Genomic DNA, 43237 nt, shown 5'->3' with positions numbered 1-43237 from the left:
CCGCCCGTCCAAAAAGGACGGGCGGGACGCCCATCCCACAATAACAATTAAAATTATAAGTTATTTAATTCGCGATCCTAAGTTTGACCCCCAACTCGCCGGAGATAAAACTCTGTTAGAAGTACCAGACGGACAGAGGGAAGCCGATGCCAATATTTGAGAAAGAGTAGGCGCAGCCTTTAAGGATGCTTCTGGTTTTCTGAAAGATACCGCTGAAGATGCCAACGAAAGCTCGGTTACGAAACTTAATCCGCTGCAAAAATAAGCAAGCATAACTGGCGCGGAATAGTCAATTTGTAGGGGCTTTTTCTGAATAGTCCCTACACAATATTCACAAGACTTGGCCAGAACTTCCATATCATTTTTAGACCCAGCATCTGTATGTGCACTGGGCGCACTTTAGGCTCTATGTACCGTCTCAAACTACTTTTTAGCCTTAGTCCTTGATACAGCATATTCGGTGGTTTATGAAGTACAGTAGAAACCTTAATTGTGTGCTGTTAATCTTTAGGGTGCGGATCTACGAGATATTGGATATAACTTACAGATTGATGGGTGGCGACGCACCCTACAGCGGGCCATCAGATTATGTGTACCACATATAAATGGAATATGCTGTATATGGGGTGCTTAGGGGCGCACCTTATTGTAGATTTTAGATGGGGATTTGAAATTTCTAGGACTTGTGCAAAAAATGGACAAGCGAACCATTGAAATTGCTGCTCCGGCTGGCAATGACAAACTCGCAATAACCGAGTTTTCTCATTAATGCACAAGTCCTGCTTTTATTCCTCTAAAGAAAGTTTGTTTTATTTACCTTTGGAGTCAGAAACATCAGCAATCAAATCGTCTTTATCAACTTTCGGTACAAAATCAGGGCGTTCTTTGGATTCCCAACCGGGTGGGCGCTTGGAGTTGTACCAGGCGATCGAGCCGATCGTAACTGCGGCAACAAAGCCAACACCAAGAACTGCTATTGGAGCCGTCAAGCTGACACTTGATTCCGGCACTGGCTGCTGCATCAGCAGATCGATCGCTACTCGCTTGATGGGTGCAACAAGAACTCCCATAGGAGCGGTCAAGCTGATATCTATCATTAAGCTAAATCCTTATCTACTCTACTTTTACATTATCTTAAGTGCTAATGCCGTTTTGTTGATATATCGGAAGACAGAAAAAGTGGCAGAATTGCGGTCATAATGTTTAGAGCTTGAAAATAGGAGAGCTGATTTTATGCCGTTGGGGACAATAGCATTGCTGTTGGCTGCTAGTTTCAGCCTGGGTGCTTTACCGCTAACGGGATGGGCGGTGCGAGTGTTTAGCCGCCGAGATTTGAGGGCGCTGGGCACGGGGAATGTGGGGGTGTCTGCAGCTTTCATTCACGGGGGCAAATTAGCGGGAATTGCTGCGGTGTTGGCGGAAATTGCCAGGGGTATTTTGCCGGTTTTGGCGGGGCGATTTTGCTTCCCAGATGCACCGGCGATCGCACTTGCCTTGTTAATTCCTCTAGTTGCGGGCAGATATGCGATCGCCAGAGGTGGAGGCGTGACCAACGCTGTTTGGGGTCTTTTGGTATTTTCGCCGCCGGTGGCTGTTTCATCGGGCATTTGGGGGCTGCTGGTGTGGGGTTTGGCACAGCGGTGGTGGGGTAAGGGCGATCGGGCGAGACTCTTTGCTTCCCGTTGCGGGTGTCTGTGCACGCCAATTTGGGTTTGGGTGTGGCGACAATCAATGCCAGAATTTTTAGCAGCAGCAGGATTAGCTGTTGTGTTAGCAGCAATTAATTTCAGTCAGGGTGATGATATGGCTTTATCTAAATCAGAGCAATTGTTTTCTCTTGATGACTCGTTAGATGCTGCTATCTGCGGCGATAAATCTGCTAAATTGTCTCAACTAAAACGAGCCGGATTTAACGTACCTGCTGGTTGGATATTATCACAAGAAGCGGGCATCGGGCATCGGGCATCGGGCATCGGACATCTAGAAAAGGGTGAGGAATTGTCAATTCCTAATTCTTTAATCGAAAATCTAAAATCCAAAATCCAAAATGGCATGATTGTTCGTTCTTCTGCTGCGGGAGAAGATGGCGATACGAGTTCAGCCGCCGGACAATATCAAACTATTGGCCCTGTTTTCACTGAAGCAGAATTACTCGACGGCATTAATCGCTGCCGCCAGTCTTATTGGACTTCCGAAGCTGTGGCTTACCGCCGACAGCGACAATTGCCAGATACCCAAATAGCTGTATTAATTCAGCCTTATATTGACAGCGAATTGGCGGGAGTCATGTTCAGTCGCAATCCTTTAGATGGCGGTTCCCAGGTAATTATAGAAGCTTTACCGGGAGGAGCAGAAGCTGTTGTCGGCGGACAATGTACTCCGCTTCACTTAGAAATTGATTTTAGTAAACCTGAATTATTAGAAAAACAATTAACAGAAATTCAAAGTAATTCAATTATTGCTCAATCGATTATAGCAGAATTGGTGAAACAAGCGCAAGCAATTGAAGCATTTTTTCACGGAATTCCCCAGGATATTGAGTGGAGTTGGGACGGGGAAAAAGTTTGGATTTTGCAAAGCCGCCCGATTACTAATTTGCAGCCTTTTTGGACGCGCACTATTGCAGCAGAAGTGATTCCCGGTGCAATCCGCCCGCTAACTTGGTCGATTAATCGGCCGCTGACTTGCGGGGTTTGGGGAGAGATTTTTCAGGTGGTTTTGGCCGATCGCGCCAGTGGCTTAAACTTTAATGAAACGGCAACTTTGCTGGGTTCTCACGCCTATTTTAATGCTACTTTGTTGGGCGAAATCTTTCGGATGATGGGATTGCCGGAGCAGGGTTTGGAATTTTTGCTGAGAGGGCAAAAAATGGGCAAGCCGCCTTTGGGGAAGATTTTGCCTTCTTTGCCCGGTTTGTGGCGTCTGGTGCAGCGAGAAAGGGCGCTCAATGCAGAATTTAAGGGCGATCGTAGTTCTATTTTCCTCCCGGCACTGCAAAGTCTGGAGAAGGAAGAGGGAAGTTCGGCAACGGATTCTGTAACGGATGTAACGGATGTAACGGATGTCAGTCCGATGGCAGTCGGAAGAAGGAAGAAGGAAGAGGGAAGAGGGAAGAGGGAAGAGGGAAGAGGTTCGAGCGAAGAAGCAATATTAATGCCCAATGCCCCATGTCCAATGCCCGATTATCAATATTTGTCGGAATTGTTGGAGAGAGCGGAGCAAATTCAGGAGTGGCTGAAACCGATTACTTACTACAATATATTAGGGCCGATCGGACTGGCTATTCGCAAGGCAATTTTTCGCGTTTCCGATGAATGGCTGGACAATGACAGCGCTCCTGAAATTGCTTCGGTGCGAGCTTTACAGCAGTTGGCTCAGAAATTGCGGCAAGCTGGTGTTTCGCAGTCTGACGAAACTGGTTCAGTCGCAGATTTAGCACAAACATTTGCGGAAAGTCCGGCTTTACAAGCAGATTTTGAAAGGTGGCTTGATATTTACGGATATTTGAGCGAGGTGGGAACGGATATTGCTGTTCCTACTTGGCGAGAACAACCGGAAATTTATCAAAAGTTGCTAATAACTATGGCTCAAAAAGCCGAAACTAATTTAGTTGAAAAGCGTGCAAAAAGATTGACTTTTTCGCAGAAGTGGCGATTAGATAAATGTCAAGAAAGAGCGATTGTCAAAAACGAAATTAGCGAAATTTACGCGCGGTTGTTGGCTCATTTACGGTGGACTTTTTTGGAGATAGAAGCTTGCGGATTGGCAATGCAGGTGTTTGACGAAAGCGGGGATATTTTTTATCTGGAATTTGGGGAAATTCAGCAGTGGATTCGCAGCGGCGCGAGTGTTTCTTTTCAGGATACAATTAGCCAAAGGCGCGATCGCCTGGTAGCCGATCGCGATCGCCCGATTCCCCCTGTAGTGTACGGCAATTTGCTGCCAAATTCTCAGAAAAGGTCGATCGACTCCGCAACATGGGAAACTCATATCATCCAGGGAATTCCAGCAAGTATTGGTACTGTCGAAGGCTTTGTCAAGATTTGCCGCAATGCGAGCACAGATTTAGGAGAAAATGCGATCGCAGTAGTTCCTTACACCGATGCAGGTTGGGCACCGCTGCTATTAGGAGCAACAGCAATTATATCTGAAGTTGGCGGACAATTATCTCACGGAGCAATTATCGCTCGCGAGTACAAAATTCCCGCAGTTATGAATATTTCTGAAGCTACAACTCGCTTGCGGGACGGTCAAAAAGTCCGAGTAGACGGGTATCTCGGCACTGTAGAATTGCTGGAATAATTAGGAACAGGCTTTTCGGCCTGTTCCACAAAGATTTGATTTCTCGCTTCACAGGCATCTTGCCTGTTCCTAAAACGATTATTGAAAATGGTGCAACATCTCAGCAATCTCGTAAACCCGCCCCGACTTTCTTAGACTAAGAAATTCTGAACAACATAATTCCCCACATTTCTACCCGCACTCAAACCATTTACATTAGCACTCATGAAATGAATCCCTCCGTAAATGCGACTTATACCCGATTCGTCGGCCGCTTCGGTGAAGTTCTCAAAGGTTCGCAAAGTGTTGACACTCCTGTCTCCCCGATCGGCAAAGCCGTAATCCGAACCAAATACAGCACTCATAACAGGATCGGCAGCACCGCTAAAGGTACTGTGGCCCGATATGTACTCAGGGAACGGCGGAGTAGTTAGCAGAGGCGTCCACAGGGGGTCGGCTGTCGTGTTGGGATTGTTGTCTGTGTCAGCTTGGCGAATAGCTGTCACCGGCCGCCACAAGTTGTATTGGTACTTAGCATCCCAGCAGGTAATAGCTGCATCGGCGAGAGCAATATTCAGCAGGGCGAACAAGCGGGCGCTATCTTCCAGGGAGGTGGCGGTGAGAGTCGCTGTTTCTTCGGCGATTTGGTTCCAGTGGCCCGGAGGGGTAAACGTCCCAGCGCCGTTGGCCCAGAATTTGGCGATCGCTGTTTGGTCTGGGGTGCGCGTGAGGCTGTCACTTTTGCCGATTTCTTTGACGTAGTTAACTTCCTCTGCGTACAGGTCGCTGTCAAGGGCGGGCGGGCCGGGCGGGCGGAACTGAGAACCGCCAGTCATGGCAAAGGGAGTAACTTCTGCCCACTGTGGTGCCAGCGCGGCGGCAAGGGCGGGGGGAGTCGGCACCCAACTACCGGGGTCGGTTTTGGGGGTGTACTGCACTACTTTCGTGATGCCGTCTGTACTCCGCGAACTGATAATTTGGTCGGCAACTTGCTGTCCGAGGGCTATCCCGTCTTGTTTGGCTTTGCCGTCGGTAATTTTAGCTAAAGACGATGCGTATACTTCGTTGAATGTGGCTGCTTGCGCTGGGTAGACGCTGACTAAGACGCGGTGGGCTGCTGCGGCGGTGGCAGCTTCTGCTGACGTGCCTGCTGGTGCGTCTATGTTGACCCGGTAAGGGCTGTATTTTTTGCCGATCGAGTTAACAGCATCGTGAATGGCTGCGTGAACCATTGCCATGTTGCGGGAGGCGAGGGGAGGCGCGGTACTGGCTGTCCGCACTGCATTCAGCATGACTCCGTTCCACTCAATGACAGGGTTTGCCGATAGCTGATTGGTGAATTGGTCGCGGTTGATTGTGTTGCTGTTTACTCCCGGTAATACTACTAAATACTCGCCCGTGAGTTTGTCTTGAATTATGGTGCTGTTGCTGTTGGCGCCGGTGCCTTGCTGGATGTTTAAATCTTCAAAGCCCAGGCCGTCTAGCAATCGAATTTTGTCATTCCCGTTGCCGAAGTCGGCGATGTAGTCGGCTGTAGCTACAGTTGGGCCACCGCTGCCTTTAGCAATGGCAAATATATCATCGCCTGTGCCGCCGCTCACGGTATCGCTACCGGCGCCCGCATAGATGATATCGTTGCCGGAATCGCCACCAATTAGGTCGCTGCCTTTGCCTCCCCAGAGGATGTCGTCGTCTGCACCACCAACAATCGTATCGTTGCCTTGATCGCCGCAGATTTTGTCTTTGCCTGCACCGCCTTCGAGATAGTCGTCTCCGCTGTTGGCATAAATTATGTCGTTGCCATCCAAGGCGTTAAATCTGTCTGGTTGGGTGGTTCCTTCGAGATAGTCAAATTTAGGACTAGGGGTGAGGGATGCCATGTTTATTTATTGGATATTTTGATTAAATCGCAAAGGTTTCGTAAACTCTGTAGATGCTTAGGTTAGTTTACTGATATCTTGCACCATTATCAACTACCTGTTTAGGAACGGGCCGGAGAGCCCGTTCCACAAAACTCAATTTTCTTGTGGAACGGGCCGGAGAGCCCGTTCTTAACAATGGTGCAAGATGTGAGTTTACTCTTTATTTAATAAAATTAAATTTTATGGTTGAGAAGTAAACGCCACAACCAAGCTTTATTTAATATTTAACCGGCTTTTTATGAAGTTTGGCGCTTTGAATCTGCGTAAAATTACAGACATTGAAACTGACTGCGATACTGCAAACTTGTTAAAGTTTCACAAAAAAACATTTTTTTTTATATTTAGAGCAAGATACTTTTTACCGGCATAAAAGACGCGGATTGTGTAACTGAGTAAGTATATACAGCATATTCGGTGGTTCATAAAGTACACTATAGAGCTATATTGTGTGGTGTTAATCTGTAGGGTGCGGATCTGCTTCATATTGGTGGATAAAACTTGCAGATTGACGGGTGGCGACGCACCAAACAGCGGGCTAGAAGATTGTGTGTACCACATCTACATGAAATATGCTGTATTTATTAAGCACTTCTCAAAGCTGCGATCGGGTCTAGTTTTGCCGCTTGGCGGGCCGGGACAACGCCGAAAAAGAGGCCTACTGCACCGGATACACTGACAGCCAGGCCGATCGCCACGGGTGATATTCCAGCTTGCAAGGGCGTGAAATTACCTACAAGCAAGATACCACCGACACCTACGCAAGTACCGACTATCCCTCCGGCAGCGGATAAAATCACAGCTTCGACAATAAATTGAAATAAGATATCTTGTTGAGATGCGCCGATCGCCTTTCTGAGCCCAATTTCCTGAGTGCGTTCGCTGACGGACACAAGCATAATGTTCATAATCCCAATGCCGCCGACTAATAGGGAAATGCTGGCAACAGCAGTTAACATCAGAGTCAAAGCGCCGGAAATTGCCCCCATTCTTGCCATTAAATCCTTCTGATTTCTGACAGTAAAATCATCTTCAGTAGTAATTTTGTGCCGCAATCTCAGCAGGTTTTCTACCTGAAATTGCGCCGCCTCCATTTGCGATTCATCTTTAATAGAAATAAATATCGACGTGACAGCCAAACCGTAGGGAGATTTGCGCCCGACTATGCGATTGGCCATTGTGGTGATCGGCACAGCGGCGGAATTATCAAAATTCGTACCAAAAGATGTGCCTTTGGGCGCCAATACTCCAATTACTTTGACGCTGACATTTTGGATACGCACCTGTTCGCCCAACGGATTTGTATTGCCAAAAAGTTTCTCCGCTAATTCGGAACCGAGAACCACAACTTGGTTACTTTGCTTAACATCAAGTTCGGTCAAAAACCGTCCTTTTGCCATTTCAAAGCTTCTGACTTCTAGAAATTGTGGAATCGTGCCGAAAATTAGAGACGAAACATTTTTGTTGCTGTAGCGAACTATTTCGGAACTGTTAAGTTCTGCTGACACGCCTTGAACGGATGGGACTTGAGTTGCGATCGCCTTTGCGTCTGGCAATACAAGAGTTTGAGGCGCACTTGAGATGGTACTTCGCCTCGCGTTGGGAACTCCAGGCCTCACGATTAATACGTTTGTACCCAGGGATTGAACTTGTCCTGCTACAAATTTTTGAGCTCCTTCTCCAATTCCAATCATCGCAATTACTGAGGCATTGCCGACAATCATCCCGATCATTGTTAAACTGCTGCGAGTTTTGTTGGCTAGCAGCGTTTGACCTGCCATTTTGACGCTTTCAATAAAATTCATACTTTGGGAATTGAGAATTGGGAATTGGGAATTGGGAATGGGTAATTTGTAAGCTTACCGATGATATCAAGGGCGGTCGATCGCGCATAATATTTCGATCTGGGCGGGTTTACCAGATTTCTGGTTTTGTATTGCAGATATTGGCGAACCGCAATCAATGTCGTACTCTCAGATGCTACGCCCGTTATTCAATTACGACCTTAAAACCTGGTATCAAGAAAGAGGTAGATTGCGGTTTATCGTGTTGGTGGGGGCGGGTTTATGAGATTGTCGATTATAGGCAATTATTGTTAGTGAACCCGCCCCTACAGGCATTAAGGTTAATTTACCTGATACGATCTGACTGATGACTACTGACTACTGACTACTGACTTCTTATGCACTTCTCAATGCCACAATCGGGTCTAATTTAGCAGCTTGTTTTGCAGGTACGATGCCGAAAAATAAGCCGATACTGCCGGAAACACCAACTGCAAGTGCGATCGCCATTGGGGAAACACTAGCTTGCAGGGGAGTAAAAGCACCTACTAAAAGCACGCCGCCGATACCGAATCCAGTACCGATCGCCCCGCCTGCCGCTGACAAAATCACAGACTCGATCATAAACTGAATCAGGATATCTTGCTGAGAAGCTCCGATCGCCTTTCTCAATCCAATTTCCTTCGTGCGTTCGGTAACAGAAACCAGCATGATATTCATAATCCCGATGCCGCCTACAAACAGCGAAATTGCCGCCACAAAAGCCAACATCAAAGTCAAAGCACCAGTAATGCTGCCCAAAGTATTCATTAAATCTTTCTGGTTGCGAACAGTAAAATCATCCTCTTTAGTAATTTTATGACGCAATCTTAGCAAATTTTCTATTTGAAATTGGGCAGCTTGCATCATACTTTCATCTTTAATGGAAACCGAAATAAATGTTACTTTTGTGCCGTAGGGAGACGAGCGACCAACAATTCGATTAGCCATTGTTGTCAGCGGCAAATAAACATTCATATCTTGATTGTCGCCAAAACTTGAGCCTTTCGCCTGCATGACACCAATCACTTGAAAAGTCGAGTTTTTGATGCGAATGTATTGACCAAGTGGCGGTGTATTACCAAACAATTGTTCGGCTGCTTCCGATCCTAAAGCAACCACATTTTCTTGTCTTTCTAAATCTAATTTGCTTAAAAAACGACCTTGGGCAACGTCAAAGCTTCTGACTGTAAGAAATTCAGGGGTAGTTCCGACAATGGAAGATGAGACATTTTTGTTGCGGTAAGTAACGAGTTGACTGTCATTGAGAGTTGGTGCGACTTCTTCGACAGAAGGAACTTGAGATGCGATCGCCTCTGCATCTTCCACTACTAAAGTCTGGGGCGGAATCACCGGGCGACTTTGCGCTTCAGGACTTCCGGGAATAATAAATAGCAAGTTTGAACCCAGAGAGTTAACTTGTCCCTCGATAAATGTTTGAGCTCCTTCGCCGATACCGATCATCGAAATGACAGAAGCATTGCCGATGATAATTCCTAACATTGTCAAGGTGCTGCGAAGCTTGTTTGCCATCAAAGTTGTGACGGCCATTTTGACGCTTTCAACAATATCCATAATTCGATTTTAGATTTTGGATTTTAGATTTTCGATTAGGGAATTGGGATTATTCGATTTTAGATTTTAGATTGGGGATTGGGGATTGGGGATTGGGGATTGGGATTATTCGATTTTAAATTGGGGATTGGGATTATTCGATTTTAGATTGGGGATTGGGGATTGGGTATTTGGGATTGGGATTATTGGTGTCAACTTAATATTTAAACCCATAATAAACTCGCTTGTAGCCGAGTCTTGATGCCCCTAAATCCCCCTTAGTCAGGGGGACTTTGAATACTATTGTCCCCCCTTATTAAGGGGTGTTAGGCGGGATATCGGGGTTTGAAAACACCCTAGAGCGATCGAGATAAATAATGCCCCATGCCCCATGCCCTATGCCCCATGCCCTATGCCCTATTTCTGATTCTTGATAATATCCTCCAGCTTTTTACCTTGAGGAAGTTCGGTAAAAACGCGATCGCCCGCTGCGGCACCCTCTAAAATCTGAATCTTGTTGCCAATAGTCGATCCAACGGTAACAGCTTTAAACTTCGGCTGTTGTTTCTCATCGGGAACCAGCACACCCGTTTGACCTTTATTAGTCACAATTGCCACCGTAGGCACAACTAAAGCATTGCTCAGCTTTTGACCGACAAATCTCAAATCTACATTCATCCCCGATTGCAGCGACTCTTTGCCAGTATCGATCGCAACTCGCACTTGAAATAGCGTCACATCCCGTTCCTTAACAGCTTCCGGCGCAATTAATTTAACGCGACCTTTAAACACTTTATCTGGATAAGCATCAGCCACTATTTCAACTTCTTGACCCGATTTAATTTGACTGATATCAGCCTCCGGGACTTTCGCCAAAACCTCCACATCTCTAGCTAGAGCGACAATCGATGTCGAAGTAGCCGAAGTAGCTTCCGAGGCCGAAGTTGCTGGAGTTACAAAAGCTCCTTGAATTGCGTATCTTTGGGTAATAATTCCAGCAAAGGGAGCGCGAACTTTTGTATCTTCTAACTGCACTTCTTGAAAGCGGACTTGAGCTTGAGCTTCAGCTAATTCAGCTTGAGCTTGAGCTATTTCTTCCGGGCGAGAACCGTTTTCTTGTGCCGCCAATTGACTTTTGGCTTCAGCAACTGCTGCTTCGGCTTTGGCGATTTCTTCTGGACGGTTGCCGTTTTCTAGCTGCGCTAATTTGCTTCTAGCTTCGGCAACTTCTGCTTCAGCTCTGGCAATTTCTTCCGATCGCGTGCCGTTTTGCAATTGGTTCAATGCTTGCTGCTCGACTTGCACAGCAGCTTGCAGTTGCTGAATTTGCGACTCCCGACTTTCTTGCAGTTGTTGCAGGCGTTTTTGAGATTCTATTAATTTAGCTTGGGCAGTACGATTTTCTTTAATTAATTCATCAAGTTTATCTTTAGCCAGAGCACCTTCTTCAACTAAAGGTCGGTTGCGTTCCACCCGTTGAGCTGTTAGTTCGGCTTGGGCTTTACTCGAGTCAATTTGCGTTTGTGCTTGGGCAATTTCTTGTTTGACACTACCAGTTTGAGCGTCTGCTAAACGAGCTTGAGCTTGGGCTAAACGAGCTCGCCCTTGGCTGACTTCTTCCACGCGGCTGCCGGCCCGCAGTCGCTGCAAGCCAGCTTGAGTTTGCTGCAAGCGGGCTCTGGCTCCTGCAACTTCTTCCACGCGGCTACCGGCTTGGGCTTGCGCGAGACTGGCCTCGGCTTGCTCTAAGCGCGCTCGGGCGCTGGCGATGTCTTCCGATCGATTTCCTGCTTCGATTTTGGCCAGTCTAGCTCGCGCGCTGGCTTCGCGGGCTTTAGCTTGAGCTAGTTGAGCTTCTACATCGCGGCTTTCCATGCGCGCCACGATTTGTCCTGCTTCGACTTTATCGCCCTGTTCGACAAATAATTCTGCGATCCGGCCGGAGCCTTTAGGGCTGAGATTCACGCGCTGTACGGGCTGCACGGTGCCGCTAGACGTGATCCGCACCGTGAGGTTTTGCGCTTCCACCGGCACTGTCATAGTGGCGATCGCATCTACTTTCGGCTGCGATCGGCTTTTTGCTATATATATAGTGGTCGGTACAGCTAGCAACCCGGCTGCAACCAACCCAATCGCCCACCGCTGCGGTTTGCGCGCGGGTTTCTTCGGAGACTGCTTTTGGGCGGTTTTTTTATCTGCAATTTTGGTCTCTGCGGCCTTGGTGTCTACAGTCTGATTGGTGTCTACAGTCTGAGTATCTTCCACCTTGACCTGAGCAGTTTCCTTTTTAGGGCTAACGATCATACCGACTCACCTAATTTAATCTCAGGATTACCTTAAAGGTAAAATTTTTGCTGATGCGTGGCATCGTCTTTCAGACTCATCCGATCGGGTGATTTATCAAAAGTTCCCCAACCAGCACCTGTAAACAATTATAGCTAATTTTTGCAAGTTATTAAAAAATGTTAAGTTTTTTCAGCCAAAAGAGGTGGATCTCAACAAAATCGCTCCTAGCTGCTGGTCAATCAAAATATATTTTAGCAGATAATATTATTTTTGGCATCTAGGAGAGCGCTTCTCACCAGCAACAAAGGCGGATCTGGCAGGGGGCGATCGACCGTCACTAGGTGATTGCGGGCTCGTGTTAGCGATCGTCGCAGCGGGATCTGCCAGTCCGAATCTCGCAACGGCAGAGTATGGACAGACTTATTCTCATAAACCCGGTTTCACGGGTAGCGGTGCGTAAGTCCTGAATACATATCCGCCCTGTGCCCGCAACAGGTTAAAATATTTTTCAAATCCGTTAAAAATGGAAAATAAAAACAATGAATCGTCCTCAAAGCGTTACAGTTCTGGCAATCTTGCAGCTAATTAGCGGCGTCTTCAGCCTCCTTGACGGCTTGTTCATCTTACTTTTTGCTGGCATTTTTGGCGGTCTCGGTGCCGCTTTCGGCGGGGCGAAAGTTGGCACTGTAATCGGCGGCTTCATTGCAATTTTTGCGGGAATCAGTTTTATTTTAGGCCTCCTCTCCTTACTCTTAACTTGGGGTTTGTTTCAACTCAAAAATTGGGCTTGGACGGGAACGTTAATTGTCCATATCATCGCCACCCTCGCGCAAATTGCCAAAATGTTGGGCAGCGGCGGTACAGCAGTCAATTTTTTAACTCTGGGTTTTGCAGTGGCTAGCATTTACTACCTGCTGCTGCCGGATGTTAAACAAGCATTTCGTGTCTAATTTCCTTTTGATTAACGGTACTGAATTCTCGGATCTAAAAAAGCATAGGAAATATCAACCGCCAGATTAATCAGTACAAAACTTACAGCCACAAAAATTACTCCTCCTTGGACAATTGGGTAATCCCGCGTCAGAATACCCGTATAAATCCAAGAACCAATTCCCGGCCACGAGAAAATCGTTTCAGTCAGAATAGCGCCGCCTAAAAGACTGCCGAACTGCAAACCGATAGTTGTGACGATCGGCAAAAACGCATTTTTCAAAGCGTGTTTCAAAATCACCCAATATTCCGGCAATCCCTTCGCCCTCGCAGTGCGGATGTAATCTTGAGAAAGCACTTCCAGCATCGCAGAACGAGTGATGCGAGCTATAATAGCCAGAGGAATAGTTCCTAAAGTCAAAGCTGGAAGGATTAAATGGGCGACCGCATCCCGAAAAGCCACCAAATCCCACCTCAGCAAAGCATCCAAAACATAAACACCCGTAATCGACTTAAAACCCAACCCCAAATCTACACTAATCCGGCCGCTAGGAGGCAGCCATTTCAGATAAACAGCAAACAAATAAATCAACATCAATCCCAACCAATACACCGGCAAAGATACGCCAACCAAAGAACCACTCATCGCGAGATTGTCCAGCCAGCTATTTTTCCGAACAGCAGCCAAAATCCCCGCCGGAATTCCGATAACAAGTGCCACCAACATCGCCACCACAGACAGTTCAAAAGTAGCAGGCCAGCGACTTGTAATTTCATCAATTATCGGGATACCGCTAATAATACTATTTCCCAAATCCAAGTGCAGCAAACTCCATAAAAAAGCCAAATATTGCAAAGGTAAAGGCTGATTCAGACCCAATTTTGCTCTCAAAACTTCTACCTGTTCGGGAGTTCCCCGTTCTCCCAAAAGCACTGTAGCTGGGTCTCCCGGTATCAAATGCAAAAATATAAATACTAGCAGAGTGATTCCGAAAAGGACTGGGAATAGTCCCAGCAAACGTTTAAAAATATATTGAATCATATTTTTAATAGATATTTAATTATAGCCTTTCTCAAAAAGATGAGGTACGTAGTTGGGCCCCGGTCCTATACGTTTCAGTGGTTATATAAGCTGTCATTCATACCTCATCTTTCTGAGAACCGCTATAGCTCGATTTTGGCGGCATTTGCACATATTATTATATGATTGGTAGGGGCGGGTTTTACGATAAATACTTGAAATGACTAAAAATATATATAAACCCGCCCTTTCTTTCTTAGGGAACCAGGAGTAGAAGAGGGCGGGTTTTTGAGATGGTCGGTTTTGGGCAATTATTGTTGGTAAAACCCGCCCCTACACAACTATATCCAGGGAAGATCAGCCTTTTTCAAGACTTACTAACATCCTCAAAAGACTCAGATCCCAAAGGACTCGGAATCCAACCTTGAATATTCTTGCGTTTCCCTAAAAGCGGCTGCGAATGTACGATCGGCAAACGTACAGCTTCCCCGTGCAAAATCTGGCTAACTTCCGCATAAATTTTCGCCCTAGCTGCTTTATCCCCACTCGCCCTCCCCCGATCCAAAAGTTCCAGAACTTTCGGATTTTTCCAATTTCCCAAATCCCCCGTCGAACCCGGCCCGAAGTGAGGATAATAAAAATTGTCTGGATCGCCATAATCGCCCGTCCAACCCAACATAAAAGCTTGAAAGCCGGGAGGTTTAAGCCGATCGGCTAAATAAGCAGACCAATCCTTCGTCAGCAATTTTACCCGAATCCCGATCGCGCTCAAATCCGCCGCAAAAGCCTCAGCGATCGGCTTCGGCGTGGGAAAATAGGGACGGCTAACGGGCATATACCACAAATCCAAATCAAAACCGTTCGGATAACCGGCTTTCGCCAGCAATGCTTTAGCTTGCTGCGGGTTAAATTCATAATCTTTCACTCGATCGGACGCCGCCCAATCCAGCGCAGGCGGGATAAATTCCGAGTCGTGTTTTCCGAGTTCTCCCCAGAAAGATTTGACTATTGCTGGCTTGTTAATTGTTTGAGCGATCGCCCGCCTGACTTCTGGTTTTGATAAAGGTTCGTAACTCTGATTTAAGGCTAAATAACCGACATTAAAAGAAGGTCGCACAACAGCTTCTAAATTAGGATCTCCTTGAACTTCTTGCAATTGATCCGGCGTCAAATCCACAGTAAAATCAAGTTGTCCTGCTCTCAATTGAGCCAATCTCGCCGCCGGATCGTCAACAAAACGAATTACCAATTGATTGACTTTTGGCGTACCAGTTTTCCAATAATTCGGATTTTTTGCTAAGATAATGCGATCGCCCGATCGCCATTCCTTAAACACAAAAGGCCCAGTCCCCACCGCCAGCGCCCCCGGAGTGCCGTATTTAGCACCCGCTTTTTTCACCGCCGCCGGACTCGCCATCCCGAAATAACCAGACCCAATCGCCGACGGAAAAGCCGCAAAAGGTCGATTCAAAACAAATTTAATTGTAGACTTATCAACAACTGCCACATCTTTTACTAAAGAATCTTTTTCTCCCTTAAACCCGCCAAAAAAATTTTTCCAAATCGGATAATTCTTGCCCGCCTCTCGAAAACCGTTAGGATTTTTCGCATCCCACCAGCGCTCCACATTAAACTTAACAGCTTCCGCATCAAAATCCGTGCCGTCGTGAAACTTTACCCCCGAACGCAACTTAAAAGTCCAAGTTTTGCCATCTGTAGAACTTGACCATTCAGTAGCGAGACTCGGCTCAAGTTCCACAGTTCCCGGTTTAAAATCAGTCAAGCGATTGTAAATTTGGTCGATAACAATCACCGAATTGCCATCAGTAATATTTCCCGGTTCCAGATTGACCGGCGGCCCACCAGCACCGTAAACTAAAGCCCCAGCCGGAACCGGAGCAGGAGTTGTCGGAGTTGAAGAATTATTGCTAACCGTGTTTGAAGGAGTGCCGCAATTTGATAAAATTACAGCCATCCCAAAAACTAGACCTAATAAAACTAAACGCCAGGGTTTTAACAATCTCATTTCAATAGCTCCAGTTTAATAGAAAATTATACTCATATCAATAAATTATAATTTGCTCTTTCTCTCCCCTCTGTGGTCTCTGCGTTCTCTGCGGTTCATTTAGTAAATTCTCTATTAACAACCCATCTAAATTAACAAACCAAATAGAGCAGCCTGATGATATCATGCTGGAGGGAAAAATATCAAGCCACACCTTTAAGCTGTGGAGCATTTAAACCAGTAACGAGGCTAGTAGGGTGCGTCATTCGCGAACCCTTACGCAGAAACGGAAAACCTTAGATGCTGACGCACCTTACGCAAGTCCTTTAAATGCCGAACAGCTTACATGAGGCGACGCAACCAGCATGAAAGCTAAAATTTCCGACCCAGCTAGAGGGGTCATTCGATTTTAGATTTTAGATTTTAGATTTTAGATTTACTCCATGAATCTGCGGGGAGCATAAACATTCCTTTACCCACCCAAAATATTTTTGAATATTTGCAAATAACAACCAGATTCGAGATTCGCAAACATCAATATTTCTCTCTTTTCTCTTTCTCTGCGCCCTCTGCGCCCTCTGCGGTTCGTTGAAAAAAAAATTAGTTTACTTCAAGAACTAGAATTGCTATATGCGATCGCACCCACCCTACAAATCCAAACTCTCTTCACCAATACTTCCCAGTTCCCCGCTACCCAGAAACTCTTCCTCCTCTACTTCCTCAATCGAGGAGTCGAAACTTTCTATCACAAACGGCAAACCAGCCGCCATCAAACCCCGTTGAATCAGTTCCGGCGTTTCCTCAAACAAAACAAATAGCGGATGAACAGCCTCAGCTTCATCGCTGTAAATATGTCTGTAGCGGTGCGGCATCACCCATTCGTAACCTTTATCCAGCCAAACCTGAGACTGCCGCCAGCGGCCGAGCAACTCAGAAAACTCTTCGCCCGGACGATGAATGAAAATCAAAATTTCCACTCCAATTTTAACTTTCCATTCAGGATCGCACATCAAAATCGCCAAATCGCAGGGCAAACAAACTGCCTGTCCGGGCGATATGCTAGTGCCGCTGCTTCCGGCATAAGAAACCCCGTCCCGCAAGCGCGCAATTGGCAAAGGAATTGCGATCAAACTCTCATGGGCGCGGCGGATACTCGGAATCATTTCCATGTAAACCCGATATTTTTTCAGCAGGGCGATCGCGGCAGAAGATTCGCTGTACTCTGCTAGTAAAGTCTCGTAATGTGATTGTTTAACAGACATTTTCAAACCAAAGAAAAAGTAATTACTAATTTGCTAATTGCTAATCGATCGCTTCTCGTTACTAGGAAAACCCCATTGGTGACAACTTAAGCTCAAGTTTTCCGAAGGAGGGAACTTGAGCTTGCCTCCAGGCCTTGCTGTGTAAGGCGAACAGCGATTGAAGCATTGATGGCTGTGGGCGACAAATGTCTGGATAATGCTTACAGCCTTTTTATTTAAAAGGTTTGAGGCATTTGCAGTCTCAAGATGAAGCCCGATACGAAGCCTGCTTTGTTATTTTATGCCGCTCGCCTGAACTTCATCAGAGCCAAAAAGCTAATCTGGTCTATAAAATGACGTGGGGATGCCAAGATTAAAGATATAGCAGAGCTAAAGCTCAAACTAGGGCGCCGATCGCTCGAACCTCACCCCTAACTCTGCGAAATAACCCAAAAGCGGTAGCATAGTTTGGGAAACGGCATCAACTGAAGATGAACTTAGCGCCAGCAACAGTCCTGCAACAGGGCAAATACAAAATTAACGCGACTTTAGGGATAGGAGGGTTCGGCATCACTTACCGAGCTATCCACACCCATTTAAACCAAACCGTCGTACTCAAAACCCTCAACGAAAGTCTGCGCCAACACCCAGAATCTGCCCAATTTCAGCAGCAGTTTATTGCCGAAGCCCAACACCGATCGCGGTGTCAGCATTCCAACATAGTCAGGGTAATCGACTTTTTTGAAGAAGCCGGACAGTCTTTTATTGCAATGGACTACATTCCGGGCCAAACTCTCGCCCAAATAGTCGAAACCGATGGGCCGCTCCCAGAAGCCCAGGCGCTGCACTATATTCGGCAAATAGCCTCAGCCTTAATTACAGTTCACCACAGCGGATTGCTGCACGGAGATATCAAGCCAGAAAATATTATCCGGCGAGCCGATTCTCACGTAGTAATGTTAATAGATTTCGGAATTGCCCGCGGCTTTACCGCCGGCACCAAACAAACCCACACCAACTTGCTCTCCCCCGGGTACGCGCCGATCGAACAATACCTCCATGACGGTAAATGTACACCGGCCACAGACATCTACGCGATCGCCGCCACCCTCTACTACTTGCTCTCTGGTGTAGCGCCCGTAGCAGCACCCCTGCGCGATCGCATTCCCCTGACTGAGTTGCGGCAATTTCAGCCCAACCTCAGCCCGGGAATCGAGCGAGCCATCCTTCAGGGACTCGAAATCGACCCCCACAACCGCCCTCAGACAGTGGAAAATTGGCTCACCATGCTGCAAGAAACAGAGCGAGTATCAGTAAAAAGAAAAGGCAAGCAAAGTCTAAGATTGCCCGCACCTCCCCCGCCGCAGTTGACTTTTCTGGCGTTTGTCGTAACGGCTGCAATTGCAGGCTGGATGGGTTTTGACCTAGCATCGCACTACAACAGCACCAGTCTCAGCAATGGGCCCAAAAGTGAATCCTTCCCATCTCTCGAAGATTTGCTCAAATCCCGCGATTTGTCAGGGCCGATGTTCGGGCAGCCGTCTGTCGAAAGCAGCCCTCTCTACCCGATCGAACTCAACAAGCGTCCCAAACCCCCCTTAGACACCAGCAACATTCCCGAACAGATCGAGCCCTCAGAAACTAGCGCCGAACCTTCTGAGTCTCCAAGCCAGGAAACTCCCGCCCCAGAGGCCGAAGCCGAACCGGAACCCTCCCCGACGCCCGAACCCGCAGAGGAGTCTTCTGAGTCCCCCATTCCAGAGCCTCAAACCGAAATCGAGCCAGATCCCCAACCAGAAGCCGCACCGGTACCGGAAGTGGCGCCCCTGCCGCCAGAACCGCCCGCCGCACCCGCCCCGCCTGCCCCTGGGAGTGCTAGCGCTGAAACCCTGCCGCCGTCGGCATCCCCGTCGCCAGTAATAGCGTCGCCGATCGAGCGATCGCCCGAGCCTGCGATACCAAGCAGCAGTGGCAACAATTCAGATAGTTCGATCGCACCTGATTCACCCCCCCCTGTGGCAGATCCCGCAGTGCCTTTTCCCGAACCTGCGACAAATTAGTATGGTTTTTGTTCCTTAAAAGTGCGGACAAACACTTGGTTTTATGAGTCAGCAAATAGGCGATCGGTAGTTGAGATAATAAAGCCATACCTAGCCAATGACTATCTTCCAAAAACTTCCGTCGCATCTAAAAATTCCAACAGTCGCCGTCTAAGTTTATGGCATATTTCCTATTCCCTCTGCCATCCATATGCCATAAAAAAAAAGCATGACTGTGTTCTATTTTGATTTAAATTATGTTAGAATATGTGCGCGGCGCTGAGGTAGTGTGAGGTCGCGGATTAATACTGCCAAGCTGCAAACATTTTGCTACAAAGCAACCCCAACCTCGAATTCGAGCCAGTGCAAGCGAGGCTTTTGGGCTAAGCCGCGGCGCGTTAGACTGTTCTAACTCTCAACAATCCCATTTCCGACACTCGGGGTGGGAGTGTCAATTCCCCCAAAATTCCTTCCTTTGGGAGCAAGCATCATCGGGAACAAGCAAGTTATAATTTGTTGCGGAAGCGCACAGAGATTTTTTATGAGTAAACCCCCAGTTCATGCTTTTTTTGTAGGCAGAGCACTTGCCGAAGCACTGTACGAGCAATTAGAAAGCGCAGCAACCAACGCTTTCTCTGAACTCGGCAAATTTGACGCAGAACAAAGAGAACGCCTGCGACAGTTCACCGATCGAGTTGTGGAACGGGCAAATAGAGCTTCGCAGGAGGCGATGCAGACCAGAACTGGCACTGATCGCACCACCACCATTCAAGACATCCATCCCGCTGATTTGCAAGCGACTATTGACGAGCTGCGCGCCGAAGTGGCTCTGGTGCGATCGGAATTGCAGCGCTACCGCAGCACTTTGCCCTAGCGATCGATTCGACCACAACTATTATTTACTACGTGAGCGCACTGCTTTGCGCTCCTGCGCTCCTACTTTCAATCAAAGCAACAACATAAAATAAGCAATTTGGGAACCCAAGTGTCTGCTCTCCTTGATGACTCTGTTAATCGCCAGCGCTCCCCCAAGCTCGCTGGCGAAGCCGATGAGCAAAAAACTGCTAGTAAATCCTACAAAAGTAAAGCTTATCGCTGGAATCGCGAAAAATACTCCCGGAAGCGGCGCTTCTTCGACATTTGGGCCTTTGTTTTGCTCTGGCTGGCTTCCCTCTGGCTCGACAGCAAAAATTGGAGCTACTGGGGAGGCGTGACTGAAGAAAAGAAAGTTGCCAGACGGCGCTTTCAAGCTATCTGGGTTCGAGAAACACTCTTGGATTTGGGGCCAACTTTCATTAAAGTCGGGCAGTTATTTTCCACCCGCGCCGACTTGTTCCCAGCAGAGTTTGTCGAGGAACTTTCTAAGCTGCAAGATAAAGTTCCTGCTTTCAGCTACGAGCAGTTAGAGGTAATTGTCGAGCAAGATTTGGGCAAGACAGTTCAAGAACTCTACCGCAGCTTTGACCCGGTGCCCCTGGCCGCTGCCAGTCTGGGTCAGGTACACAAAGCTCAACTGCATTCGGGCCCGGAAGTCGTCGTCAAAGTGCAGCGGCCGGGACTGCGGAAGCTGTTCGAGATCGATTTGCAAATTCTTAAGGGAATTGCCCGTTACTTTCAAAACCATCCTAAGTGGGGCCGCGGCCGCGATTGGATGGGGATTTATGAGGAATGCTGTCGCATTCTGTGGCTGGAAATTGACTATCTCCATGAAGGCCGCAATGCTGATACTTTTCGCCGCAATTTTAGCAACTGTGACTGGGTGCGGGTGCCGAGGGTTTATTGGCGGTACGCGGCTCCACGAGTGCTGACTTTGGAATACCTGCCAGGGATTAAAATCAGCCACTACGAAGCTTTGGAAGCGGCCGGTATCGATCGTAAATTAATTGCTCAGTTGGGCGCAAAAGCTTATTTGCGGCAGTTGCTCAACGACGGCTTTTTCCACGCTGACCCACACCCCGGCAACATCGCTGTTAGTGCTGACGGTTGTCTGATTTTCTACGATTTTGGCATGATGGGTCAAATCCAGTCGAATGTCCGCGAAGGGCTGATGGAGACGCTCTACGGCATTGCTTCCAAGGATGGACAGCGGATTATGGATTCTCTCATCAATTTGGGAGCTTTGGTGCCTACGGGTGATATGAGTCCGGTGCGCCGCAGCATCCAGTATATGCTGGATAACTTCATGGACAAGCCTTTTGAAACTCAGTCTGTGAGCGCGATTACCGACGACCTTTACGATATTGCCTACAATCAACCTTTTCGCTTCCCAGCTACTTTTACTTTTGTAATGCGAGCTTTTTCCACCATCGAAGGGGTGGGCCGAGGTTTAGATCCCGAGTTCAATTTTATGGAGGTGGCACAACCTTTTGCCATGCAGCTTATGACTAATGGAAATGGCCATGATACAAGTAGCAGCATTTTTAACGAAATCGGCCGTCAGGCGGCTCAGGTGAGTTCGAGTGCTTTGGGTTTGCCCCGCCGGATTGAGGAGACTATTGATAAACTCGAACAGGGAGATTTGCGGATTCGCGTCCGTTCTGCCGAAACTGAACGCTTGCTCCGTCGCATGAGCAGCGCTCAAATGGGCACGAATTATGCTTTGCTGATGAGTGCTTTTACTTTGTCGGCGACAATTTTGTTTGTCAGCAATCAAGTCTGGCCGGCTGTCGCTGTGGCAGTGCTGGCGGCGGGTGCAGGGTTTGCTATGCTGCGTTTGTTCAAGCGGATCGATCGCTTGGATCGGATGTCGTAATTTTGCAATTTGGGATCGGAAATTTCAGGTTTGAGATTTCTCGCCAGCCAAAAGTTGACCTCGAATGTTAAGTTTTGGCTGGCTGACCACAGATTGCTGAAATTTACGACACTTACGCCCTTTGAGGCTAAAAACCCTGTTGCTGCCTAGATTTCTCGCCAGCCCAACCTCGGATTTTGGGTGTAAATCCAGTTTTTTTTTGCAGGTATTGCTGAATTTACTGGATTTACTTACCGAAATTTTAAGATGGGATTACCATCATACGATCTACAATATAAGGTCAAGGTAGTGCAATTTTTCCAAAACTCGCGATCGCGGGCTGCAAAATTTCAAGTTTGTTCGGGATTTAAGTTTTGGAATAAAAAATCGCACCCCATTAAATCAAGCTTTCAAGTTCGATGAGTCCAATCACCCAATCTATGAAACGCTCTTTCGCAGGCAAGACAGACACAGGGCTAGTTCGTTCCGTAAATCAGGATTCGTACTACATAGACTCTGACGGGCGATTTTTCATAGTGGCCGATGGAATGGGAGGACACGCCGGAGGTCAAGAAGCCAGCCGGATTGCGACTCAGGCGATTCAATCTTATTTGCTCGAACATTGGGAAGGGCCAGAGGATTCTCCGCTGTTGTTGGAAAAGGCTTTTTTAATTGCCAATCAAGCAATTTTGACGGATCAGCTCGACCACCCGGAGCGTGCTGATATGGGAACTACGGCTGTGGTTCTCATGTTTAGGGATGAGGGCAGACCCTGGTGCGCTAATATCGGGGACTCTCGCTTGTACCGACTGCACGGCTCTCGCTTGGAACAGATTACTGAAGACCAGACTTGGGTGGCTCAGGCTGTGAAAAGAAAGGCCCTAACTCCTGACCAGGCTCGCACTCATCCTTGGCGTCACGTTTTGTCGCAGTGTTTGGGCCGCGATGATTTGCGGGAGATAGATATTTTGCCGGTGGACGTGCAGCCTGGGGATCGCTTGCTGCTCTGCAGCGATGGCTTGACTGAAGAACTTTCCGATCCTTTGATAGCTTCGCCTTTGAAGTCGATTCGCGCCTGCGAGGGCGCTGCAAATGCTTTAATTCAAGCAGCTAAGGATAAAGGGGGACGCGATAATATTACTGTGGTGATCGTGACGATCGACCTCAAATAATATTCATCGCCCGATCGCACCCGACCATCTAAAATCGAAAAATCGAAAAATTGAACAATCTAAAATCTAAAATCTAAAATCTAAAATAGAATGACCCGCGTTATCGGTTTGATCAGCGGCACGTCGGTGGATGGCATTGATGCTGCTTTGGTGGATGTCGTCGGTTCCCACACAGACTTGAAAGTGGAATTAGTGGCCGGCAAGACTTTCCCTTATCCTGCTAATTTGCGATCGCAAATTCTCTCAGTTTGCAGCGGCTCAGCTTTGTCAATGGCTGAACTAGCAGAATTAGATGATGCCATAGCCCAAGAATTTGCCACGGCAGCCTTGACAATTCAAGCAGAATATGATAATGCAGAATTAATCGGCTCTCACGGTCAAACCGTCTACCACCGACCTGCTGGGCAAGCCCAGAAAGACAGCGCCGGTGCGTTAATGGGCTACAGCTTGCAACTGGGGCGGGGCGCGGTAATTGCCCAATTGACAGGCATTACAACTGTGAGCAACTTTCGATCGGCAGACATTGCTGCCGGGGGTCAAGGAGCACCCTTAGTGCCAATAGTTGATGCCTGCCTGCTGGCGGACCCCAACCTCAGCCTCTGCATCCAAAATTTGGGTGGAATTGGCAATGTTACCTATCTTCCGGCCAGGGGAAAAGGGGGAAACCATGACGAGTCTGAGATTTTCAGTCTTGGGGAGGGCATATCGGGCTGGGATACAGGCCCGGCGAATTCGCTGTTAGATTTGGCAGTACAGCACTTCTCAGGTGGCACTAAGACGATCGACGAAGGTGGAGCTTGGGCGGCATCGGGAACTCCCTGTCAAGCTTTAGTCGAGGATTGGCTCGCATCAGAGTTCTTCCGCCAAGCACCGCCGAAATCAACGGGGCGAGAGTTATTTGGTGTAGACTATTTTGACAGGTGTTTGGTCGGGGCCCAAGGTTACAACCTCAGTCCTGCTGACGTGCTGGCTACTCTGACAGAACTGACTGTTGCCTCGATCGTTCACAGTTACCAAACTTTTTTACCGGCTATGCCCGATCGAGTCTTACTATGCGGGGGCGGCAGCCACAATCTCTACTTAAAACGCCGATTGCAATCTCAATTGCATCCAGTGCAAGTGTTGACTACTTCTGAGGCAGGCTTGAATGTAGATTTTAAAGAGGCGATCGCTTTCGCGGTTTTAGCCGCATGGCGGGTTCGGGGCATTCCCGGCAATCTGCCTCAAGTTACTGGTGCCCGGACATCGGTACTTTTAGGAGAAATTAACTCTTGTTGGCACAGTTGGGCGTGATAGCATAGAGTCTGAGGGACAACGGCTGTGCGTTGTTGCACCAGCATTGTAGCCAGCAGGAAAAGCATAGGAACAGCACTGTGGCTCACACGTTTTTAATGGAATCTGGCCAATGGACGCTCGAAGGAAGCTGGATTGAGCGCAATGGCGTACCAATTACGGTTAAAGGCAAAACTTTAGTGAGCTGGAACCGAACAGATTGGTTCAGTATGGTGACAAAGCTCGTATTTCCTGGAGGCGATCGCGAAGAGATTATTTTGCAGTACCGAGGACACCTCAACAGCGATGAACGGCAGTATACTTTTGTACTCCAACACAGCGAACTCGCCCGCGTCGAGGGCGAAGGTTGGATTGCTCCCCAGTCGATCGTCCAGCGTTATTGGGTATTGGGAGACGAACGCCAGCGGCGGACGGGTTTTGATACCCTTCACCGGGTTGATGAGAACCGCTACTACCAATCTAGCGGCATTATGTCTGGTCATTACTTGACAAGTACAATGGAGGCGACTCTGGAACGTCAGCCGGAATAACTCTTTCTAAAGTCCACAGTTGCCAGTTCTAGGCATTGTGATGTGAAAACTGAAGGTTTTGCTAGTCGGAGGTCGCGCTCAGATGTCCGACTAGCGCCATTGTTGTCAAACCTCATCCGCTGCAAATAAACACAAATATATTGAATTTGTTAAAAATTTTAAGTGGTTAAAAAATTAACACTTTTTATTAATAGTTGTCCAATTTTCGAGTTGAGACGCGATAAATTATCTTTGTACTCTCCAGTGGTGTCGATCGACAAACTGCTGACCTCGACTTCCACATTCAGTGAAATCCACAAAGGAATTGTCAAATTTTCCTCACGTCTGTACAGATGCCTTCTAGTTTCTGCCTTCGAGTGACGCCCCATCACCCCCAACTCCTTTCCGCCTGATGGAAGTGAGTAAGAGACGGAGGTCGCCGACTGCGACTCTTTGCTACTCAACACCTGGGTTAGGTTCTAAACCCCAGTGGTGTTTCAGAAAATGGCGGTACATGGTTTCCCGCAGCATCATTTGCTCGTAAAGCTTGACCAAAAACTCCTGAGCTTGTTCGCGGCTCATGTCACTTACCTGTGTTTTGAAGGAACACAGGCTAAATTGCTGTTCCAAAGACAATTCTGCTGGTTGGCTCATGACTTTGACTCCTCTGTAAGTAAAGGTGACTTAAAACTGAACACCTGGATTAACCAGATTTGTAAGTTGTTTCAGCGATCGACCGTTGGTTTCGGGATGCCCGATTTCCCATCTGGCTTTAGTCTATATTACAAAAGGTAACAATAATTTGACAAAATTACCATCTGTCCTAAGAAATAACTTACTTAGGGATAGAGATGGCGAGATGTCTGCAAAAGTTCCTTCCGCAGGCATATACAAGTGTATCTACTTGTCAAGAGAAAAAAGGCTCAGTACGAACCAAAATAATTGAAGCCTTTTATACCAAATCCGGCGGAGATTCTCTCCGCGAGGGGGAGAGCCCAAGAGGGGGAGAGGGGGAGATGAGGAGATGGGGAAAGGGGGAGATTGACAGATGAGGAGATGAGGAGAGGGGGAGATGAGGAGAGCCCAAGAGCGGGAGAGCGGGAGATGAGGAGATTGGGAAAATTTCTATTTCTCTGTTCTCCCTTCTCCCTTCTTCCTTCTTCCTTCTCCCTTCTTCCGACGGACATCGGACTGACATCCGTTACATCCGTTACATCCGTTACATCCGTTGCCGAACCTTCTTCCTTCTGACTAATTCGAGGGCCCGCCATCCTGCGGTGGAGTGCCGATTCCGGGTCGGAAATTGGGAGCAGCGGGTGCAGGCGAAACAGGAGGAATACCCTGATTTGTTCCAGAGTTGCTAGGCTGCCCAGGAGCCGGGAGAGGGGATTGAAACTGATTCGGATTGAACTGCTGCTGCCCCGGAGCCGGGAGAGGAGATTGAAACTGATTCGGATTGAACTGCTGCTGCCCCGGAGGCACAGGAGACGGCAGGGGTTGACCGGAATTGCCGATCGCAGGTGCCGCAGGAATGCCAGAATTGGGAAGCGAGGGATTGGGCAATGGGGAGGAAGCCGAACTAGGAAGAGTTGCCAGGGCAACTCTATCGCCCCCTACCTCTCTCAATTTGTCTAAAACCTCCACAACTTTGGCATATCTAGCATTTTGAGGAGCGTACAGCACCATCAACCCCGTAGGATTTTGGCTTTGGAAACTCTTTAAAACTCGATCGAGCTGTTGGTAATTAACAGGCAATTGGTCGATATAAGTTTGCCCGAAATCGTCAATGCTGACAATCAGCATCTCTCGCATCTGCGTTTGTCCAGTCTTCGCTTTAGGCAAATCCACATTAATGGCTTGCTGCCGAGTCAATTGCAAAGCCGCCAGGAGAAAAAACGTCAGAATGCAAAATATCACGTCAATTAAAGGCACCAGTTCAATCCGAGCCTCTTCAGCAGGAGTATCCAGATTAATCTTCATTAGTTTTCAGGAGTTTTAATTATTAGAAGGAGAATCTTCTGCCGGATCGGAACCTTTCAATTTCGGCTCCCGATTCCGTTCTCCCAGTTCTTGAGAATTGAGAGAACGCCTGTTCAAACCATCTGCACCAAAAGAAGAATTGCTGTATTCTGCACCGGGTGCTCGACCCTTAGCATTAGCAGCCGGCCAGTATTGCCTGTAAAGCAATTCCAGTTCATTTCCAGCTTTGCGAAATATTTTTGCCTGGTTGAACAAAAAAGCTTGAAATATCCGATAAAAAACCAAGGTAAAAATTGCTACTACCATCCCAGTAGCAGTCGTGATCAGCGATTCGCCAATGCCCGATGTCACGCCACTCGTGGCCGCCGTGCCGATGTCGCCCAGACGGATGGAACTGAGCGAGTTAATCAAGCCCAAAACAGTTCCCAGCAAGCCCAGCAAAGGCGCCAGAGCGATCGTAGCTTCTAAGATTTTGTCGCCGCGGCGCATCGAAGCCAACTCTTCATCGGCGGCAGCTTCGAGTGCGAGTCGAAATAAATCTGGTTCGGGATTGTAGAGCCGCAGAGGTGCAGAAAGAAATCGCCCGATCGGCTGTCGGTTAGCTTGTCTGGCCATCTCGTTAGCCGCCCCCCAATCGCTGCGAGCGGCTTCCAGAATGCGGTTAACTATCTGCTTTTCTTTGCTCAGGAGGCTCGCCCAAAACCACAAGCGCTCGATAATTGTACTCAAAGATAAAATCGATAACACCAACAGGGGCCACATGGTGGGGCCGCCTTTTTGAAACAGTTCTTGAATATTCACAATATTTTTGCTCCTGCAGTACCCGCTAACTTTTGCTTCTGTTCTACTTTTTTTAACAAATCTAAGGCCATTTAATTTTAGCTATTAATGTACTCAGGACTTACCCACTCGCGAGTAAAGAACGCTGATTTTGCGAAGGAACCTTGGGGTGCAACTAAGTATTTTCGTTGAGGAAACCCGGTTTGTGGGTAAGTCTTGGTACTGTTTTCTAGTGCCTGCGGGCGATGGGCCGCGACTTCCTCACAATTCCTCTAAGTCTTGACACATATCTTGGAGTGACTGGTGTTGAAGGCGGCGGGAAGAGCGGCGATATTTTTTAGTTTGCAGTTTCGGTTCGTAATGCTGCGTACCATCCGACTTGGTTTGCTGCTTCAAACTCGATTCGGCGCTGCTGGAGTTTTGCAGAGCTTGTTCGCGGACGATCGCCTCTTCGAGAAACTGCAAGTAATACTCATAGCGCTCCCAACCCCCCCGCACCACGCAGTTAGGCTCGTCTCGGTGCGAACAGTCGCTAAACTGGCAGCTACCCAAAGCCAGCCTCTGGCGCGCTTCTGGGAAATATTCCGCTAACTCGGACGGATCGCATTCGAGAGCCGGCTGATTAAAGCCCGGAGTATCGGCCAAAAGTCCGCCGCCGGGGAGTTCAAATAGTTCGACGTGGCGAGTCGTGTGGCGCCCGCGGCCGAGTTTGCCGGAAACAGCGTTCACTCGCAGGTTCAGGGCCGGGATCAGTTGGTTGATCAAGCTGGACTTGCCAACCCCAGAAGGGCCACAAATTACCGTTATTTTTCCTTGCAGGTGCTGCAGAAGGAAGTTCGGCAACGGGCTATGTACGGGCTTTAACGGATGTAACGGATTGACCGAATTTGGCAATTGGGGGTTATCCTCAGAACTCAGCAGAGATAGTTCTATTTTCTCCACTAAGTCATGGAAAGCTGGTTCCAATGCAGAAATTTCATTTTTATCATTATCGGGGGCTTCCTGAACTCCTACACCGCTGCGGACGCTAATAAACATTGGTTCGTAGCCCCAGCCTGAAAGCCGATCGCGCCACTGTTCCAACTCCTGGGGCGTCACTAAATCGCATTTGTTCAGGCACAAACTCACCTCTAAACCTGTTGATTCTGCCTTGACTAAAAACCGAGTTAATGATGCGGGGTCTAAGTCGGGTTCGGCGAGGGCAAAAACCAGGAGAATGCGATCGGCATTAGCTACAGGCGGGCGGTTGAGTTCTGTTTGGCGGGGGAAGACTTCAGAAATTGCACCCCGGCGGTCAGTCCAGTCCGGTTCGTCTACCACCACGCGATCGCCCACCATCACCTGTTGGCCAATTTTTTTCAGTCGAGTGCGGCGAGTGCACAGGAGAGTGGGAGAATCTGCGAGGGGAGCATTTTTCCCGTCAATCGAGACTGGGGGATCTAACCTCACTTGGTAGAAGTTAGCCTGAACAGCAATTACAGTACCGACGATCGAGGGCGAATTCAGGCTCATCCTGCTTCCTGGTGTTCTGGGCGCTGGACTTTCATTGCAAAAAAACCCGAATCCGGCTCATCCGCGACAAATTGGGTTTCGAGAATCTGGTAGCCTTCCATTTTGAGACTATCAGGTACTTGTTCGATCGGCTCCCCAGCATCCAGCCACACTTCCAAAACAGCACCCGGTGCCATTTGCTCCAAGCGCAATTTAGTGCGGACAAAATTCAGAGGACATGGAGTACCCCGCAGATCGATTTTGGCATCTGGGGATTTGGGATTTTCAATTTTCGATGTTGAATTCATAATGTTTTTGGCAATCTCAAATCCTGAAAGCCTTTGTTTTTTAAACAAGTTGTTTGGAAACTGGAGAATCTAAAATTTTGTGTCCAATTGGACACAGATTATTATTCTTTCTCGAAATTTTGTGTCCAATTGGACACAGATTATTATTTTTTCTGGAAAAAGTGAGCGCAATTGCGCTCACTTTTTTGAGCGCTGCTGAAACCGAATGCCCAGGAACCGTCCCACCTGCCATTTTTGTGGGCAATTGCCACAAATTTTTGACGGCTGTTGAAACAAATTGCCGGGGAATCCTCAAACAGGAAAATTTGACACCAATTGGTGTCAAAAATTGCTTATTTCTGAAACAAATTACCCAGAAACCCTTCCAAACCGCCTTTACCGGTACGATCGCCCTTCAGCTTAGCAAGCTGCATCAGCAATTCCCGTTCCTCAGCCGTCACCTTAGTCGGAATGTCAATCGACACCGTAATCAAATGATCGCCGCGACTGACTGGATTTCCCAACCGAGGCACCCCTTTTTTCTCCAAAGTCAAAACAGTATTTGCTTGAGTTCCGCTAGGAATCAACAATTCCGTCGGCCCGTCTACGGTTTCCACTTCCAACCGGCACCCTAAAATTGCTTGCAAATAACTAATCTTAACTTCCGAGCTAACGTTAGTCCCGTCGCGCTTAAATAGCGGGTCTTCATTCACCGCCAAGAACACGTAAAGATCCCCGGGCGGCCCGCCCAGTTTGCCGGCATCCCCTTCATTGGAAACCCGCAAGCGAGTACCGTTGTCAACCCCAGCCGGAATTGTGATTTTCAGCTTTTTCATCACTTCTTTCTGGCCCCGGCCGCCGCAAGTTTCGCACTTATCCTCAATCACTTGCCCGGTGCCGTTGCAAGTGGGGCAAACTGAAACTTGAGTAAAGCTGCCGAAAGGAGTGCGGGTAGCGCGTCGGACTTGACCGCTGCCGGTACAAGTCGAGCAGGTTTGTGGTCTGGTTCCCGGTTTGGCGCCCGTCCCGGTACAAGTTTCGCAGGTTTCTAGATGCTTGATGCGGAGTTCTTTTTCCCCACCAAACACTGCTTCTCGAAAATCCAGCCGCAAATCGAGGCGCAAATCGTCTCCGCGCACCGGCCCGCTGCGCCTGCGACCTTGCTGTTGTGGCCCACCGACGCCTCCCTGAAAGCCCTGAAAGAAGCTTTCAAAAATATCGGCAAAGCTGTCACCAAAGTCTTGGAACCCCGGCGCGCCTGCACCGCTGACGCCTGCTTCGCCGAAACGGTCGAAACGGGCGCGGGTTTCTGGTTCTGATAGTACCTCGTAGGCGCGGTTAATTTCTTTAAACCGCTCCTCGGCACCGGATTCTTTGTTGACATCTGGATGGTACTTGCGAGCTAGGCGGCGGTAAGCACGCTTAATTTCTTCTTTGTCTGCGCTGCGAGAAACGCCTAATATTTCATAGTAATCACCGGCCATAGAGCTGCTTGCCTGGAGGTAAATAACAAAAAGTGTACGAAAAAGAAACGGGCTACCTTTCCTGAAATTACAGATTAAAAATCAAAAATTCTCATTGTTAATTTTTAACTTTTAATTTTTAGCTTTTCTGTTTTAAAGGAAAGGATTCATATCATCAACTTCTGGTTCGGGAACCTTCTGTTTTTGTTTTGACTGTGGACTTGGCTGTGGACTTGGCTGTGGATTTGACTGTCGTTTTGACTGTCGCTCCGGCTTTGGTTCCGGCTTTGGTTCCGGCTTTGGTTCCGGCTTTGGTTCCGGCGGAGCTTGGGGCGCCACCAGCAGCTCTTCTTTCAGCAAAATGCTGTCGTCGTCGGCTTTAACCTCTTCTGGTTCTGATGATTCTACTTCTGACATCATCTCGCTTTCAACAACAGATCCTGACGGGGCTACCCCGCTGCGGGCTTGGTCGTAGACTGCTGTCCCCAGCGAGTATAGCAGTTGCTTGAAAGATTCGATTGCGGGGGTGAGTTCCTCGACTGTGATGTCGGGGTTAGTCATCGCTGCCCGCAAGGCTGCTGCGGCTGTTTCCGCTTCTGCCTTGAGGTCGTCACTCAGCAGTTGCGCGTTGGTTTTTAAAGTTACACCACAATTATAGACGAGGGAGTCAGCTTGATTTTTGAGTTCGACGAGTAGAGCGCGCTTGATGTCCTCGTCGGCGTAAAGTTCGGCTTCTTGCCGCATCCGCTCGACTTCGGTTTCGCTCAATCCCCCTGTATTGGAAATTTGGATGCTTTGTTCTTTTCCGGTTCCCTTGTCTTCAGCGGAAACTTTGAGAATCCCGTTGGCATCGATTTCAAAGGTAACTTCGATTTGAGGTACGCCGCGGGGGGCTGGGGGAATGCCTTTGAGCAGGAATTTGCCGAGACTTTTATTGTCTTTAACCAATGCCCGCTCGCCTTGGAGTACGTGAATTTCTACCGAGGTTTGCCCGTCTGTCGCCGTGCTGTACATTTGCGATCGGCTCGTGGGAATAGTTGTATTGCGCTCGATTACTTTGGTAAACACCCCGCCCAAGGTTTCGAGTCCCAGGGAGAGCGGCGTCACGTCGAGCAGCAGCAAGTCTTTGACTTCACCGCCCAAAACCCCGGCTTGAATTGCCGCGCCTACGGCTACAGCTTCGTCGGGATTGACGGATTTATCGGGAGAAACGCCCCCAAAATACTTGCTGATTGCCTTTTGAACTGCCGGAATCCGGGTTGAGCCTCCCACTAAAATAATTCTGTCTATGTCTTTGGGGGTCAAACTTGCGTCTTTGAGGGCTTGAGTCACCGGATCGATCGTCGCTTGCACCAAATGAGCCACCAGTTTTTCAAACTGAGCTTTGGAGAGTTCCATTTCCAAATGCTTCGGCCCTTTCTCGTCAGAAGAGATGAAGGGCAAATTGATTGAGGTGGATTCGCGGTTGGAGAGTTCGATTTTTGCTTTTTCCGCAGCTTCTCGGAGGCGCTGCAAGGCCATTTTGTCTTGTGATAGGTCACTGCCTTCTTGAGTGCGGAAAGCTTCTACCAGCCACTGGACTATGCAGTCGTCAAAGTCATCTCCTCCGAGATGGTTGTTGCCGGAGGTGGCGTTGACTTCAAAAATTCCGTCTCCCAGTTGCAGGATCGAAACGTCGAAAGTACCGCCGCCCAGGTCAAAGACCAAGATTTTCTGTTCTATATTTTGCTTGTCGAGCCCGTAGGAAAGGGCTGCTGCCGTCGGTTCGTTGACGATCCGCAGGACTTCTAGGCCTGCGATCGTACCGGCATCTTTTGTAGCTTGCCGCTGGGCGTCTGTGAAGTAGGCTGGCACTGTAATCACGGCTTGTGTAACCGTTTGTCCCAAATAAGCTTCAGCATCTTGCTTGAGCTTTTGGAGTACCATTGCCGAGATTTCTTGGGGAGTGTGAACCTTGTTCCGAATTTGGACGTTAACGGTATCGTCTTTGCCTTTTATGCAGGTATAGGGAGTCCGCGCTCGTTCTTCTTCCGTGTCGTCCCACCGCCGTCCGATAAATCGTTTGATACTGTAGACAGTATTTACAGCATTAGTTACAGCTTGCCGCTTGGCCAATTGACCTACTAAGCGATCGCCCGCTTTGCCAAATCCTACTATACTCGGAGTTGTGCGACCGCCCTCGGAATTGGCGATCACGACGGGTTTACCGCCCTCTAACACAGCTACGCAACTGTTAGTTGTGCCTAAGTCAATTCCAATAATTTTTCCCATAGCGCCTCATAAAACTTTGTGGGATGTTTGGAAACCTCCAACTACAGGTTGGGGGAGGAAAAACGACTCAGCTTGTTCAAACAAGCATCACCCGACCAGATTTGTAGGAAATAAACTTGATGTCAATCAAGCAATATCAAAGACGGGTAAAAACATTTTTCAGAATTTTTGGAGAAAGCGCTGACCTGCTTTTAGTCATCTTTAATAATTAAGAAGTTGGTGAGTCTGCCACCTCGGAACCCCCGAATTCTATTCGGGGGTCAATGACTTTGAGGAATGCAGTAGCTTGTATCCCGATTAACCTTCCGAACTATCGGGATTTTCATCTGAGGCTACCACAGATAGCCCAGCCGCTGCAACTTTCACTTTGGCGTGCCGCAAGACGCGATCGCCCAGAATGTAGCCGCGTTCTAGTTCTTGGATAATTGTTCCTTCCTCGTGTTCGTCAGTTGGCTCGCTCAGCAGAGCTTCGTGGAGGTTGGGGTCAAACTGTTCGCCTTCGGGGCGCATCGGAGAAACCCCGATTTGCTTGAGGCTATCTACCATTTGCTTGTAAACGCTTTGGTAGCTTTTGTGAATGTTCATTTCGCCGTCGGTTTGCGGCTTGATGTGCGATCGAGCGCGCTCGAAATTGTCAATTACCGGCAACAGGGGTTTGATCGTGAGACACCTTGCCTGTAAATCTAGTTCTTCTTTTTCCTTTTGGGTGCGCCTGCGGAAGTTCTCAAAATCTGCTGCTAGGCGGAGATTTTGATTTTTCAGTTCTTCTAGTTGAGCGGATGTGGCTTGCAACTGAGTTTTTAAAGCCTCTTTTTCATCGTTTGCCTGAGCCAGTTCCTTCTTCCAAGGCTCCGCCGCGTCTGCAGTCGGGCTGTTGGTGGAACTGCCGGTGATGGTATCCCCGGATGCGTTTGCTGGCGGGCGATCGCCTTGAGAACTTTGATAAGCTCGAGCAAGTTCGAGTTCCCAATCCGCCGATTCGTTCGAGTTTCCTGATGCCGCCGGATTTTCGCTTGCCCTTGGCGAACCCTCTGGGGTGGTTTCCCCTGTTGAGTTAGGATCTTGATCTTGCTGTTTTTCCTCGTCAATCATAAAAGCTGCGCGACAGAACCCTATCAATTCTAGCAGATACAGTTAACCCGGTAAATCTAGAGGACTCGAATTTACTGTGTATGGCACAATGTGAAAAGAGGAAGTCTCGCCAGACCTGGAGACATTGCTCAAAGCTTTCCCTCAAATATTCACAACCCCCTTTATATATTTACGTATAATATAGCCCCAATAGGGCAAACTCAACATTTGTTGGTTCCTCATTTTTAATTAACGCCTCGCATTTACAACAATTTTTATAAGTATCTTCGGCTGTTAAGTATAATACAACTATTTCCACTTTTGCTGCTTGATGTTTCAAGGTTGACTTAAAAGGATAGTGACTTAAAGTTATCATTTGTCACGCTGTTTTATTATGAAGCTGACGCTGGCTTTTTTTTACCATTTGCTGAGTTTTGCAAGTAGAGAAAAAAACGAATTTGTATGGAGTGACTAAGTAGTTAGCTGTGGGGTTGTGTAACTCTGATAGTAAGTTCTTAATCTCGAACCGAATTTGGGCTGTGGTTTTTATGATTCGAGACAGCCGAAGTAGCTTGAAGTCTGGCATTTTTGCCAGCAAAACGAGAGAGATTAGTTGGGAGCATCTCATAGTTGTAAAAACACTTCTTCTGGCTCCTTCCTTCTGACTCTTTCCTCCGGCCTCGCAGCAAGAGAGCCTCGCAGCAAGAGAGCCTCAAAAATCGAATTTATAGCTGGGCTGCTTTCATTGAGATGCTCCCGATTAGTTGGTCTGGCTGAGGCGATCATCTGTAAATACGATTGATATCTAATTTGGCTCTTCCCAAGATTTTTGAACCGTCAACCTTACGTCACAAAGGTTCGGACACCAGGGTAGAATCAAAGTAATATTTAGTGACCCGAAACTAGAGTTGCTCAAGATTTGCCCTGGGGCTCATGCAGCCGACGATCGGGCAGTGACCGATGGCAGATAATTAATCAAAATATATTTCAAAAGGGCGATCGAGGCTTTCGTAAAAGCTATCATCACAGAACATAGCTCATATTTAATTTAGTAAAGCTAACCGCGCCACCACGGGCGCTGTAATTTGAGCAAACAATTTGGGAAAATAGAATTAGTCGGGGAGGGGGACACACCCCGCCCCGCTTTTCTCTCCCGGTACGGGGAACCCCCAAGTGATGTGCCCTGACGCTATAACGAGAGTATCCCGCAAGTTAATCAGGTAAATAAGCAACTTAGCACTCAACGAACAAGATTTGATTGCAAGCACCCGCAAATCCCTCCCAGGTATCGTCAATTTGTGGACGAAGCTTAGAGGGGACTGCGAGCTTAAACTTGAGAGATAGGGATTGAGCCAGAGAATGATAGCCGATCCATAAGCAAAGAATACGGGGGTTAAAACCCCACGTTGGTTTTCCTCTCAGCACTTTTTGTGACTGAGTTTCCCACCTATTGAGTGTTTTTTATGACTAGCACATCCCCGCTTCGCTCCACATCCATAGTTTCTGTGAGTCAATTTACTCCGGCTATCACCAAGATGATTCAGTCGGGTTACGTCAACGGCGAGCAAGTAAAACAAGCTCTAGTTGATAGCCGGAACTCCGGCAAGCGGTTGACGGAGGTATTAGAAGCACTTACTGGGCAACCGTTGCCTCCAGAATTGCTGCGACTTTACAAGAAGCAGCAGATGTTTGAACGGAAGATAGTCTACGGCGTTGAAGCATTTGACCCGGAGATGAGCGAAATGTCTAACGAGCAACTCGGAGTTATGCTCGATGCGTTGAAGATTTCGATCGACATTTGTCACCAAGGTCGGTTTTTACCCGTAGCGAAGACTGAAACTGAGCCTGCGGCGGTTTTAGTGGCAATGGTAGATCCCGACAACCTCAACGCCATAGAAGATTTGCGGCGGATTTTACAGCCTCACGGCTTGGCTTTGCAGCGGCGGGTGATTACGCCAGACGACTACCAGGACATTACTTCTGCTTATCAAGACGAACAAGTTAAGAGGGAAGCTAAAAAAGCTGAAATCGAAAAGCAGAGAAAGATGGATTTAGGGGAGGGAGATTTTGGCGAGCTCTCGCTAGAAGAGGAGAGCACCGACCAAGAAGACCTCGCTAACACCTTGGATGATGCTGAGGCGGCTCCCGTAATTAAGGCCGTCAATATCATTTTGGCGAAAGCTTTGTCGGAAAAGGTGTCTGACATCCACGTAGAACCTCAAGAAGAGTTCATGCGGATTCGGATGCGGAAAGACGGGGTGCTGCAAGAGTATTTCCGGTTTCCCAAGCAGGTAGTCCAATCGATTACCGCTCGCTTCAAGATTATTGCCAACCTGGATATTGCCGAACGCCGACAAGCTCAAGACGGGCGCATCCGCCGGGTGTTTGAGGGACGCACGGTGGATTTCCGGGTCAACAGCTTGCCTTCCCGGTACGGCGAAAAAATCGTGCTGCGGATTTTGGACAGTTCCAGCACTCAGTTGGGCTTGGGTTTGTTAATCTCGGACCAGGAAACTCTGGCTTTAGTCCGAGAGACGGCTAGTCGGCCGTTCGGACTGATTTTGGTGACGGGGCCGACAGGTTCGGGCAAGTCAACTTCTCTTTACTCGATTTTGGCGGAACGCAACGATCCGGGGATTAATATCAGTACGGCGGAAGACCCGATCGAATATGCTTTGCCGGGGATTACCCAATGTCAAGTAATTCGGGAAAAAGACTTGACTTTTTCCAACATCCTGCGGGCGTTTTTGCGGCAAGACCCTGACGTGCTGCTGGTGGGGGAAACGCGGGATAAGGAAACGGCAAAAACGGCTCTGGAAGCTGCTTTGACAGGACACTTGGTACTGACGACGCTGCACACGAACGACGCGGCCGGGGCGATTGCCCGTTTGGACGAAATGGGCGTAGAACCCTTCATGGTTTCGGCTGCTCTGTTAGGGGTGTTGGCTCAGCGTCTGATGCGGCGCGTTTGCGACAAATGCTGCATTCCTTACCAGCCTACTGCAGCAGAACTCGGCAAGTACGGTCTATCGGCTTCTCAAGAAATTGATCTAACTGTTTACAAAGCCAACACTGTACCGGTGGAGGAAAGGAAGGAACTGGCAGAAAGCGACCAACTTTGTCGGAAGTGCGGCGGCCTAGGCTACAAAGGACGGGTAGGGGTTTACGAATTCTTGAAAAATACTGAGCGGCTTCAAACTCTAATCACTCAAGGAGCTCCCACAGAGCAAATTAAGGAAGCAGCAGTAGAAGAAGGGATGAAAACGTTGTTGGCTTACAGCTTGCAGTTGGTGCGGGAAGGCGCGACTACTTTTGAAGAAGTCGAGCGCGTGACGTTTACAGATTCGGGTCTGGAGGCTGAACTGAAGGCAAAACGCAAGCAGGGACTTACCTGCAAAACTTGTCAGGCGGAATTGAAGCCGGAGATGTTGGATTGTCCGTACTGCTTGACGCCGCGATTTTTGGATTGATTCAGCAGTTAACTGTTGACTGTTAACTGAGCTAGATTGGTCAATAACTATCAATTCGATCGAGGAGAGGTATCTATGGGTCTGATGATTGAAGACGTACTGGAGTCCCTGGTAGAGCAAGGGGGTTCGGACATACACATCCAAGCGGGCGCGCCTATATTCTTCCGAGTCAGCGGGAAACTAACTCCTCAGACTCAATACGGTGACATTCTGTCTGCGGAGGAAGTGCAGATCCTGATTTTCCAAATGCTCAACAATATGCAGCGCAAGCAGTTGGAAATGGAGTGGGAACTCGACTGCGCTTACGGCGTTCGGGGATTGGCTCGGTTTCGCGTCAATGTCTACCGGGAGCGGGGTGCTTGGGCTGCTTGTATGCGGGCTCTGGCTTCTAAGATTCCTAATGCAGATGCTTTAGGCGTGCCGCAGGTTTTGCGGGATATGACGGAAAGACCCAGGGGTATGCTGTTGGTGACGGGACAAACGGGTTCCGGGAAAACTACTACGATGGCGGCTTTGTTGGATCTGGTCAACCGGACGCGGGCGGAACACATTCTAACAGTTGAAGATCCGATCGAATATGTGTTTCCTAATATCAAGAGTTTGTTCCACCAGCGCCAAAAGGGCGAAGATACTAAGAGCTTTGCTAATGCGCTCAAAGCTGCGTTGCGCGAAGATCCTGATGTAATTCTGGTGGGGGAAATGCGGGACTTGGAAACGATCGGTCTGGCAATTTCGGCTGCCGAAACGGGTCACATGGTTATGGGAACGCTCCACACTAATTCGGCGGGTGCAACGATCGATCGGATTTTGGACGTGTTCCCGCCCATTCAACAACCGCAGGTTCGCGCCCAGGTGTCTAACTCTTTGGTGGGAATTTGCAGCCAAAATTTGGTTGTGAAAATTGGGGGCGGCCGCTGCTGCGCTATGGAAATCATGGTCAATACTCCAGCTATGGCTAACTTGATCCGGGAGGGCAAAACTCCCATGATTTACTCCCAAATTCAAATGGGGGCGAAATTGGGCATGAGGACGATGGAAATGGCCCTCGCTGAACTTTACAAGAGCGGTAAAGTCACTTGGGAAGCGGCAATGAGCAAGGCTTCTAAGGCTGACGAACTCGAACGCTTGATCGGCCCGGCACCTGTTGGTGGCGCCCCGGTAAAAGCTCATTAATTCTATCAGCAGTCATTAGTCAGGAGTTAGCAGGCTGAATTAATGACTGATGACTGATGAGTCATAACTTTTAATAAATTTTCAGAGGTGAGCTGTGGCTACCAACGTTATCCGCGAAAAACCGAAAGGTGGCTTTGATTTCAGTAAGATTCAAGAGCAAATTGAGTATAACCTTACCAGCCTTACTGTTAAGGATATGGCTATTTTTGCTCGTCAGTTTGCGGCTATGTTTAATGCAGGGGTGGCGATCGTTAGATGCCTTTCCGTGCTGCACGAGCAGTGTTCTAATGCTAAACTGAAGCGAGCGCTCAGGAGTATGAATGCTGACGTGCAGGAGGGGATAAACTTGGCAGAGGCGATGGCTAAGTTTCCTGATGTTTTTGACCAACTGTTTATCAGTATGGTGGCGGCGGGAGAAGTCGGGGGGGTGCTAGATGAAACCCTAGACCGTCTGGCTGTGATGATGGAAAAAAATCACAAGACGGAATCCGAAATTAATTCGGCTATGTCTTATCCGAAGACGGTGCTTTCTATCGCGATCGTGATTTTTTTCGCAATGACCATATTTTTGCTACCAACTTTCGCTAAAATCTTTAAGGATATTGGTGCAGATTTGCCGACTTTTACGCTGATGATGTTGGCAATTAGTGACTTTTGTGTGGCTTGGCCTCCCATCAAACAGGTGACAGTTATTGGGGTGATTATAGCGCTGAAAATTGCCTTCGATATGTACTACAAAACTCCGATAGGTCGCCTACAAATTGATAGGATTGCGATGAAGTTGCCTATTTTTGGAGATTTGATAGAAAAATCTGCTGTGGCTCGGTTTTGCGTGATATTTGGGTCGCTGACGCGATCGGGCGTGCCGATTCTCAATTCTTTGGAAATTGTGCGAGATGTGGCGGGGAATCAGGCGATATCTAATGCGATCGAATATGCGAGACAGGAAATTCAAAGCGGTGGCATGATCAGTATTGCTTTGCAAGAACAAGCTGTTTTTCCGTCTTTGGCTATCCAAATGATGGCAATTGGCGAAGAGACAGGGGAACTTGACAAGATGCTGATGAAAGTTGGCGCTTTCTACGAAACGGAAGTGGAAGAAGCAGTAAAAGGACTTACCAGTATGCTAGAACCTTTGATGATTGTGGTCGTCGGTGGTATCGTAGGTTCGATTTTGCTGTCAATGTATCTGCCGATGTTCGCAGTGTTCCAGAAGCTGTAAAAAAGAGCTAATTAGTTATTAGTTAGTAGCAATTAACGCATGACCAGTGACTATTTAAATCGTCTCCAGGCTCTGCCTGGGCAGACTTTTGGAGGAGGCACATCCTCTATTAAAAGGAGAAAAAAATTTGGAGGCTCTGCCTCCAAATCTTCATTACCAGGGTCTTCCAATTGGTGACAAATTACGAAAATGTCACAAAAGTTAAGTAGGATAGGCAGACAGATTTAACTGCAGCCTAATCCTGGCTTTAGGCTCCAGGGTAAACGCATCTTAATTGGAACCCAAAATATGCTAAAGTTAAATCCGAATAAATTTAAATGTAGTTATGGTAGTTGATGGATGCTATGAATGGCACAATGTTTTACTCAAACTTTAATTCACCAACCAAAACAAACAGATTCATTGCCTGTGGTGAATATATTAAATGGCAGGTTTTTAGAAAATTTTGCTAATTTGAACGACCCCAGAATAGAAAGAATGAAAAAAGTTACTCAGAGATATTACAGGGTAATCGCATTTTGATTAAGGTATAATAGACATCTCCAAAATAGTAACATTATGTGGTAAAAGAACATAAGAGACCTTTTTTTACACAGAAAGATGAGCGACATCCTGAATCATATTGAAGAAAATCATAAAGAAACACAGCGATTAATTGGTCTGGCCTATGAAGAGTTACAACAATTGCTCCAAAATGCCGAACGATTACATCATGAAAAACAAGCTTTACTAGAAGCAAAGAAAGTGAGAATTATTGCTGGTGGAGGAGGTCGAAAACCGAAACTATCTCTTCCCGAACAAATAATTTTAACCTTGGTCTATCTGAGGCATATGACAACATTTCAACTTCTGGGCATCCAGTTTGGAGTAAGTGAATCTACAGCCAATGATACATTTAATTATTGGTTGCCAATACTGAGAGAATTGCTCCCATCCAGTTTAATTGAACAAGTAAAAAAAAACGAATCTGACTTGATGGTAGTTAAAGAAATACTCACAGAGTATGAGTTAATTGTAGACAGCTATGAACAAGTCAGAGAAAGACCTGGAGATAATGAGGAACAAGAAAAATATTTTTCAGGCAAGAAGAGTAATCATACCTTTAAAAATCAAATGATTGTTATGCCTGATGGTAAAGATATCGTTGATGTTGTGGCAGGAGAACCTGGTCCAAAAAGCGATATAACAATATTTAGGGAATATCGCTCCGAGTTTGACCCACAACAAAGATTTAAGGGAGATAAAGCTTACGTTGGAGAAGATTTAATAACAACTCCCATTAAAAAACCCAGAAACCGAGAATTAACAACTGAACAAAAAGAACAAAACAAAGCGTTTTCTGCTCGCCGAATTTTTGTGGAACATCGAATTAGAACGGTCAAGATATTTCGAGTTGCCCAAGAAAGATTTAGATTAAACCCCCAAAAATATGAGCAAGTAATTTTAACGATTTGTGGAATAGTAAGGTTGCGAATTGGAGCCTTAATATTACCATTAGGAAAAGCGGGGAAATGAGCGAATTAAAATTAACACAGCTTACTCAATATTTTGGCATAGTTATCAACAATAAATATCTCAAAGTCTGGTTTCATCGTACACACTAGCTAATTTACGATGATTACATTTACGTCCTAGAACTTAACTATACAGAGGCTTTGAGTGTTTTCGGAGATGTCTAATGGTGAGGGAAATTTTTAAAACATTTGACAGCATCATTCAAGCGCAGCTCGTAAACTAAGGAAGGAAAATTGAGTGTGATGCTTATAGCCAGCTAAGCACGCTCGCTGGGGTTCCACCTAGTTGATTTATTTCCATCACGTGCTCTGGCATAGGGCGTGTTTTAAAACTATAACCACAACAGAATGGAGGCGATCGCGATCGTGGCTGTATAATTGGCAGGCAGCTTCTCATATCGAATAGCGCTCCGACTCTATTGCTTGAGTCGCTTAATAGCACGTTGAACAATGTTCCGTCGGCGGTAGATTTCACCGCAGCCTTTTTCCATGTGCCTCAGTGAGAGATACCTGCCGGGAGTCCATTCCCAGTTTAACTGCTTGTCGATCGCCGATCTAGTCTCCACCGCAGCCGGGCCTCTGGCTCCTGCATTTTCTGTCATTTGTCAAGTACAATTTATACCAACTTAGGATCGCGAATTAAATAACTTACAATTTTAATTGTTATTGTGGGATGGGCTCTTATAGCCCGTCATGAGTGGACGGGCGGGACGCCCATCCCACTTTCAAGAGTGGAAGTTATTTAATTCTCATTCCTTAGATGCGATTACCCAGCACTAATAACCAATAAATATGGTTCACTTTAACGTTGCCTTTCAACACTTTAACTCCTTCACCGACATTACCCTATCCCTGGCGAAAACTTTACACCAAATGGGAATTCCTATTTCGGTCGAACCTTCAACAATAGCCTCTCATCTCAGCCGCAATTCGACAGCAGAAGAAAACCACCTGCTAGCGAAGTGGATGAACACCATACCCTCAGATTTATTTCAGATAAAATGGTCTCATTATTGGAAACCTTATTTTTTAAAATAACTCAACGGACATCTCAACTTAGAACTTTTTGCTATCAATTACGAATTTGCCAAAAACCATGATGATGATGATTACTGGATTTACGATGCTGTTAACACTTCATCCCACAAACTAGCCGTCAGCCAATATTCTAAAAACGTTTTAATAAAAGCTGGATGTCCGGCGGCTAATGTATCAGTAATGCCTCTAGGTTTCAATCCTTTAATCTCGCAGCTCTATTTTCCCAGGCAGCAAAAAAACCAAAAAGATGTAAAGTATATTCTGCACATGACCAATTCTTTTGATTTCTATAGATTTGGCAAGGATCTGGCAATTCAAGCTTTTTGGGAAGAGTTTAAAGATGATTGTAACGTTGAGTTAATAATCAAAGATGGCGGCAATAATCCAGATGTTATAGTGGAATATCTCGCCAATATCGAAAAGCAGCTCGGCAAGTTCAAGGCAAAAATTATGATAATCCGTAAATTTTATAATAAAGCAGAACTAGCTGATTTATACTTGTCAGCCGATGCTTTTTTAGCACCCTTTCGGGGCGAGGGTTTTGCGATTAAAATTTTGGATGCCTTTGCAGCAGGTTTGCCGATTGCTATGACTATGTAGGGTTTGCTGAATAATCGATCGCCCGCAAAGAACAAGTGCGATCGATATCCTCTAGCTCCATTTAAGATGAGTT

At 47.4% G+C, this 43237-nt stretch carries 31 protein-coding genes; 14 read left to right on the top strand and 17 right to left on the bottom strand.

The annotated features are described in order from the left end of the window. Positions 1-809 precede the first annotated feature (809 nt). The gene (psb35, locus tag QUA50_RS21495) at positions 810-1022 is read right to left on the bottom strand and encodes a photosystem II assembly protein Psb35 (protein WP_332981549.1); all 213 of its coding nucleotides are present in this window, start codon (positions 1020-1022) and stop codon (positions 810-812) included. Positions 1023-1233: 211 nt separating this feature from the next. Between psb35 and QUA50_RS21490 the strand changes: the two genes are divergently transcribed. Then, positions 1234-4302, top strand: coding sequence for a glycerol-3-phosphate acyltransferase (locus tag QUA50_RS21490; protein WP_333266579.1), 3069 nt, complete (start codon positions 1234-1236; stop codon positions 4300-4302). 131 nt (positions 4303-4433) lie between these two features. On the opposite strand, the gene QUA50_RS21485 is transcribed toward QUA50_RS21490, so the two are convergent. The 4 genes from QUA50_RS21485 to QUA50_RS21470 form a co-directional block, all read right to left on the bottom strand. Then, a complete protein-coding gene (locus QUA50_RS21485) occupies positions 4434-6161 on the bottom strand; it encodes a phosphatase PAP2 family protein (protein WP_333266581.1) in 1728 nt (575 codons plus the stop codon). A gap of 623 nt (positions 6162-6784) precedes the next feature. Next, the gene (locus QUA50_RS21480) at positions 6785-8005 is read right to left on the bottom strand and encodes an ABC transporter permease (RefSeq protein WP_333266583.1); all 1221 of its coding nucleotides are present in this window, start codon (positions 8003-8005) and stop codon (positions 6785-6787) included. 375 nt (positions 8006-8380) lie between these two features. Then, on the bottom strand, positions 8381-9598 hold the full coding sequence (locus tag QUA50_RS21475; protein ID WP_333266585.1) for an ABC transporter permease: 1218 nt from the start codon (positions 9596-9598) through the stop codon (positions 8381-8383). A 396-nt stretch (positions 9599-9994) separates the two neighbouring features. Next, the gene (locus tag QUA50_RS21470) at positions 9995-11881 is read right to left on the bottom strand and encodes an efflux RND transporter periplasmic adaptor subunit (protein ID WP_333266587.1); all 1887 of its coding nucleotides are present in this window, start codon (positions 11879-11881) and stop codon (positions 9995-9997) included. A gap of 521 nt (positions 11882-12402) precedes the next feature. Here QUA50_RS21470 and QUA50_RS21465 point away from each other — a divergent pair. Next, the gene (locus QUA50_RS21465) at positions 12403-12813 is read left to right on the top strand and encodes a hypothetical protein (RefSeq protein ID WP_333266589.1); all 411 of its coding nucleotides are present in this window, start codon (positions 12403-12405) and stop codon (positions 12811-12813) included. Positions 12814-12824: 11 nt separating this feature from the next. Here QUA50_RS21465 and QUA50_RS21460 read toward each other — a convergent pair whose 3' ends face one another. From QUA50_RS21460 to QUA50_RS21450, 3 genes are all read right to left on the bottom strand, one after another. After that, positions 12825-13835: an ABC transporter permease gene (locus QUA50_RS21460; RefSeq protein ID WP_333266590.1), complete on the bottom strand. Its 1011-nt coding sequence runs from the start codon at positions 13833-13835 to the stop codon at positions 12825-12827. 346 nt (positions 13836-14181) lie between these two features. Continuing rightward, positions 14182-15840, bottom strand: a complete 1659-nt coding sequence (locus tag QUA50_RS21455) for an ABC transporter substrate-binding protein (protein ID WP_333266593.1) — start codon at positions 15838-15840, stop codon at positions 14182-14184. Between the two features lie 626 nt (positions 15841-16466). Beyond that, entirely contained in the window at positions 16467-17081 is a 615-nt protein-coding gene (locus QUA50_RS21450) for a hypothetical protein (protein WP_333266595.1), read from the bottom strand. A gap of 470 nt (positions 17082-17551) precedes the next feature. On the opposite strand from QUA50_RS21450, the gene QUA50_RS21445 reads away from it, so the two are divergent. The 6 genes from QUA50_RS21445 to QUA50_RS21420 all read left to right on the top strand — a co-directional run bounded on the left by QUA50_RS21445 (position 17552) and on the right by QUA50_RS21420 (position 24825). Beyond that, positions 17552-19120, top strand: a complete 1569-nt coding sequence (locus QUA50_RS21445; protein ID WP_333266596.1) for a serine/threonine-protein kinase — start codon at positions 17552-17554, stop codon at positions 19118-19120. Between the two features lie 520 nt (positions 19121-19640). Further along, positions 19641-19973, top strand: a complete 333-nt coding sequence (locus QUA50_RS21440; protein ID WP_333266598.1) for a DUF6825 family protein — start codon at positions 19641-19643, stop codon at positions 19971-19973. A 111-nt stretch (positions 19974-20084) separates the two neighbouring features. After that, entirely contained in the window at positions 20085-21851 is a 1767-nt protein-coding gene (locus QUA50_RS21435; RefSeq protein ID WP_333266600.1) for an AarF/ABC1/UbiB kinase family protein, read from the top strand. A 419-nt stretch (positions 21852-22270) separates the two neighbouring features. Beyond that, positions 22271-23002: a PP2C family serine/threonine-protein phosphatase gene (locus QUA50_RS21430; RefSeq protein ID WP_333064224.1), complete on the top strand. Its 732-nt coding sequence runs from the start codon at positions 22271-22273 to the stop codon at positions 23000-23002. A gap of 90 nt (positions 23003-23092) precedes the next feature. Next, a complete protein-coding gene (locus QUA50_RS21425; RefSeq protein WP_333266602.1) occupies positions 23093-24295 on the top strand; it encodes an anhydro-N-acetylmuramic acid kinase in 1203 nt (400 codons plus the stop codon). An 80-nt stretch (positions 24296-24375) separates the two neighbouring features. After that, positions 24376-24825, top strand: a complete 450-nt coding sequence (locus tag QUA50_RS21420; RefSeq protein WP_333056052.1) for a hypothetical protein — start codon at positions 24376-24378, stop codon at positions 24823-24825. 435 nt (positions 24826-25260) lie between these two features. On the opposite strand, the gene QUA50_RS21415 is transcribed toward QUA50_RS21420, so the two are convergent. From QUA50_RS21415 to grpE, 8 genes are all read right to left on the bottom strand, one after another. After that, the gene (locus tag QUA50_RS21415) at positions 25261-25458 is read right to left on the bottom strand and encodes an NblA/ycf18 family protein (RefSeq protein ID WP_006635253.1); all 198 of its coding nucleotides are present in this window, start codon (positions 25456-25458) and stop codon (positions 25261-25263) included. Between the two features lie 597 nt (positions 25459-26055). Then, entirely contained in the window at positions 26056-26784 is a 729-nt protein-coding gene (locus tag QUA50_RS21410; protein WP_333266604.1) for a biopolymer transporter ExbD, read from the bottom strand. Between the two features lie 15 nt (positions 26785-26799). After that, positions 26800-27585 (bottom strand): MotA/TolQ/ExbB proton channel family protein, encoded by a 786-nt coding sequence (locus QUA50_RS21405; RefSeq protein WP_333266606.1) that lies wholly within the window; start codon positions 27583-27585, stop codon positions 26800-26802. 240 nt (positions 27586-27825) lie between these two features. Beyond that, positions 27826-29076, bottom strand: coding sequence for a ribosome small subunit-dependent GTPase A (gene rsgA / locus QUA50_RS21400; protein WP_333266608.1), 1251 nt, complete (start codon positions 29074-29076; stop codon positions 27826-27828). Next, positions 29073-29363 (bottom strand): sulfurtransferase TusA family protein, encoded by a 291-nt coding sequence (locus tag QUA50_RS21395; RefSeq protein ID WP_332981528.1) that lies wholly within the window; start codon positions 29361-29363, stop codon positions 29073-29075. Before QUA50_RS21395 ends, rsgA begins: the two co-directional genes overlap by 4 nt. A 332-nt stretch (positions 29364-29695) precedes the next feature. Continuing rightward, complete coding sequence (dnaJ, locus tag QUA50_RS21390; protein ID WP_333056045.1) at positions 29696-30826, bottom strand: molecular chaperone DnaJ; 1131 nt, start codon at positions 30824-30826, stop codon at positions 29696-29698. A gap of 132 nt (positions 30827-30958) precedes the next feature. Beyond that, a complete protein-coding gene (gene dnaK, locus QUA50_RS21385; RefSeq protein WP_333266611.1) occupies positions 30959-33076 on the bottom strand; it encodes a molecular chaperone DnaK in 2118 nt (705 codons plus the stop codon). Between the two features lie 297 nt (positions 33077-33373). Next, positions 33374-34168 carry a nucleotide exchange factor GrpE gene (grpE, locus tag QUA50_RS21380; RefSeq protein WP_333266613.1) on the bottom strand — a complete coding sequence of 265 codons (795 nt, stop codon included), beginning with the start codon at positions 34166-34168 and terminating at the stop codon, positions 33374-33376. Between the two features lie 1442 nt (positions 34169-35610). On the opposite strand from grpE, the gene QUA50_RS21375 reads away from it, so the two are divergent. The 4 genes from QUA50_RS21375 to QUA50_RS21360 all read left to right on the top strand — a co-directional run bounded on the left by QUA50_RS21375 (position 35611) and on the right by QUA50_RS21360 (position 41527). Continuing rightward, a complete protein-coding gene (locus QUA50_RS21375) occupies positions 35611-37617 on the top strand; it encodes a GspE/PulE family protein (RefSeq protein WP_333266615.1) in 2007 nt (668 codons plus the stop codon). 75 nt (positions 37618-37692) lie between these two features. Then, positions 37693-38790 (top strand): type IV pilus twitching motility protein PilT, encoded by a 1098-nt coding sequence (locus QUA50_RS21370; protein WP_333266617.1) that lies wholly within the window; start codon positions 37693-37695, stop codon positions 38788-38790. Positions 38791-38884: 94 nt separating this feature from the next. Next, on the top strand, positions 38885-40012 hold the full coding sequence (locus QUA50_RS21365) for a type II secretion system F family protein (protein WP_333266619.1): 1128 nt from the start codon (positions 38885-38887) through the stop codon (positions 40010-40012). A gap of 600 nt (positions 40013-40612) precedes the next feature. Beyond that, positions 40613-41527: a transposase family protein gene (locus QUA50_RS21360; protein WP_333266621.1), complete on the top strand. Its 915-nt coding sequence runs from the start codon at positions 40613-40615 to the stop codon at positions 41525-41527. Between the two features lie 415 nt (positions 41528-41942). Here QUA50_RS21360 and QUA50_RS21355 read toward each other — a convergent pair whose 3' ends face one another. Then, a complete protein-coding gene (locus tag QUA50_RS21355) occupies positions 41943-42128 on the bottom strand; it encodes a hypothetical protein (RefSeq protein ID WP_333266623.1) in 186 nt (61 codons plus the stop codon). Positions 42129-42318: 190 nt separating this feature from the next. Between QUA50_RS21355 and QUA50_RS21350 the strand changes: the two genes are divergently transcribed. Next, positions 42319-42564 carry a hypothetical protein gene (locus QUA50_RS21350; RefSeq protein WP_333266625.1) on the top strand — a complete coding sequence of 82 codons (246 nt, stop codon included), beginning with the start codon at positions 42319-42321 and terminating at the stop codon, positions 42562-42564. Positions 42565-42831: 267 nt separating this feature from the next. Continuing rightward, on the top strand, positions 42832-43164 hold the full coding sequence (locus QUA50_RS21345; RefSeq protein ID WP_333266627.1) for a glycosyltransferase: 333 nt from the start codon (positions 42832-42834) through the stop codon (positions 43162-43164). Positions 43165-43237 lie beyond the last annotated feature (73 nt).

Source organism: Microcoleus sp. M2_D5 (assembly GCF_036701935.1).
Taxonomy (GTDB): domain Bacteria; phylum Cyanobacteriota; class Cyanobacteriia; order Cyanobacteriales; family Microcoleaceae; genus Microcoleus.
The sequence above is the reverse complement of the archived record's forward strand: the minus strand, read 5'-3'. Positions and strand labels throughout refer to the sequence as shown.

Excerpts from the sequence above, each read along its gene's own strand:
- psb35 (WP_332981549.1), bottom strand. The coding sequence starts at position 1,022 with ATGCAGCAGCCAGTGCCGGAATCAAGTGTCAGCTTGACGGCTCCAATA.
- QUA50_RS21490 (WP_333266579.1), top strand. The coding sequence starts at position 1,234 with ATGCCGTTGGGGACAATAGCATTGCTGTTGGCTGCTAGTTTCAGCCTG.
- QUA50_RS21485 (WP_333266581.1), bottom strand. The coding sequence starts at position 6,161 with ATGGCATCCCTCACCCCTAGTCCTAAATTTGACTATCTCGAAGGAACC.
- QUA50_RS21480 (WP_333266583.1), bottom strand. The coding sequence starts at position 8,005 with ATGAATTTTATTGAAAGCGTCAAAATGGCAGGTCAAACGCTGCTAGCC.
- QUA50_RS21475 (WP_333266585.1), bottom strand. The coding sequence starts at position 9,598 with ATGGATATTGTTGAAAGCGTCAAAATGGCCGTCACAACTTTGATGGCA.
- QUA50_RS21470 (WP_333266587.1), bottom strand. The coding sequence starts at position 11,881 with ATGATCGTTAGCCCTAAAAAGGAAACTGCTCAGGTCAAGGTGGAAGAT.
- QUA50_RS21465 (WP_333266589.1), top strand. The coding sequence starts at position 12,403 with ATGAATCGTCCTCAAAGCGTTACAGTTCTGGCAATCTTGCAGCTAATT.
- QUA50_RS21460 (WP_333266590.1), bottom strand. The coding sequence starts at position 13,835 with ATGATTCAATATATTTTTAAACGTTTGCTGGGACTATTCCCAGTCCTT.
- QUA50_RS21455 (WP_333266593.1), bottom strand. The coding sequence starts at position 15,840 with ATGAGATTGTTAAAACCCTGGCGTTTAGTTTTATTAGGTCTAGTTTTT.
- QUA50_RS21450 (WP_333266595.1), bottom strand. The coding sequence starts at position 17,081 with ATGTCTGTTAAACAATCACATTACGAGACTTTACTAGCAGAGTACAGC.
- QUA50_RS21445 (WP_333266596.1), top strand. The coding sequence starts at position 17,552 with ATGAACTTAGCGCCAGCAACAGTCCTGCAACAGGGCAAATACAAAATT.
- QUA50_RS21440 (WP_333266598.1), top strand. The coding sequence starts at position 19,641 with ATGAGTAAACCCCCAGTTCATGCTTTTTTTGTAGGCAGAGCACTTGCC.
- QUA50_RS21430 (WP_333064224.1), top strand. The coding sequence starts at position 22,271 with ATGAAACGCTCTTTCGCAGGCAAGACAGACACAGGGCTAGTTCGTTCC.
- QUA50_RS21425 (WP_333266602.1), top strand. The coding sequence starts at position 23,093 with ATGACCCGCGTTATCGGTTTGATCAGCGGCACGTCGGTGGATGGCATT.
- QUA50_RS21415 (WP_006635253.1), bottom strand. The coding sequence starts at position 25,458 with ATGAGCCAACCAGCAGAATTGTCTTTGGAACAGCAATTTAGCCTGTGT.
- QUA50_RS21410 (WP_333266604.1), bottom strand. The coding sequence starts at position 26,784 with ATGAAGATTAATCTGGATACTCCTGCTGAAGAGGCTCGGATTGAACTG.
- rsgA (WP_333266608.1), bottom strand. The coding sequence starts at position 29,076 with ATGAGCCTGAATTCGCCCTCGATCGTCGGTACTGTAATTGCTGTTCAG.
- QUA50_RS21395 (WP_332981528.1), bottom strand. The coding sequence starts at position 29,363 with ATGAATTCAACATCGAAAATTGAAAATCCCAAATCCCCAGATGCCAAA.
- dnaJ (WP_333056045.1), bottom strand. The coding sequence starts at position 30,826 with ATGGCCGGTGATTACTATGAAATATTAGGCGTTTCTCGCAGCGCAGAC.
- dnaK (WP_333266611.1), bottom strand. The coding sequence starts at position 33,076 with ATGGGAAAAATTATTGGAATTGACTTAGGCACAACTAACAGTTGCGTA.
- grpE (WP_333266613.1), bottom strand. The coding sequence starts at position 34,168 with ATGATTGACGAGGAAAAACAGCAAGATCAAGATCCTAACTCAACAGGG.
- QUA50_RS21375 (WP_333266615.1), top strand. The coding sequence starts at position 35,611 with ATGACTAGCACATCCCCGCTTCGCTCCACATCCATAGTTTCTGTGAGT.
- QUA50_RS21370 (WP_333266617.1), top strand. The coding sequence starts at position 37,693 with ATGGGTCTGATGATTGAAGACGTACTGGAGTCCCTGGTAGAGCAAGGG.
- QUA50_RS21360 (WP_333266621.1), top strand. The coding sequence starts at position 40,613 with ATGAGCGACATCCTGAATCATATTGAAGAAAATCATAAAGAAACACAG.
- QUA50_RS21355 (WP_333266623.1), bottom strand. The coding sequence starts at position 42,128 with ATGACAGAAAATGCAGGAGCCAGAGGCCCGGCTGCGGTGGAGACTAGA.
- QUA50_RS21350 (WP_333266625.1), top strand. The coding sequence starts at position 42,319 with ATGGTTCACTTTAACGTTGCCTTTCAACACTTTAACTCCTTCACCGAC.
- QUA50_RS21345 (WP_333266627.1), top strand. The coding sequence starts at position 42,832 with ATGACCAATTCTTTTGATTTCTATAGATTTGGCAAGGATCTGGCAATT.